The sequence below is a fragment of the Enterobacter cloacae complex sp. SHL009 genome (assembly GCF_049237205.1).
GTDB lineage: Bacteria > Pseudomonadota > Gammaproteobacteria > Enterobacterales > Enterobacteriaceae > Enterobacter > Enterobacter cloacae_M.
In genome coordinates this window covers 56,808-106,687 of the sequence record NZ_JBMKIW010000012.1, presented here as the reverse complement: position 1 = coordinate 106,687, position 49,880 = coordinate 56,808, and the positions used below count along the sequence as shown (strand labels likewise).

At 49.0% G+C, this 49,880-nt stretch carries 46 protein-coding genes, 6 pseudogenes and 1 riboswitch (1 of these 53 only partly in view); of the genes and pseudogenes, 15 read left to right on the top strand and 37 right to left on the bottom strand.

Annotation, left to right across the window (positions count from 1 at the left end; genetic code table 11):
* The 16 genes and pseudogenes from ACOTZC_RS21315 to ACOTZC_RS21240 form a co-directional block, all read right to left on the bottom strand.
* Positions 1-620: pseudogene (locus ACOTZC_RS21315) on the bottom strand (hypothetical protein); the annotation flags it as partial.
* A gap of 290 nt (positions 621-910) precedes the next feature.
* On the bottom strand, positions 911-1,228 hold the full coding sequence (locus ACOTZC_RS21310) for a TrbM/KikA/MpfK family conjugal transfer protein (RefSeq protein WP_411765294.1): 318 nt from the start codon (positions 1,226-1,228) through the stop codon (positions 911-913).
* Between the two features lie 89 nt (positions 1,229-1,317).
* The gene (locus tag ACOTZC_RS21305) at positions 1,318-1,719 is read right to left on the bottom strand and encodes a hypothetical protein (RefSeq protein ID WP_411765284.1); all 402 of its coding nucleotides are present in this window, start codon (positions 1,717-1,719) and stop codon (positions 1,318-1,320) included.
* Positions 1,706-2,755, bottom strand: coding sequence for a P-type DNA transfer ATPase VirB11 (gene virB11 / locus ACOTZC_RS21300; RefSeq protein ID WP_050511226.1), 1,050 nt, complete (start codon positions 2,753-2,755; stop codon positions 1,706-1,708). The genes ACOTZC_RS21305 and virB11 overlap by 14 nt, the downstream gene beginning before the upstream one ends.
* Before the next feature lie 3 nt (positions 2,756-2,758).
* Positions 2,759-3,955: a VirB10/TraB/TrbI family type IV secretion system protein gene (gene virB10 / locus ACOTZC_RS21295; RefSeq protein ID WP_411765285.1), complete on the bottom strand. Its 1,197-nt coding sequence runs from the start codon at positions 3,953-3,955 to the stop codon at positions 2,759-2,761.
* On the bottom strand, positions 3,952-4,845 hold the full coding sequence (virB9, locus tag ACOTZC_RS21290; protein ID WP_367642073.1) for a P-type conjugative transfer protein VirB9: 894 nt from the start codon (positions 4,843-4,845) through the stop codon (positions 3,952-3,954). Before virB9 ends, virB10 begins: the two co-directional genes overlap by 4 nt.
* Positions 4,838-5,524 carry a type IV secretion system protein gene (locus ACOTZC_RS21285; RefSeq protein ID WP_348554557.1) on the bottom strand — a complete coding sequence of 229 codons (687 nt, stop codon included), beginning with the start codon at positions 5,522-5,524 and terminating at the stop codon, positions 4,838-4,840. The genes virB9 and ACOTZC_RS21285 overlap by 8 nt, the downstream gene beginning before the upstream one ends.
* Complete coding sequence (locus ACOTZC_RS21280) at positions 5,517-5,657, bottom strand: hypothetical protein (protein ID WP_032640091.1); 141 nt, start codon at positions 5,655-5,657, stop codon at positions 5,517-5,519. Before ACOTZC_RS21280 ends, ACOTZC_RS21285 begins: the two co-directional genes overlap by 8 nt.
* Positions 5,658-5,735: 78 nt before the next feature.
* Positions 5,736-6,734 carry a type IV secretion system protein gene (locus ACOTZC_RS21275; protein WP_032640089.1) on the bottom strand — a complete coding sequence of 333 codons (999 nt, stop codon included), beginning with the start codon at positions 6,732-6,734 and terminating at the stop codon, positions 5,736-5,738.
* Positions 6,735-6,777: 43 nt separating this feature from the next.
* Entirely contained in the window at positions 6,778-7,032 is a 255-nt protein-coding gene (locus ACOTZC_RS21270; protein ID WP_421636015.1) for an EexN family lipoprotein, read from the bottom strand.
* Between the two features lie 11 nt (positions 7,033-7,043).
* Positions 7,044-7,760, bottom strand: a complete 717-nt coding sequence (locus tag ACOTZC_RS21265) for a type IV secretion system protein (RefSeq protein ID WP_421636014.1) — start codon at positions 7,758-7,760, stop codon at positions 7,044-7,046.
* Between the two features lie 18 nt (positions 7,761-7,778).
* Positions 7,779-10,529, bottom strand: a complete 2,751-nt coding sequence (locus tag ACOTZC_RS21260; protein ID WP_421636013.1) for a VirB3 family type IV secretion system protein — start codon at positions 10,527-10,529, stop codon at positions 7,779-7,781.
* A gap of 9 nt (positions 10,530-10,538) precedes the next feature.
* Positions 10,539-10,838 carry a TrbC/VirB2 family protein gene (locus ACOTZC_RS21255; RefSeq protein ID WP_421636012.1) on the bottom strand — a complete coding sequence of 100 codons (300 nt, stop codon included), beginning with the start codon at positions 10,836-10,838 and terminating at the stop codon, positions 10,539-10,541.
* A 9-nt stretch (positions 10,839-10,847) separates the two neighbouring features.
* Positions 10,848-11,510, bottom strand: a complete 663-nt coding sequence (locus tag ACOTZC_RS21250) for a lytic transglycosylase domain-containing protein (RefSeq protein WP_421636011.1) — start codon at positions 11,508-11,510, stop codon at positions 10,848-10,850.
* Positions 11,511-11,618: 108 nt separating this feature from the next.
* Entirely contained in the window at positions 11,619-11,810 is a 192-nt protein-coding gene (locus ACOTZC_RS21245; protein ID WP_348554550.1) for a hypothetical protein, read from the bottom strand.
* Positions 11,800-12,114, bottom strand: a complete 315-nt coding sequence (locus ACOTZC_RS21240; protein ID WP_111966212.1) for a hypothetical protein — start codon at positions 12,112-12,114, stop codon at positions 11,800-11,802. Before ACOTZC_RS21240 ends, ACOTZC_RS21245 begins: the two co-directional genes overlap by 11 nt.
* A 269-nt stretch (positions 12,115-12,383) precedes the next feature.
* On the opposite strand from ACOTZC_RS21240, the gene ACOTZC_RS21235 reads away from it, so the two are divergent.
* Both ACOTZC_RS21235 and ACOTZC_RS21230 read left to right on the top strand, forming a co-directional pair.
* Positions 12,384-12,764, top strand: a complete 381-nt coding sequence (locus ACOTZC_RS21235; RefSeq protein ID WP_197672344.1) for a helix-turn-helix domain-containing protein — start codon at positions 12,384-12,386, stop codon at positions 12,762-12,764.
* 1,660 nt (positions 12,765-14,424) lie between these two features.
* Entirely contained in the window at positions 14,425-15,972 is a 1,548-nt protein-coding gene (locus tag ACOTZC_RS21230) for a methyl-accepting chemotaxis protein (protein WP_421636010.1), read from the top strand.
* A gap of 206 nt (positions 15,973-16,178) precedes the next feature.
* Here ACOTZC_RS21230 and ACOTZC_RS21225 read toward each other — a convergent pair.
* Together ACOTZC_RS21225 and ACOTZC_RS21220 are read right to left on the bottom strand one after the other, a co-directional pair.
* Positions 16,179-16,358, bottom strand: a pseudogene (locus ACOTZC_RS21225) (type II toxin-antitoxin system RelE family toxin); the annotation flags it as partial.
* A gap of 18 nt (positions 16,359-16,376) precedes the next feature.
* Positions 16,377-16,460: pseudogene (locus ACOTZC_RS21220) on the bottom strand (type II toxin-antitoxin system RelB/DinJ family antitoxin); the annotation flags it as partial.
* 37 nt (positions 16,461-16,497) lie between these two features.
* Between ACOTZC_RS21220 and ACOTZC_RS21215 the strand changes: the two are divergent.
* A pseudogene (locus ACOTZC_RS21215) lies at positions 16,498-16,787 on the top strand (transposase); the annotation flags it as partial.
* Positions 16,788-16,844: 57 nt separating this feature from the next.
* On the opposite strand, the gene ACOTZC_RS21210 reads toward ACOTZC_RS21215, so the two are convergent.
* The 5 genes from ACOTZC_RS21210 to ACOTZC_RS21190 are packed head-to-tail and all read right to left on the bottom strand — an operon-like array spanning position 16,845 to position 20,996.
* Positions 16,845-17,465 carry a tetratricopeptide repeat protein gene (locus ACOTZC_RS21210; RefSeq protein WP_248163026.1) on the bottom strand — a complete coding sequence of 207 codons (621 nt, stop codon included), beginning with the start codon at positions 17,463-17,465 and terminating at the stop codon, positions 16,845-16,847.
* Positions 17,462-18,268, bottom strand: coding sequence for an SDR family oxidoreductase (locus ACOTZC_RS21205; RefSeq protein ID WP_248199625.1), 807 nt, complete (start codon positions 18,266-18,268; stop codon positions 17,462-17,464). The genes ACOTZC_RS21210 and ACOTZC_RS21205 overlap by 4 nt, the downstream gene beginning before the upstream one ends.
* Positions 18,255-18,920: a TenA family transcriptional regulator gene (locus tag ACOTZC_RS21200; protein ID WP_248199623.1), complete on the bottom strand. Its 666-nt coding sequence runs from the start codon at positions 18,918-18,920 to the stop codon at positions 18,255-18,257. Before ACOTZC_RS21200 ends, ACOTZC_RS21205 begins: the two co-directional genes overlap by 14 nt.
* The gene (locus ACOTZC_RS21195; RefSeq protein ID WP_248199621.1) at positions 18,917-20,359 is read right to left on the bottom strand and encodes an AMP-binding protein; all 1,443 of its coding nucleotides are present in this window, start codon (positions 20,357-20,359) and stop codon (positions 18,917-18,919) included. The genes ACOTZC_RS21200 and ACOTZC_RS21195 overlap by 4 nt, the downstream gene beginning before the upstream one ends.
* A complete protein-coding gene (locus ACOTZC_RS21190; RefSeq protein ID WP_421636009.1) occupies positions 20,349-20,996 on the bottom strand; it encodes a thermostable hemolysin in 648 nt (215 codons plus the stop codon). Before ACOTZC_RS21190 ends, ACOTZC_RS21195 begins: the two co-directional genes overlap by 11 nt.
* Before the next feature lie 160 nt (positions 20,997-21,156).
* Here ACOTZC_RS21190 and cybB point away from each other — a divergent pair, with 160 nt between their 5' ends.
* The 3 genes from cybB (at position 21,157) to ACOTZC_RS21175 (ending at position 25,083) form a co-directional block, all read left to right on the top strand.
* Positions 21,157-21,705: a cytochrome b561 gene (cybB, locus tag ACOTZC_RS21185; RefSeq protein ID WP_421636008.1), complete on the top strand. Its 549-nt coding sequence runs from the start codon at positions 21,157-21,159 to the stop codon at positions 21,703-21,705.
* 476 nt (positions 21,706-22,181) lie between these two features.
* Positions 22,182-23,033 (top strand): glyoxalase III HchA, encoded by an 852-nt coding sequence (gene hchA, locus ACOTZC_RS21180; RefSeq protein WP_421636007.1) that lies wholly within the window; start codon positions 22,182-22,184, stop codon positions 23,031-23,033.
* 1,918 nt (positions 23,034-24,951) lie between these two features.
* Complete coding sequence (locus tag ACOTZC_RS21175) at positions 24,952-25,083, top strand: DUF4225 domain-containing protein (protein WP_231686677.1); 132 nt, start codon at positions 24,952-24,954, stop codon at positions 25,081-25,083.
* Between the two features lie 17 nt (positions 25,084-25,100).
* Here the strand turns inward: ACOTZC_RS21175 and ACOTZC_RS21170 are convergent, their stop codons facing one another.
* Complete coding sequence (locus tag ACOTZC_RS21170; RefSeq protein ID WP_421636006.1) at positions 25,101-25,430, bottom strand: hypothetical protein; 330 nt, start codon at positions 25,428-25,430, stop codon at positions 25,101-25,103.
* Between the two features lie 262 nt (positions 25,431-25,692).
* On the opposite strand from ACOTZC_RS21170, the gene ACOTZC_RS21165 reads away from it, so the two are divergent.
* Positions 25,693-27,690 (top strand): BCCT family transporter, encoded by a 1,998-nt coding sequence (locus tag ACOTZC_RS21165; RefSeq protein ID WP_421636005.1) that lies wholly within the window; start codon positions 25,693-25,695, stop codon positions 27,688-27,690.
* Between the two features lie 84 nt (positions 27,691-27,774).
* Here ACOTZC_RS21165 and crcB read toward each other — a convergent pair whose 3' ends face one another.
* The 4 genes from crcB to ACOTZC_RS21145 all read right to left on the bottom strand — a co-directional run bounded on the left by crcB (position 27,775) and on the right by ACOTZC_RS21145 (position 30,883).
* On the bottom strand, positions 27,775-28,152 hold the full coding sequence (gene crcB / locus ACOTZC_RS21160; protein WP_407821669.1) for a fluoride efflux transporter CrcB: 378 nt from the start codon (positions 28,150-28,152) through the stop codon (positions 27,775-27,777).
* Between the two features lie 94 nt (positions 28,153-28,246).
* Positions 28,247-29,536 (bottom strand): phosphopyruvate hydratase, encoded by a 1,290-nt coding sequence (gene eno, locus ACOTZC_RS21155; RefSeq protein WP_407821668.1) that lies wholly within the window; start codon positions 29,534-29,536, stop codon positions 28,247-28,249.
* A 16-nt stretch (positions 29,537-29,552) separates the two neighbouring features.
* Positions 29,553-29,978, bottom strand: coding sequence for a universal stress protein (locus ACOTZC_RS21150; RefSeq protein ID WP_248169851.1), 426 nt, complete (start codon positions 29,976-29,978; stop codon positions 29,553-29,555).
* Positions 29,975-30,883: a DHHA2 domain-containing protein gene (locus tag ACOTZC_RS21145; RefSeq protein ID WP_421636004.1), complete on the bottom strand. Its 909-nt coding sequence runs from the start codon at positions 30,881-30,883 to the stop codon at positions 29,975-29,977. The genes ACOTZC_RS21150 and ACOTZC_RS21145 overlap by 4 nt, the downstream gene beginning before the upstream one ends.
* Before the next feature lie 78 nt (positions 30,884-30,961).
* A riboswitch (Fluoride riboswitch) is annotated at positions 30,962-31,030 on the bottom strand.
* A gap of 1,126 nt (positions 31,031-32,156) precedes the next feature.
* On the opposite strand from ACOTZC_RS21145, the gene ACOTZC_RS21140 reads away from it, so the two are divergent.
* The 7 genes from ACOTZC_RS21140 (at position 32,157) to ACOTZC_RS21110 (ending at position 40,529) form a co-directional block, all read left to right on the top strand.
* Complete coding sequence (locus ACOTZC_RS21140; protein ID WP_047626701.1) at positions 32,157-32,717, top strand: fimbrial protein; 561 nt, start codon at positions 32,157-32,159, stop codon at positions 32,715-32,717.
* A gap of 48 nt (positions 32,718-32,765) precedes the next feature.
* Positions 32,766-33,470 (top strand): molecular chaperone, encoded by a 705-nt coding sequence (locus tag ACOTZC_RS21135; protein WP_421636003.1) that lies wholly within the window; start codon positions 32,766-32,768, stop codon positions 33,468-33,470.
* Entirely contained in the window at positions 33,436-36,006 is a 2,571-nt protein-coding gene (locus ACOTZC_RS21130; protein ID WP_421636002.1) for a fimbria/pilus outer membrane usher protein, read from the top strand. Before ACOTZC_RS21135 ends, ACOTZC_RS21130 begins: the two co-directional genes overlap by 35 nt.
* Entirely contained in the window at positions 36,003-37,334 is a 1,332-nt protein-coding gene (locus ACOTZC_RS21125; protein ID WP_421636001.1) for a fimbrial protein, read from the top strand. Before ACOTZC_RS21130 ends, ACOTZC_RS21125 begins: the two co-directional genes overlap by 4 nt.
* A complete protein-coding gene (locus ACOTZC_RS21120) occupies positions 37,331-38,029 on the top strand; it encodes a molecular chaperone (protein WP_421636000.1) in 699 nt (232 codons plus the stop codon). The genes ACOTZC_RS21125 and ACOTZC_RS21120 overlap by 4 nt, the downstream gene beginning before the upstream one ends.
* 158 nt (positions 38,030-38,187) lie before the next feature.
* Entirely contained in the window at positions 38,188-39,609 is a 1,422-nt protein-coding gene (locus ACOTZC_RS21115; protein WP_421635999.1) for an EAL domain-containing protein, read from the top strand.
* 2 nt (positions 39,610-39,611) lie between these two features.
* The gene (locus tag ACOTZC_RS21110) at positions 39,612-40,529 is read left to right on the top strand and encodes a hypothetical protein (protein WP_421635998.1); all 918 of its coding nucleotides are present in this window, start codon (positions 39,612-39,614) and stop codon (positions 40,527-40,529) included.
* Between the two features lie 1,036 nt (positions 40,530-41,565).
* On the opposite strand, the gene ACOTZC_RS21105 is transcribed toward ACOTZC_RS21110, so the two are convergent.
* From ACOTZC_RS21105 to ACOTZC_RS21085, 5 genes are all read right to left on the bottom strand, one after another.
* Positions 41,566-42,555 (bottom strand): tyrosine-type recombinase/integrase, encoded by a 990-nt coding sequence (locus tag ACOTZC_RS21105; protein ID WP_248163009.1) that lies wholly within the window; start codon positions 42,553-42,555, stop codon positions 41,566-41,568.
* Positions 42,556-43,278: 723 nt separating this feature from the next.
* The gene (locus ACOTZC_RS21100) at positions 43,279-45,459 is read right to left on the bottom strand and encodes a peptidase domain-containing ABC transporter (protein ID WP_421635997.1); all 2,181 of its coding nucleotides are present in this window, start codon (positions 45,457-45,459) and stop codon (positions 43,279-43,281) included.
* Positions 45,459-46,712 carry an HlyD family secretion protein gene (locus ACOTZC_RS21095; RefSeq protein ID WP_325795307.1) on the bottom strand — a complete coding sequence of 418 codons (1,254 nt, stop codon included), beginning with the start codon at positions 46,710-46,712 and terminating at the stop codon, positions 45,459-45,461. The genes ACOTZC_RS21100 and ACOTZC_RS21095 overlap by 1 nt, the downstream gene beginning before the upstream one ends.
* A gap of 364 nt (positions 46,713-47,076) precedes the next feature.
* Positions 47,077-47,520 (bottom strand): hypothetical protein, encoded by a 444-nt coding sequence (locus tag ACOTZC_RS21090; protein ID WP_421635996.1) that lies wholly within the window; start codon positions 47,518-47,520, stop codon positions 47,077-47,079.
* 142 nt (positions 47,521-47,662) lie between these two features.
* The gene (locus ACOTZC_RS21085) at positions 47,663-48,010 is read right to left on the bottom strand and encodes a hypothetical protein (RefSeq protein ID WP_325795308.1); all 348 of its coding nucleotides are present in this window, start codon (positions 48,008-48,010) and stop codon (positions 47,663-47,665) included.
* Between the two features lie 99 nt (positions 48,011-48,109).
* On the opposite strand from ACOTZC_RS21085, the pseudogene ACOTZC_RS21080 reads away from it, so the two are divergent.
* A pseudogene (locus ACOTZC_RS21080) lies at positions 48,110-48,409 on the top strand (Tn3 family transposase); the annotation flags it as partial.
* A gap of 25 nt (positions 48,410-48,434) precedes the next feature.
* Here ACOTZC_RS21080 and ACOTZC_RS21075 read toward each other — a convergent pair.
* The 4 genes and pseudogenes from ACOTZC_RS21075 to relB all read right to left on the bottom strand — a co-directional run.
* Positions 48,435-48,695, bottom strand: a pseudogene (locus ACOTZC_RS21075) (ISNCY family transposase); the annotation flags it as partial.
* Positions 48,696-48,869: 174 nt separating this feature from the next.
* Positions 48,870-49,355, bottom strand: coding sequence for a GNAT family N-acetyltransferase (locus ACOTZC_RS21070; protein ID WP_182947004.1), 486 nt, complete (start codon positions 49,353-49,355; stop codon positions 48,870-48,872).
* Positions 49,343-49,609 (bottom strand): DUF1778 domain-containing protein, encoded by a 267-nt coding sequence (locus ACOTZC_RS21065; protein ID WP_014172304.1) that lies wholly within the window; start codon positions 49,607-49,609, stop codon positions 49,343-49,345. The genes ACOTZC_RS21070 and ACOTZC_RS21065 overlap by 13 nt, the downstream gene beginning before the upstream one ends.
* A 242-nt stretch (positions 49,610-49,851) precedes the next feature.
* Positions 49,852-49,880, bottom strand: partial view of a type II toxin-antitoxin system antitoxin RelB gene (gene relB / locus ACOTZC_RS21060; protein ID WP_182947005.1) — the end only. 211 nt of this gene lie beyond the right edge of the window; the window shows 29 of its 240 coding nt (coding positions 212-240); the start codon falls outside the window, past its right edge; the stop codon is at positions 49,852-49,854.

The following is a 49,880-nucleotide window of genomic DNA, read 5'->3' as shown; positions in this document are numbered from 1 at the left end:
GTGCTGGCACTTGATGCGTCGGTGTAGCTGTTGGCCTGGTTCAGCGTGCTGGCACTGGATGCATCGGTGTAGCTGTTAGCCTGGTTCAGCGTGCTGACACTGGATGCATCGGTGTAGCTGTTGGCCTGTTTCAGCGTGCTGGCGCTGGATTCGTCGGTGTAGCTGTTGGCCTGATTCAGCGTGCTGGCGCTGGATGCATCGGTGTAGCTGTTGGCTGCGGCCAGCGATGCGGCATCACCTGCCTCACGGGCGGCCTGCTCTGCGGCTATTGCAGAATTGAGCTGGCCGACGTTGGCGGCATCGGTGTCTGCTGTACCTGCTGCAACACTCGTTATCTGGCGCTCATTGCCAGCGCTGCCCACGGAAACCGAGTTATCCCGATCCGTTACAGAACCCGCACCGAGTGCAACGGAGTTATCTTTGTTCGCAACTGCACCCTTGCCCACAGATGTGGCGGAATCGGCAAGAGCCTTGCTTTGAGAACCCAAAGCAAGGCTGCCCGTACCCGTCGCTCCGGCCTGAAATCCGGCCGCAATCGAATAATCACCGCTGGCTAAGCTGTTACCGCCGGTGGCGACAGAACCTACACCCGACGCCGATGACTGCGTACCTACTGCCACCGCGCCTGTATTTGAGGAGTTTGCCTGAAAACCAAGTGACGTCCCGTTTGTTACGGCTGACGCACCGCCACCGATTGCCGTGCTGGCTCCTCCTCCTGATGTGGATGCACCATTACCTAAGATGGTTGTTGCGGCGCTCTCAGTGGCAGCCTGCGATGTTGCCGGATAAATCGACAGCATGATTAATGCTGTTAATACTTTGAGTGAGTTTTTCATATTACTGTCCAAAGGAATTAAATAGAGGGCATAAAAAAAGGCGCTGATATGCGCCTTTTATCTGCCGTTAATCATTACCAGCCGCTAAGGCGGCCGAATTTAGAGATGATCTTATTGATTGTGCCGCTGTCAGCTGAGGGACACTGATTGAGCATTTTCTTTCTTGCGTCCGACGTGTGGCCGGGAAGAAAGCCGTGCTTGTTTTTCTTCTTAACTGACATGAACGTTTTATACATCGGGCCACATTCGGCGGGACTGCTGCCGTCAAGCTTTCCGGCCAGGCACAGCACGATCGCGCACGGATCGTTCGGGTCGGCTTTCTGGCCGTCGGCAGCGAACGCCGGGCAGGCGAGGGCGCACAGTAGCGCCGCCGTGATTACGGTATGCTTCATCATTCATTCCTCTGAGGGGATAAGGGCACTAACGCCCGGTGGTTGTTCAACGCCGGTGACGGTCTGAAGGACTCAGACACCTACCGCCGTTATCGGTAGAAGATAATTTCCGACGTGTTGCAGGTCAGGCAGCCGGGGTGGGGACGATACTCAACGATCCCGTGATAGCCGCCATCACGTAACCATGTTTTGGCCGCAAAGTAGCGCTGGCCGTCCGGGGCGTTCACTACCGCCCGCGAGGCGTGCGCCACCGCGTACCACTGTGTGGCCGGGTAAACCCCGCCGGGTTGGAAGTGGGCAAGCACCTGCGACCAGTGCCCCTCCGTTACCGACGAGGCCACGACCAGGCGGTTAGGTTCCCATACCGGCAGGGTGGCCGTTACCGGCTGCGCCGGTTGCGACCAGTTAACGGCCGCAGGCTCCGGCGGCGAGGAGCAGCCCGCCAGGAGGACGGCCAGCGCCGTCAGGTCGGTCAGTTTAGGCAGCATCATTGAAACTCTCCTTCATGGCCTGCATGTGCAGGGGTTTAAAATAAACGTCGTTCATGCGGCGCACGTTGCCGTGAACGTCAACGCTCGCGATAACGTCAACGCAGTGCAGAACCTTGCGCAGCAGAACGTCAACCGGCATGCCACGGCACGCCGGGTGCTCATAGCAACGGTCAATCAGCCCGGAGATACACTCGCGCGGGCTACCCGCGTGAAGGGAGGACATAAACCCCTCGTGCCCGGACTCAATCAGCTTGAGGGCATCCCACGCCTCGCGCCCGCGGACTTCGGCAAGCAGCGGGCGGTCGGGGTTCATACGGTAGATGGCGCGCACCAGTCGATCGGAGGTGACGATTGCTCCCTCCCCGGCGTCTGCCGGATAGAACAGGTGAACGTAGTTTTTCTGGCTGTAAAACTTCAGCTCCGGGTTGTCCTCGATAGTGATAAGGCGCAGCCAGTCCGGGATGTAGCGCAGCAGCATCTTCATGTAAGTGGTTTTTCCCGAACCGGTTTCTCCCACCACAAAGAGCGTTTTGCCGTACTCGACGCACTTTTCCATAAATAGCGGGATATTCCCGCTCTGATAGAGCGCGCTAAGCTCGTCGTCTCTGGATACCACCTTCTCAATACCCTTTACCCGATCATAAAAACCGTCATCGATGTACGACTGATGCGTGCGCTGGAAATAATCCGGCTTACGCAGGGTGATCGAGATGGTGTTGCGCTCGCAGGCCGGGGGCACCACTATCTGGCAGCGTTCCCCGGTCGGCAGCGTGGCCGAGAGGATGGGCGAGGTATCATCAATGGTGTCGTTATTCCACACGGCCAGCGCCCTGGCAAAGGACGAGCACTGGCGCAGCGTGACCGGCGAGGCGTGCATTTCCCAGCGCCCGTTAATTTTTGTGTGGATCTCGCCGGGGCGGTTGATGGCGATCTCCGTCAGCCCCTCCCGGCTCAGGTAGTCCCCGAACAGCAGGTCGCGCAGGTGTGACAGCGCGACGTTGCCCTCTGACGGGGTATCAGTCAGGTTATCGTCCATCGCTTACCTCATGCGCAGTCTGTAGACGTCTGAAAAATCAATATCCGCCCCGGTGACAAGGCCAATCACATCCCCTTGGTTGAGGTACATCGTTGGCGGAATGTTGATGCTGTTTTCCAGCAGCGTTTTTGCCATTTCCGCCGTGGCCGCGCGGGTATTCTCCGTATAGTCGGTGTTGCGATCCCTGCCCGGTGACGAGCCGGAGGCCGCTGCGGCAATATCCTGTACCGAACCGAGCAGGAGGGTATTACCTATCCGCTCCAGCCAGTGATTGTCTATCCAGCCCGCGACGCCGTTCTCGCCCATCGCGCCCACGGCCTGGCTGTCAGCCATCGGAATCACCAGGCGTCCGGGTTCAGGCGTGCGCAGCTCGGTGATGGCGAGAAAAAGCCGCCCCTGCCCGTTTTTCAGCGTTCCGGTGCGGTACAGGCCGCGCGCTTCAGTCCCAGCCGGGATAAGGGTCACGGCATTGCTGGCGCTGTAAACGTCCTCGCTGATAAGACACTTGAAACGCCCGCCCACGTCCGAAACGAAGCGCTGCATCATCGCGCAGGGGATATGTCTGTCGGACGGTATATACAAATCCGGATCGAGACCGAGCCGCTTCACGCCGGTGATGCGCGCCAGCCCGTTATCCTGCGCCTGTCCTGCTGGCGTCGCAGAGCCCGGCGCGGACGCCCTGCCCGCTGACGGTGCGTTACTGCCTGTCGTGCGTTTAGGGGCGCTGGTTGTACTCACCGTGCCGCTTTCTGCCAGGGCGCTGACCTTGTCAAACGTTACGGGGGCCGGCGATTCGGGCGGCGACGCGGCGGTATCGTCCGGTTCTGTCGTCTCCTGCCCGGCGCTGTCTGTCAGCTGCCCCAGCGGGTTCAGATCCCGTCCGATGTTCTGGCGTTCGCGGGCAGGGGAGGTGGTTTGCGCTTCCGGTTCACGGCTGGCGCGCGACGCGCTGCCGTCTCCCTTCAGTTTCCCCATCAGATAATCCCCGCCGGTGGCGATAATGACCAGCAATACCAGGCTGATAACGGCCAGCACGAGCGTGCGGTGGCTGCGTCGCTTCGCGTGCTGCACCACCTGCGGCTGTCCGGGCTGCACCGCGCCTGCGGCGGGTTTGTCGCCGTCAATCTCTGCCCGCGCCCGCTCGCGTGCTTCCGCCTCCAGTTCGGCGGCGGTTTTAATGTCTTCCTGTTCGTTCATCATTTGCTCTCCAGTTTCACGTCCGGTGAGACGGTGCTGCCGTTCGCCACTGTGACCTGTCCATAGCTGCCGTTTTCAATCCCCACGACCTGGCTGCCGTAGCGCAGCACAAAGCGCGGGGAAAGCGAGCGCAGGACCATCACCCGGTAGTTGCCCTCGGTGCTGAAGGTCGGGGTGATCACCTGTTCGCTGCCGCCGACGATAACCGTCGGCGACGGGATCCGCTTCTGCGGGGAAAAGCCGAGATAGGTAAACCGCCCGTCGTCATACGCAAAATCCGGGGTGATGGACGCCGAGCCTGCCGCCACGCGGCGGGTATAGTTCCAGTTACGCGGCGCGGTGGATTTCTTGAGGGCAAGCTGAATGCGCTCTTTTTCCTGCGCGGCCTGAAGCTCCTGCTGACGGGCGAGGCGGGCGGCGTCGTTCTGCCTGCGGGTATCGTCGGGATAGCTGAAGCGCACCACAAAGGCGAGGTTTCCTGCCTCGCGGTCGCTGTCGATCACGTTCAGCATCAGGCTGTAGTCGCGCTTCGTGGTGGTCACAAACAGGTTGGTCTGCCAGTCCTGCTGCGTGGGGGTGAAAATCTTCTGGACGGTTTTGCCGTCCGCATCCGTAACCGGCTGCTTCACCGGCGCGGGGCTAATCCCCACGCGGTTACGGTCGGGCGTGATCGTCCAGCCCTGCGGAAAACCGGCCGTGGCGGTGATCACCTCCTCGTCGGCGTCAAAAACCAGCGTCGTAATGTAGCCCGCCCGCGTGTTGATAACCGTCGTGTTCTGGCTGTTGTAGGGGATGTTCTGCATGCGGCTGTCAAAGGCGCTGCCGCGCGGCGTTGCCGCACCCCATGCTGACGCGGCGGTCAGCAGAAGGGCGCACATCAGCACTTTATTCATCGCTTTTCTCCTTAAACCGCTGATAACTGGTGACCGTGAAGCCGAACGGGTTCACCTCGCGCTCGGAGGCCGTCATTTTCTTCTGCGGGAAATAGCGGTAGGTCATGCGAATCGTCCAGTAATCGTGCGTCTCGGTGTTATCCTTGACCTTTCGAATGGTGCGCTTGATGCGCATCAGCTCCACCATGCTGGAGCCGGTGCCCGCTGAGGGCACGTTGGAGAGGATTTCCACCGTGACAACATAGGCCGCCTTCTGAAACACGGCGTCCGGGGCGTCGGGGCTGTCAAACCAGTCGAGGTATTCCTTGTTGACCGCGTCGCTGTTGAACATCTGCGTTTCCCTGTAGTCCTGCTGAAGGGCGAAATAGTTGTACCCCTCGCGGCGCTTCACATAGCTTGCGGACTGCGACAGATTGAGCACCTCGGAGGTGTCCAGCTTGTCCTCGCCGACGGTGGTGACGCGCTCGATGCGCCCAGTCTGACGGTCGAGCGTGTACAGCTCCACGGTGGTGGTTTTGAGCGGCAGAAGCAGGATAAGGGCGGCAAGGGCGCAGACGAGCAGCAGCCCGGCGAGCGCCGCCACGATCCAGCCCGCCTTTTTCATGCGCATATCCCGCTCAAGAATGGCGTTCTCAAACGAGCGTGAGTCGCTCAGGGCTTTGGCGGTAAGTTCAGACATGAGGGGTTAACTCCTGAATAATGGCCGGGGAATTGACCGGCTCCGGGTTGCCCGACACGGGCGGAAGTGAGGTATTTCGCTGTGCGCAGCCTGCAAGCAGGCACAGCATCAGCAGCGTGATGCCGTATTTCATGGTGATTTCCTGTTATGAAAGACGTGACAAAGCCGCAGGACGCCGTTGCGGCGTCCCGCCGGATTCAGTCATGCGGGGTTATCGTTGATAGCGTTCCTGCATCCTCTGAACGGCGGCGCGGCTGCGGCTGCGCGCATCGCCGGAGGTGCGGGAGGCGGTGGAGGCCGTTGCGCTGCCGGTGCTGTTCAGGTTCTGTGAGGCTTTATCTCCCACGCTACCCGCTGTGTTGGAGACGATTTTCTGGCCTGATCCTATTCCCGATGCGGCGAGTGCCTGCGCGGCACCCTGCGCGGATGCCCCTGCGAGCGCCTCGGCGAGTTTCCAGGTCAGCACCATCACGGCAGCGGCACCCGCCGTGCCGAGGAAGACCTGAACGGCCAGGGTCAGGTAGTTGGCTTCCGATGCGTTTGTGGCGCCCGCCAGAATGTAGTCCAGATAATTCATTACTACCGTCAGGGCGATGCCACTGAACAGGGAGGTAAGGATGCAGCCCAGAATAATTCTGAGCCAGTTGCTGAACATATCCCGGAACCATGACCACATCAGGCAGTAGATAAAGATCGGGGCGGTCGCCAGCATCAGCAGCATCACCAGTTCGGCAATCAGGTTAATGATGGCCGTGATGCCAACAAGTAACGCTACGCCTGCCCAGATTAGAAACTGCGCCAATACGCCTTTTAGGGGAACGTAAGTCGATGTATCGTATGTATAAAGCTTTTCTCCAAGTTTCTGTGATTTATCCCAGACCGTATCCAGCCGCGTCCATATGGATGCATCTCCGCTGAAGCCGTCCCGCAGGCCGGTGATGGCATCCGAAACCAGATCGAGATAGCCTCCGGCGTTGGTGACGAAAATCATGATAATGAGCATCCGGCTCACGTCCCAGACGATCTCCTCGAAGGGGCGGACAAGCTTGCCTGCCATCGTCTGGTAGGCGCGCCACGTGATGTACAGCGAGAGCACCGCGACGGAGAACAGATGCGCCATCCATCCCCCCGTCGTGGCGGCCACGCCGTTCAGTACGCTGTCAAACCCCTCCATGATGTGGCTGTTTAGTCCGACAAAAATTCCGCTCATAGTGCGTCCTCATGTCGAAAATGAGCATTACTTTTTGGTAACGTCATTGATTGTTATAGCGTTTGATAATTTCATTATGTTCCGCAATAACATCCGGCTTATCTCGCTCAATTTTGTATGCCGTATTTGCGTGCGCGCAATCTTCGGCTTGCCAGGTGTTATTGATCAGGCACTCCTCATATTTCCTAAGCATGTCGTCATGATGTGCCGTATACCACTCCACGGAGGTTTTATCCTCGCAGCCGGTCAGCGCGGCCACGGAGGCCAGTACGATAAATGTCAATGTCTTCAGTTTCATGGGGTCACCTGTCAGTTAAGGTCTGCGATAGGAGCGGTGCGCATCTGCTCGGCCTGCGCCTTGCGGCGCTGTTCGGCAAGCAACTGGTTGCGCATTTCGCTTTGTTTGACGGACATTTCCCACTGTGAGGTCAGCGCGTTAAGCTGGATGCTTCGCGCGGCCACCACGTTCGCCAGATCCTGCGATTCCTTGCTGTCCTTCGCATTCTCAATGCGACCGGCGAGATCGGTAATATCGCGCAGCGTGTCGTCAATTTTTTCCTGAATATCCGAGGTGTCCTCGACGGACACCGCCTGATTCAGGAGCATCTGCTTGCAGCTGTCCCGGTACGCCTCGCTGGCGTTCTCCGGGCAGCTGTCGAACAGCTTGTATTTGTCATACAACCTGTTCAGTTCTCCAGCATACGACCCGCCGGAGCTGGTCAACAGGTCGTTTAACGAAATCCCCCTGTTTTTCAGATTTTTAATGTCTGACGTCAGACTTTTCGCCTGATTCAGGAATGCCTGCACGTCCCTAATGCCGGTGGCCGCCGCCAGCTGTTCCTTGTAAGCGTTCATCTGCGCCTGGTAATGTTCGACGGTCTGCTGCCACTGCTGGAGCTTCTCAGCCCACTGCTTCATATCGTTAGCGTTGGCGACTTCATCGAACACGGGAATACCGGCCTGAGCCGGGGTGTGAAATAGACATAAGGCGACGCTCAGCGCCGCCAGGGTGGTTTTCAGCTTCATGGTGTTATCCTCTTGTGATTAAACGGCACGCCTCAGCATTTCGTCTTTCCAGTCTTCCGGCTGCATTCCCTCCTGCCAGATTTCGTCGAAAATTTTCAGGTTATCCGCACTGGCACTGAGCAGCTTCGTGTAGCGCCCCAGCCCGGACAGGTCGAGGGTGATTTGCGCGATATACGGGCGCACGTCACCGCGCCGCAGCGGAGATTTCATGATCACCATCTGGCGGGCATAGGGGTCGAGCGTGGTGACAATATCGAAGACCGGTTTCGGCACCCGCAGCATGTCCACGTAGTCGCTTTCCTTAGCCTGCTGGTTCGCCATAAAGATCCGTGTGCTGCACTGTTCGATGATGGCCGCCGAGATCTCGTGCTTGCACATCTCCTCCGGCGACTGCGTGGCCGGGAAAAAAATGCCGTTGAGCTTTCGGATAACCTTCAGCATGTCGAGGGCGAATTTTGAGAACTCCGGGTCCTGAAGCCATTTCCAGAATTCATCCATGAAAATGACCAGACGCCGACCGTCGAGCAGGCTGGTCACGCGGTAAAGCAGATAGAAGGTGAGCGGACTGCGCACGTCCTTGTCGTCCAGGAACTCCGTGCCGTCGATGCCGAAATTATCAATATTGTCGATATCAAAGGTGTCCACGTCGTTATCAAAGACCCAGCCAAACTCTCCGCCCTGCGCCCACTGCTGGAGACGGATGCGCAGCCCGTTTATCCGCGCGTCCTTCGTCGGGGCTTCGTGCAGCACTTCCAGAATGCGGGTGATACCGTTGCGGCGCAGCTCCGGCGGGTAGTCCAGCATGATGGTATCTACCGCCTCGCTGAGACGCTCCTCGTCACGCGGGTCAAGCGGTTTGCCGTCGCGCGTGCAAATCATACGCATCAGCTTCTTGAGGAAGTTGCGGTTACGCTTCGTCGGGGAGAGCGCAAAGGGGTTAAGGCCGGTTTTCTCGCCTGAACGGAAACGGAAGTACGAGCCGCCCTGGAGGCGTATCGACATTTCCGCCGAACGGTCTTTATCAAAGACCACTGAGGTGAAGCGCTTTTTCGTCGCCCCCGGCGCAAATGACTCAGGACACCGGTATTTCTGCATCAGGTGCTGAAACATCATCAGCAGGGTCGATTTACCCGTCCCGGTGCTGCCGAGCAGCATACAGTTGCCCGGCGGCTTCTCGCCGAACTCGTCCACGTCTGCCTGGCTGTTGTGAAGACTGACGTACTGACAGCCCCCCGACGGGGTCGGCACCACGGCAATCGCCTCTCCCCAGGCATTCCCGTCCCGCTTGTGCGGGTGGAAGTTGTGAAACGACACCATTTCGGCGTAGTTGAGGCTGCTCACCGGCACGAGGCGCGGGCGCATGTCATACACGCCCGGCAGCTGCGCGAGGTAGGCCGCCGTCAGCGACTCGCGGGACAGGGTCATGATGAACCCCAAATCCTTCAGCGTATCAGCCAGGGTGTTGGTGTCCTGGATAACCTGCTCGCTGGTCGGGGCGCGGATAATCAGTGTCTGGTGATACCTGCCGAACGAGATAATGCCGGACTGAAGCATGTCGCGGGCAACCTTCAGATCTTCCTGCTGGGACACCGCATCGTCCTCAGCTGACTTCAGGCGCTTCTCGATCGTGCGGATGCAGCCGCGCGCTTCATCTTTGCCCATGCAGGTATAGGACTGCGTCAGAACGTACCGGCAGCGGGCATAAAGGAGCGAGTCATACAGCCCGGTGACGGTTTCAGTGCCGTAATCCTTGATTTCCAGCCCACGAAAGTAGCTCTGGCCGTCGACGTGGCTGACCTGGCCAATGTCGGTGGAGGGGAAGATGTCGGTGCCGCCGAGCACGTCATAGAACGGGGTGCGCGTGACCCGGACTTTCTGCCACCTGCCGGTGATAAGGTAGTTGTAAAAGGCGAGCTGAGAGGAGAACACCCTGCCGTTTTCCTCATACGTGCCGAGCGGCCTCGCCGAGTAGCGCGACAGCGCCGTGCCGATCGATTCCCGGTACTCCAGCATCACCTGCAGGGCGTTGTCGAGGAGGGTTTTGCGTTCGCCCAGAGACTTCTGCTTCATGGCCGCCCGCTCGATGCCCGTGTGAGGATTGAAGCAGGCGGTGAAGAAGAGGCGGCGGCGGTAGAACGGTTTGTTCTTCCGCGAGGCGTAGAACAGGCGCGCTATCTCGTCTGAAAACGCAATCCCGGACTGACACTCAAGCGAGTCGGTAAATTCGTCGCTCACCAGGTGGGTATAAAAGGTAAAGGGCAGCCCCTCAAAGGAGCGGATAACGTTGTTGAGCTGCATGTCCAGGGTGGCGAGGTAATGCTCATCCTCGCATTCAAAAATGGTGCCGCCGATCTCCCAGGTGCTGACAAAGTCACCTTTTTTATTCTTCACCACCTGCTCGTGCAGGTGCGAAGACCAGGGGAGATAGCGGGACAGCGGGATACTCTCGTTGAGCCGCATATGTTTTATAAACTCCGTAACGTCAATGGCGTCGTACTGGTTTGCGACAAGCGCCTTTGTCCCGAAATGCCGGGTTGCCGCGCGGTTGCCGCGTGTTTTAAACGCCAGCAACATCAGGTCAAAGAAATGGATGTCCTGTTTTGCCAGGCGCCTTAGCTCAATAAAGGCAGGGATGAGCAGCAGGAGAAGCCAGTAAAAGCGTGACCAGACAGCCGCCAGGGTAAGGATGCACAGGGTGAACAGCAGGGGTACAAGCGGGATCCCCCACAGCGCCGCCGGTCTGGTCAGCGCCTTGTTGAGGATGGTCATTCTGCCTCCTTAGGCCGCGAAGTAGGCACCGAACCCGGACGCCCCGGCGAGCAGGACGCCCGACCAGAAGACGCGCTGGAGATCGTGCCAGGCCTTGCCGTCAACCAGCATCTTGTAGGCGATAAAGGCCACTGCACAGCTGATGGTAACAACCGACATACTGGTGAGGCCGAGGAAAACCCAGTTAATGGCGTCGCTGCCCTTCTGAAATGCCTGGTCGGCGCTGGCCGCCAGTGCCGGAACTACAGGCAGGGCGAGGAGAGAGGCCATCAGGCGGGTAGCGGTGTTTTTAATGGTGCGAAAAGTCATGATTTTTCCTTAATCAGAAGACACAGCGAGGCCGCCGCGCACGACGTGTGGCGGATAAGCGGGGTCGCTGGTCAGTGTGGTGTCGGGTGCCGGTATAACGCCACGTATGACGCTGTCCGGATAAACGGTGTTGTCGGACGGGACGGAGGGCGCTTTCCCGGATGCGGGAGAGATTGCCTGCCGTTCTGCCCGCGTTGAGGGCACAACGTAGCCAATACGCTGTACGTAGCTTGTGTTGCCGAACGCGCTTTCCGGGCGCTGACCGGTTTCAAAGTTGCCGGAGTAATAGCAGCTCAGGGCGCGCTGTAAGGTGCCTCCTCGTTGATAACAGTCGGTGATGATTTTCGCGGCAACATTCATGTTGTCGCACGGATTTAACATGGATTCGGCGCTGACGCCGAACTGCGGGAAATTAGTGCTGGTTATCTGCATCAGTCCCACCGAATAACGGTGTTTCTTCTGCTTAATGTCCTCCACAATTTTTAACGCCTCGTCTTTCGACGCTGGCAGATGAGAAATAACGCGGCTCCTGCCGCCCTTTACCGGAACAATTTCAGCAATGGCATACGGATTTAAGCCAGATTCGGTACGGGTAATGTCGCGAATGGTATCGGGGTGAACGGCGGGGGCACACTGCATGGCGAGCTGGAATAGCGCGGCAGTGGTTAACATATTAATCCTTCAGCGAATTTTTATTTCACCATGGAACTTTTTAGTTTCGATGTTATAGATAACTTCGTTACCTTCGACCTAAGAAAGAATTGACCTTGTGTTCAGTTTCTAAGTCGTAGATGCATTGTTCTTTCTATAGAGTAAAATATCACCATTTGCATAGTCTTTATTGATATCAAGAATATACTTCCCTTGGGTGTCAATAAGAGCTACTCCAATTTTAATTAAGATTGGTCTGTCTATGTTTTTAACTGAATATACAATATGCGTATGTTCTATATTTTCGTCTTCATTCAACATGTTTTTTCCGGTCATTAAGTTGTTGAGTAATTAAATCAATTCGTTTTAGCTTTTTCGCAATCAGAACCGAGGATTTAGAGTTTTTCTTACCCTGTTCTTTTTGAGTAATAATAGCAATTTCCATTCTCAGACACGCGCGCTCAATCAGCAACTCTCTCGTGTGCTCTGGTAGCTCTTTTGTGGTCCAGCTCGAGTTGATGGCTGATGAAATGCGATCTCTGCGACAACTTAGGCGCTTGTCACCGGCCATTATCGCAAATTTATTGTTTTTCAGGGCTTTTATACGAACCTTTTGCATAGTCATATCTACTTCTCCATTGCATGAGTAATCCGTCGGAGTTCGGGAGCACAAGAAAGGCTTGGATCAGACGGCTTAACGATGCAGAGGAAGGCTCAGAAGATGCGGGCACACCATTAATCTCCTCTATACGCGGGTCACGGCTGATCTGCTGTCAGGTTCTAGAGAGCTAACGCGTGTGTTGCGTGCGTGTATCACACATTCATTGTTAAGATAATTTAAACAAATGATATTTAGTTGATATTATTTTACCGACACGGGCGTGCGATATCCATATGATTGCCGGAAGCAAATCACAGGTTAAGATGATGGTTCCCAAACGTTTAAGAGCAGCACGACATAGAGCTGGTTTGTCTCAGGAGAAATTCCTGCAGTTAACTAACGTGGAAGCTGTCAGTGATAAATCGCAGATTTCAAATTACGAATCAGGTCGACACTCACCGCCTTTTGAATTTGTGGTGCAGATTGCTAAGGCGCTGAACTATCCAGAAGCCTATTTTTATACGGTGGATGATGATTTTGCAGAGCAAATTCTGTTGATACACAGGAACAAAAACAATCCTGATTTCAATCCATATTTTAAACCTTTAAAAGAAGCGCTTGATGCTGTTAATGCTTTAAAAAAGATGTTAGATAAAGCTACAGGTACAAAATAGAGTTTCTTACCGTCAACTGGCGCAGCGCGATCTCACTCGCCCCTGAAAATGTCGTCTCCTCAAGCCCTGGGTTACGGCTAATTGCTGCTATTAACTTTTAAAAGAGCATGAGGTTGTCAGGGATATGCTAGTACGGTGTCACACTGTCTGTAAATAGCCAAAATATCGCCAGTATACTGTTGTGGATTCCATTTTACATGGTTGAAAGTTCTCTTATAAAGCAATGCTTTCAGTCAATTGTTTTGTCTAAGATCATGCTTTTGGTGTGAAAGATCGTGTAAGTCAGAGTAAATAGATCATTTGTCTGTAGGATTACATACACCGCTTTTATAAATCTTTATCTTTAAAGTCAATTGGTTATGGTTTTTTATTATTCTGAAATAAAAAATTCTATTATATTTGAGAAAAATTACCCTTGTCGCAAGAATAATCTGAAACCACAAGTTAACTGATTGATATAATTGTGTGTTTTGTTGGGGTGGGGTTGAGATATAAAAAAATCGTTTCAGCTAAGATATTTTCAAGGATGGCGGTTTTATTAAGTTTCCTTGTTAAATAATTTAGTTTATAACGGAGAGTGTGATTTTTTAATGATTAATGTAGAGGTGCAATAACCGTCTGAAGGTGATAGCTATTGTATTGAAATTAATCCGGAGAACGTCAGAACTGGATACTAAGACGGCTCATAATTTGTTGGGTGCTAAAATTCAGTTAAAACCTTATTAGCTGTAGAGAAGACCTCAGGATTACGGGGCGCTCTGCTGCTGGAAGACGGGCCATGCTTCCCTGCAACATAGGGTATTGAGGCATAAAAAGCCAGAACAATTGTGGTGAAGCAAACCTGCACGAGAACGTCGAACGAGAGCATCACTTTCGGATGCTTGTGAATAAATACTAACAGGCTGTACAGGTAAGAGGCGGTGGAAACCATCAGTGATGTCTGGCGCGGAAGTGGAGTACATTAATCGCTGTTACATTATTTGAGTGATACTTATTTACCGAACAAACAAGGCCTTTCCATAAGTGATCTGGGAGTGTATCTGCCGTAAGGCTGCTGCATGTAAACCTTGAAGCTAAGCTTAATGGGATGGAGGCTGATAGTAGATGGGGATTTCTTACAGACAATTACAGGGTCTGCACTGTGTACTTACTCATGCAAGGCTGAAGGATTGTTGCATTTTGATTCGATTTGAAATATTTTGAAATGAGTAATGGCTTTTTTTTCTTCTGGCGAATTTAAAATAATTGCAAGTTAAAAAAGTTATAAAAAACATATCTTAAATATAAATCTGATTTTCATCGAGCTGCATCTTTAAAAATGGTAAGTGGTCGTTACTTAAGCCTAAAAAGGTTCTGTTGAGCTCGCAAGTTAATGAGATAATTATATTGGAATAATCCTAAAAAGATGAAGGTGTTCAAAAATATTACAATCTAATTGCATTTAGTGTTTGTATCTGATTTTTGTGGGTTGGGCTAAATATCTAAAGCCACACTGTAATTGATGTTTTTTTAATTTACTTAAACACTAAAGAAATTGGTTCACCTGCCGATTAGCATTGCTGTGGGAAAATATTTGCATTTTCTTATTAACCACAAAAATTAAGCCGTTATTACATTCATCTCTTGAAGATGAACATATGCTAATCATTAAGGAAGAATAATGTTCAAAAATCTCAATATCAGCACCCGGCTTACCATGGCATTTGGCGTGATAGTTGTATTGATGACAGTTGTCTGCGGATTGCTCTACATGAGCTTCGACAGGGTAACGGCTGTTAGCAAACTTAATGTCCACAGCTATAAAGTTGTTGATAATCTGCGCACAGTTACAGAGAACCTCATTAATATGGAGACAGGCATCCGTGGATTCGCACTCACGGGTAAACAGGATATTCTTCAGCCATTTTCTGAGGGGGATGAGGCGTTTAGACACGGAGTAAGTGAGCTCTTAACACTCACAAGTGATAATCAATCACAACAGAATAAATTTTTAAAAATTTCTCAGCTTGAGGATGAATGGAAAAATTCATTTGCCCTTCCGTTAATCCAGAACAGGAACGAAGTTACAAAAGGGTCGCTCAATATGGATTCATTCATCTCTGGACTTGAACACAACTCCGGCAAAGCTCAAATGGATCGTATCCGTGACGTTATTAATGAAGCGCTGCGTGATGAATATAGCATCATGTCAGAGCGGCAGGCACGCCTTGCTGATGAGCGTTTTAAAACGCGAATGATGATTGTTATTGGCTTGCTCGCAGCCGCTGTCACCGCGCTTCTTGCGGGTACCTTGTTATCACGCAGTATTCTCAATCCGTTAAAGCATGCAGTGAATACGGCTGATACCATCGCGTCGGGTGATCTTACATCGGTCATTACAATCGACCGAATGGACGAAACAGGCAAGCTGCTTGTGGCTCTTGATAACATGCAACAGAGATTAAAATCGCTCGTCACTGAAATCAAAATCACTGCTTCTTCAGTCGATCTTGCGGCCGGGGAAATCGAGCAGGGCAATATGGAGTTATCTTCCCGTACTGAGGAACAGGCCGCTGCTTTGCAACAGACAGCTGCCAGTATGGAGCAGTTAACAATGACCGTTCGCAACAATACAGAAATTGCTGAACATACGGCTATGTCCGCCAGAAAGACAGAAGAGCTGGCCCGGGAAGGGGAGTCTGCTGTTGGTGAAATGAGCGAAACGATGCAAAAAATATCGGCAAATGCACTTAAAATTAAGGAAATTACGAGTGTCATTGAAGGGATTGCTTTCCAGACAAATATACTTGCATTGAACGCTGCGGTAGAAGCTGCACGCGCTGGTGAGCATGGGAGAGGTTTCGCTGTTGTCGCCACAGAAGTGAGAAATCTTGCGCAGAGAAGCGCAAGTGCATCAAAAGAAATCGGCTCCTTAATCGAGAACGCAGTCGATAATGTCGATAATGGCGTTTCTGTAGCCTCTAAGACAGCAGAGACAATTTTACGTGCTGCAACCAATGTTGCTTCACTGGCACAGTCAATGGATAGTCTTTCTATGGCCTCAGTAGAGCAAATGCAGGGGATTATGCAAATCAGTACCGCTGTGACACAAATGGACGGTGTGACGCAGGGAAATGCTGCGCTCGTTGAGCAGTCTGCTGCCGCATCTCAGTCGCTCAGTGAACAATCCAGGTCTCTGAAGCAGATGACTGATAACTTTGTTATTTAAAGATCCATTGGCACCATATTCATGGTGCCTTTTAATGTCGTCAAATGGAGAGGTAGTATTTTCCTGAACTTTTTTTGACTGGGCCTCTTATCTGGCGGAGTACGGGATACATGTTGCAGAAAGCGGATTATTTACGCTTATCAGTGTGTCAACGCAAAGCATAAGTGTTCCTTCACAGCAAAACAGAGATGCCATGCTTTGTTTCTGAGAATTTGTTTGATCGCTTCGCTATATACTTCTGAGCGTTCTTTTTTTCCAACTGAAATCACGAAGGCGACAACTTTCTCGTCTATGACCTGATATACAAGAAGATGGTCTGAAGCTCAGAGCTTAATCTTGTAAAAATCAGACATACCACGGAGCTTCTGCGCTGCAATCCTGGGTGACTAAAGCTCAGCATCTTAATCACTTAGGAATGCCTCTTTGAACGGCAAGCGTTCATTATCAGCAATATTTTCGAGCCTAAGACGAAGCGCTTCAGGGGAGGTTTGAATCTCCGCAGGTTTAACAGACACTAAAAAAGAGGTGCCCATGAGCGGTCAGCGTTATCCCAAAGAGTTTAAAGTTTAAGCAGTCAAACAGGTTGTTGATCGTGGTTATTCTGTTTCCAGCGTTACAATAAGTCTCGATATCACCACCCACAGCTTTATGCCTTGAGAAAGAAGTACGATCCGTTTTCTTTCACTAATAAAGAACAGTCAGATGCTCAGGCCGAGATCCGCCGTCTTCAGTAAGAGCTGAAGCGGCTTACTGACGAATGGGACATATTAAAAAATCTGTGGGGTACTTCGCAAAGCTGTCCGACTGAACTTAGAAGCATCTACCGTCCAGCCCTTGAAGGCTGAACGGTATAAGATTTATCGATATTGTTTCTATGGAATGCTTGCCAGGTCTCTCTCAATGTCATGGCGGCGACCACTGTCAGCGATTTCGCGCCCCGGACGAGGTGGTGCTTTTAGCGCTTTTGTTAGATAGAGGCGGGCTTGATCTGTTTTTTTCTCTTTTAAAAGATAATCACCATAGAAATAGTTAGGGTCGATACCCTCAGGATTGATGGCCAGCGCTTTTTTCAACATTTCATCAGCTTTGTCTTTATCACCAAAACCGATTGGCCAACCGGGGACCTGGTAATAAAGAGCACCCAAGCTTGTCCAGGCTGAACCTTGAAGAGCGTTGGGATCAATTTCAATCGCTTTCTCCAGGTTATTGCGGGCTTCTTTAACAAGGCTCAGAGCACCTAGACCACCTTTGGCGCCAGCCCAGCTACTATCAATTATTGCGCTCCAAATCAAAAGAGGGGCGTTAGTGTTGTTTTTTAACTGGCTTGCCTGATGGGCTTTCTGACTAAGTGAACTAAAGCAGTTTTCTTTTTTGGCTTCCAACGTTTGGTATTGGCACACAGACCAGTCGTGTTGTAAGTTCTCTAATGACGTTTCCGCGAAGGCGGCAGTCGGAAAAACAGACATAATCAGCAGTACATTCAGGGTTCTCATTTGTCTTCTCCTTTCAGGGATTTACGGGCGAACTCCTGAATGACAGGCAGTTTTTTTCCTAACGCGCCGTCGACGACGTTTGGAAACCATGCATTAATTTTGACGAACAGACGCTCCATTACGCCAAAACGATACCGTTTCTGTTCCGTTTCAAGCAGCCGCACCAACTGGGTTGCTACCTGGACGGGCGAGTCAGTGTTGTTCCCGAGTTTTTTGTTCAGAGCATTAACATGAATGCTGTTCAGTGAAGTTTCCGTTGCACGCGGCGCAGCATAAAGAACGGTAATACCGCTTCCCTGTAATTCACGGTCAAGGGCTTCGGAAAAACGGTGTGTCGCAGCCTTGGTCGCGCTATAGACGCTCCACGCTGGATGACCAATCTCCCCAAAAATTGAACCAATATTCAGCACGATACCTGGCGCATTCATTATTTCCAGTAAGGCCCGGGTCAGCAGGGCCGGGATTTCTATATTGGTGCGGATCTGTTCGCGGATGTCGTCAAAGGATTGCTGTTCAAACAGGGCAAAACGGCTACTTCCTGCATTGTTGATCAGAATATCCAGTCCGCCATTCTGTGAAAGCCGACCGGCCAGCGCCGAAATTTCGTCGTCGGAATAGCTCTGCATCAGCACGGTATTGTGCCTCTCCGGATGCTGAAGGGTATTCTTCAGCAGAGACATTGCCTTATCATTGCGTCCGACGAGATACAACCTCGCGCCTCTCTGGGCCAGTTCTCTTGCCAGCGCCTGACCGATCCCCCCACTGGCGCCAGTAAGCAGAACAGTTTTGTTAAGCAGATTCATTAGTGCTTTCTCCCAGCTGATCTAGCATCTGACCATAGAGATGATAAATGCGACGCGCTGTATGGATGATTGCGTCCTGATCTCTTTTATCGATGACTGAATCCATCAGAGAGGCAAAGAATTGCAGATGCCCCTGATCCAGTTCGCCATGAGAACGGAGGTATGTTGTCGCCTGTTCCGGCAGGGTCAGCGTCTTCTCCAGCTGCGCTGCAACGGCTGAGGCGATGGATACGCTGGTTCCTTCCAGAACGAGCACCATGCCAAAGATACTCATCGGATTGACCCTCTCGATACGGTAGTAGAGATAAGCGATCATCATTTCGATGGGCAGTCCCGGTACGCCGTTTCTCACGGCCTCCGCATTCCCCCCGCAGGCGCGGATATCATTGAGTATCCACTCCTGATGCCCGTATTCTTCATCAATGTATTCTGCAATTGCGCCGCGTACGGCTTCATGCGATGCAGGAAGCCGGCTGCCGGCACACATCAACAGAGGAACGGTATGGCTTACGTGATAATACGCCTGCGTCAAAAAGGCGATGTACATATCCCGCGAGATATCGCCCGCCTTACAGCGCGCAATGGCCGGAGAGGCAAGTAAGCGTTGACGTTCGGCTGAGGTCTGGTTTTGTAATTCCTGATAAAAGCTCATAGGTCTTCCTCCTCACTGCATGCGAGAATGGTGTGTTTCAGGGACTGCCAGATGGCGTTTCGTTTAGGGCGGCCGTTAGCCGTGACCATCGCGGGAGAGGATATTTCACTGGTAAACAGTAAACGATGGAACCGGGCATAGTCAGGCAGGCGTGCGGATATCTGCATGAGCTGTTGACGCGCCAGCTCCTGCTGACCATCAAAAGCATCGACCAGCGCAATGTTGTGTCTCAAACCGTCACCAAAAATCACCACGCGGCGTACGGCGGGACATGCCATCGCTTCTGCTTCAGGCCATTCCGGGGAAAAATTACGGCCATATGCGTTAATCTGAACGTTTTTCTGTCGTCCGGTTATGTGGATAAACCCGTCTTCATCAATTGTTGCCAGGTCGCCTGTGTCCACTCCCGGCCCCGCTGGCTCCTCCCCTAAATACCCCAGGGCATTGGCAGGGCTGATTACGCTCAGCTGCCCTGAGCGATCGACGGTCACGTGGATGCCGGGCAGAGGTCTGCCAACACTGTTCCTTTTTGAAACGCCTGGCAGATTCAGCGCTACAACGGAACCACACTCTGACAACCCATATCCTTCAAAAACGGGTAAACCCGCCAGTGCTGCCACTTCCATTACTGGCGTCGGCACTTTTCCGCCACCCACCGCGACAAAACGCAAGGATCGCGTGCTCTCCGGAACCGTCTGATGCAGATGAACCAGCACGCGTAAAATTTCAGGAACCAGAACAAGGCTTTCCGGTGCCCAAGCCGTTAATGCCTGTAAAAAGCATTGGGGATTGAACTGACTGGACCCTTCAAAGCCTGTCCGCGCGGTCGGTAGTATTACTGTCTCTGCACCCAACAGTAAGGGGATATAGATACCGCACAAATTCTCAAGCAGAATACTGAGCGGCAGGCTGACCAGGTGCCTTTTGAGGGCGATCGGATCTAGCGCGCTAGCCAGTGTCTGCGCGGTCCAGAAGATCCCATTCATGCTCAGGCAGACACCCTTGGGTTCGCCCGTTGTACCGGAGGTATAGGTGATCTTGGCCGTGCCCACTGGCAAGGGGGATGGTGCAGGTAATGGCCTTATCTGCAGTCGACCAAAAGGAAAGGCGTGTCTGCGCCATCCGGACATCGTTTCCCCGCCGATCTGGGCATCAACTGAAGCGGAAACACGCACCCATTCTTTTTGCGTTTCTGAGAAAAAAGGCGGGACAGGCACAATCACGATCCCTGCGGACAGGCAGGCAAGATCGATAATCGCCCATTCCGGGCCGTTATCGAGCTCAAGCGCCAGCCTGCTGATACCCAGTGAGCTGAGTTGCGTGGCGGCATGCGTGACGGCCTCAAAATATTGCCCCCAACTCCACGTTCTGGTCTCGCCCTTCAGCGCCGTTTTATCCGGATATCGAAGCGCCTGCTGCTTCAGTGCATTAAGAAACATGATGTTCTCCCGATAGATTAAGCCAGGGGGCCTCCGGCAGCGAACTGACCAACGTCATCAACAGACTGCCCTGGGTCAGTGCTGTGTGACCGCCGGCTAATTCACCGGCCATAATCTGCGGATCGTACTGGTAATATTTACCCCACTCATGGGCTGCTTTTCCCAGGCGAGCGGGGTCTGCAGGCATCAGGGCGACTGGATGCAAATTCAGGCGATGGAAGGTATTACGGATTTTTTTCGTACCGGTAAAAACAATCCATGAAAAATGGTATTCGGTCAGGACCTGACACAGGGCCGCAAACATTATGCGAGCGCTGGCACCGTCACACGCCGCAAAATTGCCGATTTCAACAATGGTGGCACGAGGAACGGGCTGTGAGATACGTGACGATAGCGTCGTCTCGATGGAATCCTCGAGATACTTTTCGAGATAGAGCGGGCCCTGGGAGGCAACCTGTACCCCGCTGGCAGCCTTAAGTTCACCATTTGCATCGTAAAGGCCGATAAGCCACGGCATGCAACGGGAGATCGAGGCGTGATAAACCCGATAATAATTTTCACGAATTAACGCAGAAATTTCATTATGTTCGTCTTCGCCGTGAAGCCATTTAAGTGTGTAAGGTGACATGATTCGCATGATGAGACCTCTTATTAGAGTCTTATCAATGTGAGGCATTAATATTATGGCAACCTTAAGAGCGATTTGTTTTTGTGATTTTTGATGGGCGTTTCGTTATTAAGGTATTCTTAAGGAATAATCCTTAAAAAAGATAAAAACATCCACGCGGGTGATCGTAATGAAAAGAACTTTTTCCAGAGGTCAGATAATTTGTCACTGGTTGGTATTTTTAGGCATAGTGATGGCATACGCTGCAATGGAGTTAAAAGGTTTTGCGCCAAAAGGCAGCGCGGCCCGCGCGACGGTGGCTGCCGTACACTACACGGCAGGGGTAACTGTCCTGCTGCTGATGGCAGGCAGAGTCCTTTTAAAAATCACCCATCAGGATCCCGATATTCTGCCCCCTCCGCCCCGCTGGCAGAAGGTGGCGTCAAAAATCACGCACGGGTTGCTGTACCTGATGTTTCTCGTTCTCCCGTCTCTTGGTCTCGCCTCCCTTTATTATGGGCAGGTGACGTGGTCATTCTTCGGAATAACACTACCAGTAGCGACGGTAGCCAACAAAAATACTCAGTACAGTCTGAAGGAATGGCATGAACTGATCGCCAATGCAGGCTATTTTCTTATTGGCCTTCATGCGCTTGCAGCGTTATTCCATCACTACGTTGTGCGCGACAATACGCTTGTAAGAATGTTACCGGCGTTGGCGCGTAAAAATAAAAGATAACCATTATATTTAAAGTTGACGGCATTATCGTCGGGTCAGGAAACCGCAGTCAGTCTGGCATTCTTCTTCGCTGATGCGGTAAGCAGTGAAGCGTTCGGTAGTGCACAGGATTGCGAGCTATTCCGTATCAGTAACCTCTTTAGCATGCAAGTTCGACCTCACGATGGCCATACATCCTGCTTCATCGCATAGGGGAATGTGCGGCCTTTCGTATTGATGTTTGTCATACGTATTTCAGGTGTTAATAGCCGGAGCGAATTTCTCCTTTCGGGATGAAGTAAGCTTACGTTAAACAGTCTGCCCGGAATCCGGACAGAATGTGACGCGCTGGGGTGACAGGTTGCAGAATGCAGATTATTTACCCTTATCAGTACTGCCAGGACTGCTACGCTTAGCAGTCTCAGGCGCCTGCGGACAACAGGAATGTCCTTATATCTAAGGCAGGTTGCTTTCATTTTTCCGGATGAGGATGAACCATGACTGACGATGCCCGTAAACAGCCACAAATTGATCCTGCTGAAGAGAATGCCTTTTTTCCCTCCTCGTATTCGCTCAGTCAGTTTACCAGCTCTGTCTCCGACCTCAGCGGGGCAGATTATCTGAAGCGGTATACTGGCAGCCAAAAGATACTCGTGATTGCAGCGGATGAACGCTATCTGCCAACCGATACCGGGGCACTATTTTCTACGGGAAACCATCCCGTTGAGACCCTTTTGCCCTTATATCATTTGCGGGCCGCTGGGTTCGATTTTGACGTGGCCACCCTATCGGGGCAGATGGCAAAATTCGAGTACTGGGCGATGCCCCGTGAAGATGAACGTATTATGCCTTTCTTTCGGGAGACGCAGTCGAAATTCAGGATCCCGCAAAAACTATCTGATGTTGTCAGCCGGCTGACGAAAGACAATGAGTATGCCGCGGTCTTCATTCCGGGCGGGCATGGCGCCTTGATAGGGTTGCCCGGGAGCCAGGACGTGGCGGACACCCTACGCTGGGCCATGCAGGCAGATCGTGTCCTCATTTCACTGTGTCATGGCCCTGCCGCTTTTCTGTCCTTGCGCCATGGAGATAATCCGCTGAGTGGTTATTCGGTGTGCGCCTTCCCTGACAGTGCCGACAAAGCAACCCCTGCGATGGGATATATGCCGGGGCATCTGACCTGGTACTTCGGTGAGGCCCTGCAGAAAATGGGGATGAACATTGTCAATAGCGACATCAAGGGGACTGTACACAAAGATCGTAACGTACTGACGGGGGACAGCCCCTTCGCGGCGAATGCACTTGGCCAGCTGGCCGCAAACGAGTTGCTGGCCCGATTTGGCGAGTAATGGTTCAGAAGGGGCAGGGCGCAAGTCGGCTGCCCCGGTTTTTCGACTCTCTCCTGATCCTTAGTTCGGCTCCAGCACTAGTAAGAGAGGACCGGACACCATGATAAAAAGGCAATTATTAGTTACAACATACGTTAAGAGTTAATATCTCAACACCTGATACCCCTGCGCCATTCTGAAGCAAACAGCCCCTCTTCACCATTTATCGGCCCCAGTGCACAGCGGTAACAACACTGCACACCTTCCCCCTGAAAAGCGCCGCCGACCGGCCCGAAGGGCCGGAAAGGTTTTTCTGTAATGTTTCGTATGTTGTAACTATTATACAGCAATGCTGTACTGGGAAAACAAGCTTAGCAGTTATCGTGTCGGAATTGATGTGCCTAAACTTTCCCCCGCCATAGCCTTGATAGCTCTAAGGTACGCGATCTTCACTATAAGGACATCCTTATGGTGGCGTGGCAGCTCTGAACATGTTACCCGAGATAAATACCTGCCCCGATGTTAGAACCTGACGCTTAAGCATGACTATGTCATCCCGCCTGCGTGAAGAGCTTTTGAGAAATCTAATTATCACAGGACTGGTCCTGCGGAGCTGCTGTGTCTGTCGGCGAGTATAAGCAGCTCCTGCACGTTCAATCGGACACGGACACTTTTAAAAAAAACGGCAGGGTGACATCACTCCCTGCCGTAAGCATACTTGCTGTTATTATACCGGAAGTTTAGAGGCAGTTTGTGTTAAGTCAAAATATATCGTACTGATTTATGAACCTTATTTCATTTCTCATTCAGGATACAAACCAGCTATATGATGTGTCGTGTATTTGATGTTCTGGCTGGCAGACTATTTTTTGAGCCTTAATGACCGTGTATCAGAAATAGTGTCGCAGGTAGTGCGTATCTTCGACCAAGACGATGATACCGGAATCGAATTTAACCGGGACATGCTGCTGTTTGCTTTGAAAGAGTAAAAAAAAGGACACCGCCCAGGGGAAGAAGTGTCCTCAAATGTGTCAAATTCGTTGTAAGTGAAAACTGTTCAGATGTTTTCGATATTCATGATTACATAATATCCGGGATTTTTCATCCGCCATATGCACGCTTCAAAAAAAGGACGTCTCCGGCAGGAGGCGTCCAAAGCATACCAGGCTTTTGATACACACACTGCTTTGCAGATGCGAAATCATTTTGATTTTTTCATAGTCTTATAGGCTCATCATCTACCAGAACAGGTAGAAAAGGTTGAAAAACTGCAAAAAATTGAGAAAGGCAGGTTAATGGACTCTAGCCCTGAAGAAAGATAAGGAATATTTAATGGATATCGCGATTTTTCCAAGATAAAGTCGACATCAGTGGGCTGATATGATGATAAATCTGAAAGCCCGGAAGCTTGTTCATACCGCAAATGTGGTCGCGGCCATGCATCTCAGTGATTCACTGACCCGGCTGAAATTCGTGGATGAAGTAAGACAGGTTGTCATGCAACAGTTTGAGGCGGCGAGGCGAGCTTAAAACGATGAAGAATGCATTGGCTACCTGAAAAACCTACGAGCTGAGAATGAGTACCTCCTTGAACAGTCGCGCATACTGAAAACTGGCTATGCCCGGATCTACTCTGAAATTCAATATGTACCAGTGCAGAATAAAATAGTCGGATATTTGATATCCGGAATTAAGGTTGTACTTGCCGGCGTTAAGGAGGTGTCATGATCACCATCATGACGCCTGTTGGCATGCTTGCCGGTACCGTTCTGGTTGAGGATTCCCTTACCGGAAGCTGCACGTCAGCTCCTGAATGAGCCGGCTTCAGAAGGGATCCTGGCGGACGTCGCGATGTCCATTGCAGAATTTATAGGAGATAGTCTCGATATTGGCTTGGGGATCTTTACTGCAACCATGCTTACAGCTGGCTGTTTATGGGATGTTTGGGCTGACCGGTAAAGCTGAGGCCTGGCGTCTTTTCCGTTATCTTCCCGGAGAGTATTACCGCAAGGTGGAAACCATGTCTCTGGGTAAATTGACGATGAAGGTTATGGGATGGGGGGAGCGCTAAGGTGGTACTGGAACTCCTTACCAGTGATGACCGGAGTCGCTGATCTGTGATCTCATCAGCTTCCATGATTTATAGCCAAGTATGACAGGCATCACTAAGAGCAGCACAATCAGCAGAAAGACGACGGCAACCACACAGAAGATAACATGGCTGGCGCTGCCAAAGATCGCGGTGAGCAGGGTGATCATTGTCATCCCGCCGGTAAGCCAGGCTACTGACAGGAAATAACCGGCCAGATTTTTCAAAACCCTCTCCTGCGATTCTCCCGTCGCCTGGTAACGTTTGATTCGCTCGACATCCTTACTGGTAAATCCTGCCGCGATAAGTTCCTGCTTTTTCACTGTCATTCACGTCTCCTTTAACAGTTAAAAAAAATACACTATATTTAAGCCAGAATCGCGTAGAATTCCTCTTCATATCACGCATCTTTTTTTATTTTTACAATACTATTCCAATGTTGTGCCTCAAGAATAAAAACCACTTATATCGGGTGTAAAATACCATCCGCATGCAAAGGGTAAATAAACCCAACTTTGGTCAGAAACCTTGCGTACATTTTGTTACCATTGTACTTTTATATTTCCACTTGATAATGCAATGAGTTTAAGTATGAGTGAAAATGATACTGTCCCAAAGCAGTCCAAAAGCCAGATTAACAAAGCGGTTTTCTTTACCTCTGCTTTGTTAATTTTCCTTCTTGTCGCCTTTGCCGCCGTATTCCCGGATGTTGCCGACAAAAATTTTAAATTACTGCAGCAACAAATCTTCACGAATGCCAGCTGGTTCTACATCCTTGCTGTGGCCCTGATTTTGCTGAGCGTCACGTTCCTGGGACTCTCACGATACGGAGATATCAAGCTGGGTCCGGACCATGCGCAGCCAGATTTCAGCTATCACTCCTGGTTTGCGATGCTTTTTTCGGCAGGGATGGGGATCGGCCTGATGTTCTTTGGCGTTGCCGAACCGGTGATGCATTATCTTTCGCCACCCGTCGGCACTCCAGAGACTGTTGCGGCAGCGAAGGAAGCCATGCGACTGACGTTCTTCCACTGGGGTCTGCACGCATGGGCAATTTATGCCATCGTGGCGCTGATTCTGGCTTTTTTCAGTTACCGTCACGGTCTGCCTTTAACGCTGCGTTCTGCACTCTATCCCATTATCGGCGATCGCATCTACGGGCCTATAGGCCATGCGGTTGATATCTTCGCCGTGATAGGCACTGTCTTTGGCGTTGCGACATCGCTGGGTTACGGTGTATTGCAGGTGAATGCCGGTTTGAACCATCTTTTCGGCGTGCCCATCAATGAAACGGTACAGGTCATTCTGATCGTGGTCATCACGGGGTTAGCGACGATTTCGGTGGTGTCTGGCCTGGACAAGGGAATACGCATCCTGTCTGAGCTTAATCTGGGCCTGGCGGTGTTGCTCCTGGCGCTGGTCCTGTGCCTGGGTCCCACTGTGCTTCTGCTGAAGTCATTTGTGGAAAATACGGGTGGTTATCTGTCGGAACTGGTGAGTAAAACGTTCAACCTTTATGCGTATGAACCTAAGTCAAGTAACTGGCTGGGGGGCTGGACATTATTATACTGGGGATGGTGGCTTTCATGGTCGCCGTTTGTAGGGATGTTCATCGCACGCGTTTCCCGTGGCAGGACAATTCGTGAGTTCGTGACTGGCGTGTTGTTTGTTCCCGCCGGCTTCACACTCATGTGGATGACGGTGTTTGGAAACAGCGCCATTTATCTCATCATGACCCAGGGCGCCACTGACCTGGCGAATACCGTCCAACAGGATGTTGCTCTGGCGCTGTTTAATTTCCTGGAGCATTTCCCGTTCTCGTCTGTGTTGTCATTTATTGCAATGGCGATGGTTATTGTTTTCTTTGTAACGTCTGCTGACTCGGGAGCGATGGTTGTTGATACTCTGGCATCTGGCGGCGTCGCTAACACGCCTGTCTGGCAGCGTATCTTCTGGGCGTCGCTCATGGGCATTGTAGCAATTGCACTTCTGATTGCGGGTGGGCTAAGCGCGCTGCAAACGGTGACAATCGCGAGTGCATTACCCTTCTCAGTGATCTTACTGGTATCCATATACGGACTGTTAAAAGCCCTAAGACGGGATTTGACGAAGCGTGAAAGCCTGAGCATGGCAACTATTGCGCCGACGGCTGCACGTAACCCTATTCCCTGGCAGAGAAGGTTGCGTAATATCGCTTATCTGCCTAAGCGTTCTCTTGTGAAACGCTTTATGGATGAGGTTATCCAGCCCGCAATGAAGCTGGTTCAGGAAGAACTTAACAAGCAGGGAACGATTAGCCACATCAATGACGCTGCCGACGATCGTATTCGCCTTGAAGTCGATTTGGGTAACGAGCTGAATTATATTTATGAAGTGAGGCTTCGCGGGTATAACTCGCCAACCTTCGCCCTGGCTGCGATGGATAGTGATGAGCAGCAGGCTGAGCAACATCGATATTATCGCGCAGAGGTTTATCTCAAAGAAGGCGGTCAAAATTATGATGTGATGGGCTGGAACCAGGAACAGCTTATTAATGACATACTCGACCAGTACGAAAAACATCTGCACTTCCTGCATCTGGTTCGTTAACACCACTACGCCGTCAGTATTATGACGGTGTTTTAATTTCCCAATCAATGATTAATACAATTGGGTTGAAAGGTTTTACTCTAATTATGATATGACTATTACCATAAGATAAAATCCTGCTGCAGTCATGAGCAGGGAACCTAACACATGAACCATTACAGAAATGAAAGACCATAAGTAATTGCCCGCCTGTAATAGCGTAAAAACTTCAACTGAAAACGTAGAAAAAGTTGTCAGACCACCACATAAACCGGTGACAATAAGAAGCTTCAGAGCTGGATCTAACTGGGGATGGCGCATAAAAAATGCCATTGCTGCGCCGATGATGAAGGCCCCCAACAAGTTGACGAGGAGTGTCCCCGGAGGTAATGAAGGAAAGAGAGTATTGAGTTTAACCCCAAAAAACCAGCGTATAACGCAACCTACAGCACCACCACACATAATTGCTAACAACTGACTCAATGCCACACTCCCTACCTGAATAAAATATAAATACTGAATCACAGGGGACTGAATTTACCCAGCCCCCTTTTCTCATATGCTGTTATGGTTATTATTAACCATGGCGAACGAATGCTTTAAGACCGGCATAACGGGCCTCAGCGCCAAGTTCCTGCTCAATACGCATTAGCTGGTTGTATTTTTCAATTCGTTCACCACGGCAGGGAGCACCAGTTTTCAGATGTCCGGCACGGAGCGCTACCGTCATATCGGCTATGAAAGTGTCCATGGTTTCTCCACTACGGTGCGAAATGAAAGCCCCCCAACCGTTTTCATGGCAAAGTGACACTGCATCAAATGTCTCGCTTAATGTACCAATCTGATTGAGCTTAATGAGCGCTGCACTGGCCAGATTTTCTTCAATACCCCGGCGAATGTACTTCACATTGGTTACAAAAATATCATCACCTACCAGTTCAACACGTCCGCCAAGTTTCGTGTGCAGATATTTCCAGCCCGCCCAGTCATCTTCAGCAAGCCCATCTTCAAGCAGAATGATAGGAAAATCATCCATAAGCTCACCGTAGTATTCCGTCATTTGTTCAGCGCTCAGTGAGTTTTTTTCGGTCCGCAGGTGATATTTACCTTCGCTGTAAAATTCGCTTGATGCCGGATCCATACAGATACTGATGTCTTCGCCCGGGCGATAACCGGCGTGTTCAATGGCCTGAACAATTAATTCGAGTGGCTCCCGGTTTGAGGAGACCGCAGGGGCAAATCCACCTTCATCGCCAACTGCTGCGGAGAGGTTCCTGGTCAGGAGGATCTGGCGAAGCGCCTGATAAACTTCACTCCCCTGACGAACAGCCTCAGTAAGCGTCGAAGCACCGTGCGGGGCTATCATAAATTCCTGGAAGTCGGCTCCCTGACCACGAGCATGAACCCCACCGTTGATGATGTTCATGCAAGGAACAGGCATCAGACTGGCGTTAAGTCCTCCCAGATAGCGATAAAGCGGCTGACGCGTAACCTGAGAAGCTAGCCTTGACACCGCAAGTGAAACACCAAGAATCGCATTTGCTCCGAGTCGGCTTTTGTTCTCCGTGCCGTCAAGTTCCCTCATCAGGTTATCCAGTTGACGCTGCTCTCTTACATCAGTCCCTCTGACAGCGCTACAGATTTCTGTATTAACTGCTTTGACCGCATCACGTACTCCCTTTCCGCCGAACCTCCCTATATCACCATCGCGTAGTTCAGTTGCCTCTCTGGTGCCTGTACTGGCACCAGACGGTACTGACGCACGCGCCATTTGCCCGTCAGAAGTAAATGCCTCAACTTCAACTGTAGGGTTACCACGGGAGTCAAGAATTTCGCGTGCAGCAACTTTTTCAAGTTTAAAATTCATATACTTGTCCTCAAACTCAATCATGAATGTGTTTAATAAGAACATCTACGTTCAGATGATTAACGTACTCAGCGGAGCGGGACGTGAGCGCCCCCATAAAACGGTTGCGATGACCTGCAATCACCATGTCCACCCCGATGTCGTTTATGCATTTCTGTAAGTCCTCGAATCGACGCAGAGTTACCACCTCGCGCGCATCCACCCTTTCAGGCACAGATGAAGTCAGCTCACTGAGGAGTGCTTTGGCCTTAAGTATTTCTGTTGATACAGCATCATCCATCAATCCGTCTGATACATAGTTCATCTCACGGTAATCAGTGCAGATATGTGCGAGAGTGATTTTCATCTGGAGGAGACGCGATAGTTCAGCCGCATGCTCCAGAAGTTGAGCTCCGTCTTTCTTAGACTGAACAAGAACCAGTGCGTGCGTGTAGATTTTCATGGCTGACTCCGACTCTGAAGCAGAAAACGTTCCAGCCAGGGAAGAAGCTGCTTCTTCCGGCTGACCATGCCCTCTACTGAGAATGAAGGTGTACTGCCCCCTTCCGGCCCGGCGAAATATAGTGAAGAACAGCATTCTGTGATGTTGGTTACCATCAGTACGACAAGACCAGATCCCGTTGACATGGCCATTTGCGCCATAGTTTCCTGCAATTCATCGAGCAGAGGTGCTATCTGACCCGATGTGCTTATTTCGATTTGAGCTATGCGGGCATCGATTCCAACAAGAGAAAAGACTTTAAGATCTTTATTAAGAAGCTGCTCTGCGGAGAGTCCGGAAATATCGGTTTTGGCCGCAATTAGAGCTTGTGCAAAAGTTCTCCGTTTTATCCCTGACCAGACGCAAAGTTCTGTGGCGGCACGAAGATCGTCTTCGGTGGTTGTAGGCGAAAGGAGATCAATTGTGTCGCTAAGCAGTGCACCGAGAAGTAAAATACCGTAGGCGGGAGGCATTGCATTGCGCATCTCTGTGTTCATCATCAGCCAGAGAACAGTTGCGCTGCTGCCTACGGGTTTGATTGAGACCTCAGGGGGAAGTAAGGTTGTAAGGCCACCCAATCGGTGATGATCAATGATCCCAATAATATTGCTTTGGATAAGACCAGCAGGTCCCTGAAGCGGATCGGTGAAATCTACCAACCATACATCTTCTTTTAGAAGAGGAATGTCGAGAAAAGGAGGTAGCGTAAGTCCAGCTTCTCGAAAAATAAATCTGGTTTCTGTGCTCGCGTCTCCTGCACGCCATGCCCGTGCAGGGCGTCCGCAATGGTTGAGCCAGCATGCAGTTACGGTTGCTGTACAGATGGCATCGCTGTCAGGGTTTGAATGGCCAATAACATGAATCAATGGTGTATCCCCATTAGAGGGAAGTACACAGGCCGAATGGAATTTTGGACGGCCTGATATACCTCCTGAAAATCAAGAGTCATATCAGGCGTCATCAGCCCTTAAAGGGGCGGTTGGGAAAGGTGGAACGCCATCACCTTAGCCAAATTATAAATCAGAAATAAAAAATTGGAAGAGACATTCCCGTCTCAGCTTGATGGAGAATGAAGCCGCCTCATCCACGATTCGAGGCATATATGCTTTAGGGATACATTGAGAAGGTCGCGATGTTTGGTATCTTTGGTTTGAAAGTGAACTCTAAGGCCACTTCGCGTCGTAGTTGGAGAGGACTATGAATTTTAAGGTGTAGCTGGACGTCATATAGGTCCTAAAGGTATTGTCCAGGACCGTTTGGCCTTAAGACATATCTGCAGAAGCCCACGGTCTGGTAAATGAAAAGTAGCTGACCTGAGTATGCAGCTTCATACAATACCGTTTATGCAATTGGCCACATGCTTGAGGACATCTGTGATGTCAGCGATAGTCAGAACTGGAAACTTCATCGCAGGACGATAATATCGAGCACTTTATAAAGATAATAATATGGGGCAGGGGAAACTCTCCGGAACATGAAAGGTGTTTATGATACTAGTCATCGGAGTCATACCTGAGACTATCATGATCTTCCCAGAAATAACTACCGATGACTCTTCAGGTCGCTATACAGTTAATCATCAGGTTTCACTGATTATCTGGCCACATCCCGAAGACTTTATCTACTCAGAGACTGGGCTAAACGTTTAGCAAGTGAATGCTGGTTTTGATTTCATTAACCAGAATTTTTATTCCTTCGTGTCAGTTTGGAGTATAAGCGAATGCGGCAGCAATCAGCTCATGAATCCTAAAGTACAGGCTCAATACAAATGATAGTCATTATCTTTTAATAGTTTCTTATCATCTTCACCCCCCCCTAATTATGGGGGGTTGCTATTTAATTTCACCAACCTTTTTAACAATTATTTAATGAAAAAACAAAAAACCTACACAAATATTTTTTCTTGTGTAAGTATATATAATATAATCCTTAGTTATCAAGCGGTTAAGGTGTGGCAAAAAAAATGAACAATTTTGTGCGTATAATTGACATAAATTAAACTCGTGCGCATACTCTATTCAAAGCAGAATGATTTGCTTCACACAAAACTCTTAAGTAGATATTTTCTTTCGAGTCTTAAATCCTAGTAAATTAGTCGTCTATTCAGGAACCCGTGAAATTCATCAATAGGACATTGCCATGAAAATTACACTGAATAAATATTTACCATTAGCCGTTATTTCACTCATTCCGTTTGCTTCAGAAGCGGCACCTACAGTCACTTTCCAGGGGGAAGTTACTGAGCAAACCTGTACAGTGGATATTAACGGGACCACAAATGCTGTCGTTCTTTTACCAACCGTATCAGTCAAGGACTTCGGCGCGACGCTTGCTGCAAGTCAAACCGCAGGATTAACTCCCTTCAAAGTTACCGTGAGTGGTTGCACTGCTGGATCATCTGATACTGCGCTTACAACTAACTTCCTCGGATATAACGTTGACACAACCTATGGCGTGCTGGGGAACACCCTCACAGGTGCAAATGCCGCGACAGGGTTTGGTATTCAGTTACTCAACGGGGGGACCAGTGGAAGTACTGCGATTGCGCTTAATGGTGTAACCGGCGTTACCGGACTGGTACTACCGGCTGGAGAAAATACTGCGAGCTACGAGTTCGGCGCGCAATATTTTTCACTGGGCAGCGCGGGCACTCCCGGTAAAATTACCTCTGTTGCAGAATACAGCATCAGTTACCTTTGATGACATCACTGGCTGCATTTCGGTGCAGCCAGCTTAAGCAGGTGGTATATGAAAATCAGGCCAATAATTCTTTTTTTTGCAGCATTTAGCATGATGGCGGGCGCAAATGCAAACGTTGTAATGACCGGTACTCGTGTGATCGTGCCATTCAACAATAAAGAGAAAACCGTTCAGTTGAAAAACCCTGATAGTCAGCCCTACGTTGTTCAGATGCAGATTACAGATGATAAAGGTACACCTGATTCTCATTCACCTTTCATTATTGTACCACCTGTATTCCGAATGGAGAGAGAAACAGGACAATCTGTGAGGTTAATTACGAAAGATGCGAGTCGCTTACCTCAGAACAGAGAATCGATTTTTTATCTTAGCTTCACACAATTGCCTATGGTCACACCTGAGCAGAAAAGCCAGAACCAGTTAGTTCTTGCCATCACTAACAGGGTGAAAATTTTCTACAGGCCAGCAGGTCTGAGCGGAGAAGCGGAAGATGCGTATGACAAAATGGAATTCTCAGCATCTGGAAGCGAATTACGGGTTAAAAACCCAACGGGTTACTTTATTAATGTCAGAAGTGCTGAACTGAAGTCAGGCAGCCGTTATATATCACTGGCCAAGAGCGTAATGTTAGATCCTGATTCACAGGTTAAATGGTCTCTTCCGGATGGAATTCATTCACTGAGAGGGGCGACAATCAAACTGATAATGGTGAATGACTATGGAGCGGATGTCATTAAGGAAAGACACTTGTAAAGTGCCTCAAGAGGTTACTAAGTTATCTTTACTAAGCATAACGCTCTTAATCGTAAATCTTTCAGTGATATCTTTCTCTGCCACAGCATCTGATGAGGTAAGCTCAGAAGAATATATTTTTGATGCTGAGCTATTTAAAGGTACTAACTTCGATCAATCTGTTCTTGAGTCTCTTAAGAACCCTAACGCGATAGCTGCGGGTGAATATAAACTTGATGTTTATATCAACAATGAATTGTTAGGAAATTACACAGTCCCTTATATTACGCATGACAATAGTGTGTTGCCGTGCCTGCCAGAGAATCTGATATCTGATATCGGACTCAAAGAGAATTTGACGGTCTCAAAAAATACAAAAAGTTGTCTCATTACCTCCGACATTTCAACAGCAATTGTTGCCCGGACAAACCTTTCTGAACTAAAACTAAACGTCTCAGTACCTCAGGCAATGTTGCTCAGCAGACCAAAGGATTACGTCAATCCCGATAAATTCCAGACAGGGAACAACGTGGGTTTCCTGAACTATGTATCTAACTATTATCACGTGTCCTACTCAGATTCTCGTGGCAGCAACCTGGATTCTTTGTGGCTTTCCTTAAACGGAGGCATCAATATTGCCTCATGGCAATACCGGCAGATTAGCAACCTTAACTGGAATAAAGAGACGGGATATCAGTGGAATAACGTACGCCAGTACGTACAGCGTCCGCTGCCAGCCTTCAACACTCAACTGATGGCTGGCCAGCTGATTACCAACGGTAAGTTCTTTTCTGGCATGAGCTATAACGGATTAAACCTCTCATCCGCTGAAGAGATGCTTCCTCAGTCGCAAAGAGGTTACGCCCCGCTGATTAAAGGTATCGCGTCAAGTAATGCGAAAGTGACCATACGTCAGAATGGCCAGGATATCTATCAGACAACCGTCCCACCAGGCGCATTTGAAATCAATGACCTTTATCCTACTGGTGGTAATGGTGACTTGACTGTTGTTATTACCGAAGCTGATGGCACGATAAAAACCTTTTCCGTCCCCTTCTCAGCTTTACCTGAGTCAATACGTCCCGGCATGTCGAAATATAACTTAGCGCTCGGAAGAGTACGCGATACGGATGTGACTACCGAATTTGGTGATTTTATCTACCAGAGAGGGATAACTAATGCGCTGACTGCAAACGGTGGGTTACGCATGGCAAAAAATTACACGGCTTATGTTTTTGGCGGTGTCCATGCCAGCAGAATCGGGGCAATTGGTGCAGATGCAACTTACTCCACGGCGAAACTGAGTGACGACAGGACCAGTCAGGGATGGATGAGTCATTTGTCATGGAGCAAAACCTTCAGTGCTACCGGTACAAACCTGTCACTTGCCAGCTACAGATACTCTACTGCCGGCTATCGCGATCTGCTTTCAGTACTAGGTGACAGGAACAGAATATATACAGGCAATGAATGGTTAAATTATACCAGCGGTCAACGCGAAAGATGGGACCTGACGCTGAGCCAGACGCTCGGTGATTTTGGTACATCATATATTAATGCCGCCACTCAGTCCTATCGTGACGGCCGGTCGCGGGACACGCAATACCAGCTGGGTTTCAGCAAAATGCTTGGTCAGAACATCAGTATGAACGTGGCTTTAACAAGACAACGCGTCGGAACCTATAACAATCGTGGCCATGTTGAAAATGCTGCAGCTGTTTCATTCTCTATACCGCTATTCTCAGACAGCCCGCGTCCCGTGAGTTTCAGTACATCCTATAACCACAGCAACAGTGGGGGGGATCAATATCAGGCAAGTGCTTCAGGTATGGCAGATGACAATCAGACAACCAGCTACAGCATTACCGCCATTCGGGATCAAAAGTACCAGCAGAACGTATTCAGCGGCAGTTTACAGCGGAGATTGCCAAAGGCGTCGCTGGCTGCAAGCGCTTCGAAAGGACAGGGATACTGGCAAACTTCGGCCAACGCTCAGGGGGCGTTAGCCGTACATGCGGGTGGTGTGACTTTTGGCCCTTATCTGGGTGATACCTTTGCAATTGTCGAGGCAAAAGGCGCCGAGGGGGCCCGTATATTCAGCTCTGACCAGACGGTTATCGACAATAATGGTTATGCATTAATTCCGGCACTGACGCCGTACCGTTATAACAATATTTCTCTTGATCCCAAAGGCATGCAGGGACGTGCAGAAATCATAGACAGCCAGAAAAGAGTGGTTCCTGTCGCCGGTGCTGCTGTTAACGTCAGTTTTAAAACGCGGACAGGGACAGCCCTGCTGATTACGGTGACTTCCCGGGACGGGAATACCCTACCGATGGGGACGCAAGTCTACGATCAACAAGGCGAGGCGATCGGAATTACGGGACAGGGAGGCCAGGTCTATGTCAGGGTGCCAGATACCAGCGGTGAGCTTCTGGCTGAATGGGGTAACGGTAAAAAATGTTACATACCGTACACTCTCAGCGAAGATGAGATAAACGCAGAGATAGTGAACCTCAGCGCAACATGCAGCAACCGGCAGGGAGGTGTTTCATGAAGAGAATTGACAGGATGATACGTACACTTTTAGTTTTGCTTCTTTCTCTGAGCGCCTTCGGGAGCTGGGCAACCTGTAAGAGCACAGGTGCTTCACAGACGGAAGATAACAGGACGGCACTGATACCTTTTGGTCGCATCAATTTAACGGATACCTACTTTCAGCCGGTTCGTACCCTGCTGGGGTCAATTACCGTGCCACCGACAAACTACACCTATGGTGGTGCAACGGCGTCGACCATTCTCTGGACATGTGATTTAACAGATTTGCCGAATATTTATTTTCTTGCGGCAACGAATGGTGATGACAGGGTCGGTGGATACTGGGATCTCGGAGCACAGGACGGCATACCGGATGTGTATGCAACGTACTTCGCTTATGTCGGTATAAAACAGACAATGAGTGGCGTAACGCTGACCCGTTTCTGGGCCAAAGTTCCGATTACGACCTATGCCACTAACTCATCTAACTCAGCCAAGATAGATATTCGTCTGCAGGACGTACCTGCTCTTCAGGCAGAATTATATCGCATCAGTACTATTCCTCCCGGGAGTGGTTCTGGTTCAGCCTATTGTGGAAGGGGTACATCCGGCGTTGTCACAGGAACACCGACCGGCGTCAATTATTCATGCATACAGCCGAACTCCTATATTCAGTTGGTCGGCCCGGGCCTGACCCATGACAATGTAGGCGAAGACAGTAACACTAACTACCGTTTCTGGGGAGTTGATAACGGATTTGGTTATGGCATGAGGTCTGTCAACACGCTTTACAACTCACCAAGCTGTGTCGCCAGAAGTGCGACACCAGTGGTGCTTCTGCCAACGATTTCAGTAAGTGATTTAAATAAGGGGCTGACCAGCACTGCGGGTTTTAATGTAACGGTTGAATGCAGTAATTCAGTTACCTCAGGTACAACCGCGAATTCCGGCCAGACCGCAATAGGATTCCAGGTATCAAGCGGGGCATTCACAGCAGCCAAGGGTCTTGGACTGGTAAACAGCAGCAATGGCGTCAGCTTACTGCTGTCTGATAACTATCAGGCGACGGGAATGGCAAAAGGCGTGGGGATCGCAATCTCATACAGCAGTGCGCCGGATACAGCACTAACTCTCATCGGCGAGCAGGGCATGGATATTCTTAACCATTCGGGCAATGCAGCGGGTTGGTATCCTGTACTGAATAATGCGACACCGGTTGGCAGTTCCAGTAGCGGATATACCAATTACAGCTATAACTTCACCGCCACGCTCAAAAAAATAGATGGCCAGACAGTTGTAGCCGGCAAAGTTAAATCCACTGCGACGGTAATGGTGCAGGTACAATGAATAAAATCATAATCAGTTTGATGCTTTGGATGTTAGTATCTCCCGTTCAATCTGGCGTAATGCCATCTCAGTCAAGAGTCATTTTCAATGCCTCTGACAGGATGCAGAGCCTGATGCTGGTAAATACCAATTCTTACCCGGTAGTTGTGCAGACCTGGGCCGATAATGGAGAAGGGGATCCGGATGTGAAGAATATTCCCTTTATCATCCTTCCTCCGGTATTCAGACTTGAATCGGGTGATGTCAGAGGCATTCGTATAGTAAAAAATGAGACATCACTGGCTCAGGACCGGGAGTCACTTTTCTGGCTGAATATTTATGAAATGCCGCCCGATACAAGAATGGATAAAGAAAACAGTGTTCTTGTTACCATGAACACGCAAATTAAAATTATTTACAGACCTGCGCCAGTCACCACTTCCCCGGCTGAAAGTATGACAAAGTTACGATGTACACTGCAGATGAAAGGATTACTGAAATGCAGTAATCACTCAGCTAACTATCTGTCTATTTCAAGTATCAGCTATATGGATAAGGAAAACAGAGTACACTCTGTAAAAAATGGAATGTTAACATTCCCGCCATATGCAGACGTCAGCATACATGATAATTCCATCGCAGATGCACCAGTCAGACTTATATTCACACTTATTGGGGACGGAGGGGAACTAACGGACATATCGGTTAATATGTGAGCCTGATAAAAAACAGACGATGCTGACATAAAGGTCCATATAAAATGGACACAAAAAAAACCAATTAGCACCACGAATTTAATTGTGTCGGAAAGCTTCATTGACATATATTTATATATAACGTCATCGTTGGATCTTGAAATAGCGGAGAAACTAAAATGGATGTCAGCACTGTTATTTCAAAATGTGCCTTTTTCAAAAAAGGCATCAGCGAACACTTCAAAGTTAGAAGTGAAGACTCGACTGAAGTTGAGTCAGAAGATGCATGGTTACCTGAAGCGGCGATCGTTCAATTGCCCAGGCATGAACATAGCTTCCTGTCGACGCTTAATGATATAATTGAAATCTTAAATAAAAGCAGCAATAGAATTACCGTAGTATTTGTGACAGATGCGTCTGCACTGCTTATCGCTAACACATTGACCGCTAACATAAAAAAGAAAAGACTCAGACGTATCGACTTTATCATTGCGCCTGTCAGTTGCACCGTGGAGAACGTGGAAAAACTCCTGAAAAGGGGAAGCACAATACATACCTGTTTAATGTGTAATGCATTTCTTGAAAATGTAATGGGAAAAATGACGACCAAAGGCATGAACAGTCGCGAATTACAGGTACTGATTAATGTTTATCGTGGTAAAGATCTCAGAACACAGGCATCTGAAACAGGGATAAGTGTTAAATCACTATACAACTACAGGTTGACGGGCATGAAAAAATTTAAACGCTTGGGAATAGAAACGCTGGCCACAGATCAAACATCCGGGATCATTTGTGACAGGCATTTTAATTGCTTATCAGAAGATGAAAAACGTTTTGTAAATGCTGTTGCAGCAGGTGATATTTTTATGTTTTTTCAGCCAATAGTTGACCACAATCTCAGACTGCAGGGTTTTGAGCTGCTGGTCAGATGGGTCGAAGATGCTGCCATAAGATATCCTGGTGATTTTCTTCCAGGATTACGCAGTAAGTACCCCTGGATGGTACTTACTGCATTTGCGCTCCGCCATGCTATAAAAATGATAAACAGGTATCAGGGGCGATATTATTTCTCAGTGAACCTCCCAAACCATTTGATTTATGATCAGGGGATTGTGAAAATGCTCGCTGCAGCTCGCTCGTCGTTGACTGATCAGACCTGTAAAAGCCTGGTTCTAGAACTTAATGAAAAGACTTCTTTCGAGCATCACCCTGAAGTAATTGATAACGTCAATGCCATACAGGGCATGGGTTATCGTGTTTTTCTTGATGACTGTTTTTCATCTAAAAGTGCTTATTTTCCTGTTCGGAAAATAAAGTTTGATGGCTATAAAATAGATATGTCAGCAGTAAGTGATTCTCTTTGCGACTTCGATTGTCTGGCATTAATACAGTCTCTTCAGCATTACTGTTCTCTGACTAACAGAAAATGCATTGCAGAAGGCATTGATAGCATTGAAAAAATAAAATTTTTACGTCATCTGACTAAAATGGACTTTCAGGGCGTATTAATCAGCAAACCACTCAACGAGCAGGCTATGGACCAGTTTATCCGGGAGAGTAATGAAATTTTGAAATTAGGTATATCTTTGGCAGGTTAATTATGTCAGCTGAATTGATAACACAAGCCATTATATCAAATGCGGCCACGATAAGAAATCGTGAAACTTTTTTTAATGCTATAGAGGAATTTTATGAAAATGATAAGGCGCTAATGAGGTTACAGCCTGCATTCTTTAAGCACATACTCAATGAAAGTAGATTCAATATCATACTGATGACTTGCTGCTTTATTTTTAGCAACAGCATTAAATCTATAAAAGATATAAAGAATTACTGTGAGATTAATTCTATATCCAGTCAGAACAGTATTATAGCTGTCATTGCACTGCTTAAGGCATCAGGACGTATAGATACAGAAAGAGATTCTGATGACAGAAGAAATGTAAAGCTGGTGATCACGCAAAAGGGATTGAAAGACCTTAAGAGTTATATATATACGGTTATCGCACCATTAAAAACCTTACATCCTGAATATGATTTCAACATGGAGGCCATTGCGTTTAAATCTTTCCTGCAGGATTTTTTTTATGGTGTATCTGTTCCTTTATTGAAAGGCGTTACATATAAAAAGATAAACACTAAAATTGATTATTACATTGACAAAGATGGTGGCCGGTCTCTGTTGCTGTATTTGTATATGAAATCAGTCGTTAATAGTATGCAAGTTAACAGCACCATTAACCAGCTTTCGTTCGAAATAAGCGTTTCAAGAACGCAGGTTCTGAGATTAGTTAACAGCATGGAAAAAGATGGATACATTCACAACATAGGTAAAAATAACATCATAGTAAACCAGAGCTTAATAGAGTTAGTCGAAGACTATATGTCTATATATTTCTCATATATAGAGTACTATCTTTTTTGCTCAGCAGATTTACGGCGTATATTAATAAATGAAAATACGAATCCTGAGACAAATACTGTGTATGATACCCCCTATCATTTAAGGAAGGCTTAAAGGTAATTGATCTCGGCAAGCCTGATGTTTTTTGCTTTGCTCAGGAATTTATATGTAACAGATTGAATTAATCCACTTTTTTCTTTTAACCTCAATGATGTGAGAAGTTCATTAGAGGGAGGGTAATCTATTGATGAAGATATTATTTTATTTTTAATAAAACAACTAACATTTAGCTTTTCATTAATTACTACACTCTGGCACGTATCTGTCACTATGTTTCCTTCAAACTCGACTCGTGAGGATTTCCCTGCGTGTGCAGCCAAAGGGATAGATAGGATTGTTATAATTATCAGTAAATTATAGAGCCTTAATAATGTTTTTATATAAACCTCGATAAGCAGGATTGGCAGGAACGCCGTGGTTCGGAGGGCTTCATGAACTGAAACGATATAAGAATAGTATCATCCAAATCTGAAAATAGTCAAAATGCAAAATAAACAGATTTCGTTTAGTTTAGTAGCGTAATTAATTGTTATTACTAATTTTTACAGTTCAAATGCCTATTAAACATCACTACCATGAAGCTTTATAAACTTTTAAAACTAAATTAACAAAGAAATTCATTGCCTTATCAATTTGATATTTTTCTACCGTTATGTAGCGGGATTTCAACAGGATTTAATGGCGGGTAAACTGTTGGTCTGAATCGAGATGCTCATCGGGAAGATCAGACGATGACTATAACTCGAAGCAGTGTTTTTTATTAAAGCAGCTGGGTTAGTAATTCGTGTCAGGAATACAATACGACGTCTTCAGCAACACACGAGAGAAAACCGAATACGTGTTAGGTTAAGCAAACCAGGATCGTGAGGAGAAACCCTCATACCCATTTGAGGAAAGAGCTTGAATGAAGGCAAAAAGATCGCCGGTCACCCTGCAGGTCCAAACCATCCCGGCTCAGAATGGGAAACAGGGCAACCGGCAGACCTACGTTAACGAAAGTTCCGCTGTGGCACCATTCCAGAAATCGCGCAGTCTGCGGGCACCCTCATCTTATGTCCTGTAAACTTAATCTCTTAACATATTGTTAAGTTCATATCAGATCCAGACGGTCACGAGCTGTACGCAGGCGCGCCTCGCCGCGACGATCATACTGCTGGGTGGTGGTGACGCTGGCGTGGCCCATCGCATCCTTTACCGTGATTAAATCCTCGCCGTTATCCAGCATGGCGGTGGCAAAGGTTCTCCTTAAATCGTGCGGCGCGCATTTCGCTATCCCGGCCTGGCGCTGGCGTACCTGCAGAACATGGTAAACCGCCTGATCGGTGAGACGGTCGTTCGTCAGGGTGTCAAAGCGGCGGATTCGGGTGAACAGTGGCCCGTCTTTTTCTCCCCGAACTTCATCAACCCACTTCTGCAGCCGCTGCCAGGTACCGGCCGGCATGTAGGCCAGTCGCTCCTTGTTTCCCTTACCCAGCACAAGAAGCGCTCGCTCATTTGTGACAACGTCACGCAAATCCAGGCCAACGGCCTCCGATCGTCGCAGACCGCAACCGAGAATGACGGCCAGCATCGCCGCATCGCGGATGCCGATACTGGAATCATCGGCCTCACAGGCAGCAAACAGCGCACGGACCTCCTCCGGCGGCAGGGCACGGCCGCGCGGGAGACGGCTGCCGCGCAGGTTACGCACCGCCCGGATGTGCTGGAAGCTCTCGACATCCATGAGCTTCAGCATCCAGGCTTCCTTCGCCACCCCCTTCAGCGCCGAAAGATAGGTGTTGACCGTGGCCGTGGCCCGGCCGGTGTCGCGCAACAGTTCGGTCACGGCCATCACGTGGTGGCGCCGCAAGCTGCCCCAGCTGCAGGACTCCAGGGAAGTGGCTCCGAGCATGCTGGCGACAATACTGAGGAACGAGGCCATGGTCTGCCGGCTGCGGGGGGAGTTGAGGGACAGCAGGTAGGCCCGGGCGGGACTGACCGGAGCGTTCTCACCGGACAGTGCCGGCAGGAATTCCTCACCGAGTGGCATGACGGCTGCGGGCAGACTAAGCTCCGGTTCGTCGTCGGGCATCAGGATCATGTCGGGCTCCGTCCGGGCCGGAAAGGGACCGGCGCGCTGAGTGAAAAATCTGGGGAAATGATACCGTCAGAGCGTACCGCAAAGAGTCTACTTTTTCAAACGTACATTTTAATAAGTAGAGATGGTTAAACTTATCTACAGGCTAGCAATAACGTAAAAATGATGTATGCATCTTCCAAATCATTGTTTGAACGCTCGTTTTTGCTATGAAAATATTCAATTTCTGAATAAGTATGATACTTTAAGCTAATGAATCATATTTTTTAACATAACCGTAAATATAACTAGGGCAGGCTTCAAAAGAAGCATGAGAGTTTCATTAATGAATACTTATAAATTTAGAAATAACGATGAAATTGGAAAGTTAGAGGCAGAAACAGATTCGTACTTAGACTCAAGTTTCTATGAATCATACTTAATAAATTCGAGTGCGCGCCCAATTCGTTTGTTGTCGATGATTACGCCCTGGTCGATTTCCTGAAGGCGATCATAAGGTGAGTAGGGAAATAACTTCCCGTTTAGCCTGAGTTCCTTCTGACCATACGGATAGTGCCTCAGCAAACTTTTCACAGGCCAGCATTGGCCCAAAGTCTGCATAGCGTTCATGGATGATGTTGAGACGTTCGCGTAATTTTTCAGCGGCTAGTGTTGGTCTAAAGTCGCTGTAATGGGGTCAGTTTAGATATAGAAAATTATTGTACGCTAAGGCTTATTTTTGACCTGTCATTCATAAACAAGATCGCCATCATCGACTGTGTTCATGTGATTCAGCTTACTTAAATTTCCGTCAGATAAATACAGAACCCGGTCTGCAGAGGCTATGGTTTCTGGGCGATGGGCAATCAGCAGTACCGGGAGTCCCAGCTGACGTAATGTCTGACTTATCTGGATTTCACTCTCAACATCAAGGTGGCTGGTCGCTTCATCCAGTAATAAAAATCCTGGTTCCTTGTATAACGCCCTTGCCAACAGAATGCGCTGCTTTTGACCTCCGGAAAGTCCTCCACCAGTTTCACCAATTAATGTCTGATATCCCATCGGCATTGCCATGATATCGCTGTCGATGAGCGCCAGCCGGGCACAGAGGATCATTCGCTTATGATCGTGGTCCTCACTGAAGAAAATGATGTTATCTGCAATGGATCCCCTGAAAAGATGGTCATCCTGCAGCACTGTACCGATTCGCCGGCGTACCTGAAAATAATCCGGGTGCGCTTGCGGTATGCCAAACGTTCTGATCGTTCCTTCATCAGGTAAATGGATCCCCAGGATAAGGTTTACCAGTGTTGATTTTCCGCATCCCGATTTACCGGTAATGGCCACCACTTCTCTAGGATGCAGAGTTAACGATACCCCCCGGAGTATTGGTGTGTTGCTCCCCTTGTGACTGAAAATTATGTTTTCAAGGGATAACGGGAGGTGGGTATCTTCGGACACTGCTCCACGAAAAACAGAAGGAATGGCAGAAGACCGACTGTCTTCCTGCACGGGCTGTTGCTGATGGTCTTCTGTCGGGGTCAACACAATATCAGCCAGACGCTCGTTATAGACATCAAGCATGCGCCAGGCAAAAATCTTATCGGTCAGGCTGCTGATACTCGAAGAAAAACGCATCTGATAAGACATATAGGCAACCAGCATACCGACAGTAAAGGTGCCGTTCAGAACTTCACCGGCACCTTTCCACAAAATCACCGCCGATACCACGCTGCCGGTCAGGGTGTGCGCAATGTCATAACACATCAGAAGACGGCTCTGGCGTAGCTGCGTATTTCTGCGGGTGACGTTGAGATTCAGCCATGCGGCTTCTCGGTGAGCGGTCACACCGTTTATTCTCAGGCTCAGTATACCGTTGAGAGTTTCAAGAAAATGACCGGACTCCCTTGCACCTGCATCCCAGACATCTTCTGCCGACTGCCGCAGAGCGGGATACCATAGCGCTCTCAGCACACCGTAAAAAATGGCAGCAAGTACCGCTATCAGCGTCATTTCAGGGCTGTACAGAAGCATCATGCAGAACGCGGTCACCACAAGCAGCACATCCAGAATACCTTCGAGTACCTGTGTGGTCAGCGCCTGCTGAATTGTATCTACGGCTTCAAACCGGGCGTTAATACTTCCCTTACTGCGCGCATCAAACCAGGACAGAGGGAGTCGAACCAGATGATGGAACACCCGGGCCGTCCACTGCATATTAAAATTGACGGATAAGGTAATACTGGCCCACTGACGGGCCAGTGACAGTAGCATCTGAGTCAGAGACAACAACAATAGTGCAATGATAATGACGGTCAACAGGCTTCGATCAGCGGCCACCAGAACCTCATCGATAACCAGCTGGTTCAGAAGAGGGCTTCCCAGCGTCAGGATCTCTAACATCAAGGCAAAAATGATAATGCGCAACATTGCAGGCAGCAGGCCAGGCGTCTTGCCAGTCAGCTGGCGCAGGCGAATTTTCTTTCTTTCATCCCTGGCCGTAAAGTCACTGGCTGGTAACAGCTCCAGCGCAATACCAGTAAAGTGCTTTCCTGCCTCCTGCAGGGAAAGCGTGACCTTTCCCTTGTCCGGATCATGAATAACCAGCCGGCTCCCACGAACTTTATGGAGCACGACGAAATGATTCATATTCCAGTGGAGAATACACGGAAGAGAGAGGGACTTCAGGTCTTCCGGCTCTAACCTGACAGCACGGGAAGACAGGCTGATACCCGCGGCACACTCAATCAGCCTTTGCAGTGTCATCCCCTGAGTACTGACACTGAAGCGTTCACGGAGTGTGGGTAAATCCGTCTGCAGACCATGCCAGCAGGCCATCATTGCCAGACACGCCAGTCCACATTCTGCTGACTCTGTCTGCCGGATAACGGGGAGCTGTTTTATCCCTGTCCAGTTCAGTGATCCCATTACAGTTTTCCTTTGAGACTCCAGAGTGGTTCCGTCAGCCACTCCCATAAATGACGTGTATCAAGGCTGACGTCCCCTTCAAGGGTCATTCCGGGACGAAGGAGTTCTTTTTTTCCATAAGCCAGAATAAAGGTTTTCTCAGGTTCAACGATGACGCGGTAATGCCCCTCATTTTCCTTCCAGGTCACAGGAGATATGGAGAGCAAATCCGAAGGTGTCAGCGTTGTACGGCTGATCTCATGGATAGTCCCGTACTGAACACCAAACTTCTGGTAGGGGAAGGCGGCGAACCGCAGTGCAACACGCTGCCCGGACTGAATAAAACCGGCGTTCTGACTGGTGGCATAGAGTTCTATCTGCAGACGCGCATTGTCGGGTACAAGAGTCATAACGGGTTCAGAGGCTCTGACAGACTGTCCCTGCCTGACAAGTACTGCCGCAACGGTACCGGATACTGGCGCCGTCAGAGTGAAGTTCTCCTGTCCGGCCAGTTCGTCCTGCTGTTGCCTGATCCCCTGCAACTGCCTGTCCAGCTCGGCTTTACGGCTTTCCCCTTGAACGATGAGATGGTTAAGGTCATCTTCAGCAGCCTTCATTGCCGTGTATAGTTGCAGAAGTCCCTGACGCTGATCCTCAACGTTTTGCTGTGCCGTAGAAACGTCAATCTGCTTCTGCTTGTATTCGATATCTGAAACGTAATGCGTGCCAGCCAGTTTTTTATAACGTTCCATGACGAACTTGGCCAGCATAGCTTGTTGCGCTGCAAGCGACAGGCGCTGCTCCGCACTTTTCATCTGTTGTTTCAGGGAGGTAATTCGCTGTTGCATGGCCAGCTGCTGCTGACTATTGTCACGCCATTCCAGCGCCTGCTGGGAAGACAGCATGGCATACTGAGTCTTCAGGGACAGGCTCATGGCAGCCAGCGTACCTGTGCCCTGTCCGTTATAATGCTCGCCGCTGATATGGTAGAGGGATTCACCAGCAATAACATGCTGGCCTTCTGAAGCCGTCAGCCGGGTGATAGAGCCGGCATATTGCGGTATGATTTTTACCAGCCCTGATGAAGGCATCACAATTCCACTAAGATGAGCCTTGCGGGTATAACTACCATAATAAACGAATAGTGAGATGCACAGAACTATCAGTAGTGTAGCTACAGCGCATACTGACATGCCAAATGACGCGGGTAAAACAATATCTCCGTACCCGGTATCATTGTGGTGTTTTAATGCCTCCTCTCTGAATATGCTCATAATTATATAATCTTTTAAATGTTTTTATAATGGTTGTCTATTACAAAAGCAAAATGCAAGCTTTATATATTGAGTAATTTAAATAGATTAATTGTCAATAATAATGATGCTCGATAACATGAATGGATAACACATATGCTAATCAGTATATTTGCCACATTTGATGAAATCGACACAACACCCCATGACTTATCAATGGAATGAAATAGTGTGGTAATTAATAATATAGAAATAAAATAAGCAATCACCTGAACAAAAATATCTTTCTTCTTTGATTTAGAATATGAAGACGAATAGGACATAAAACCTCCGCACCGAAAAATGACACATAACCAGATAATATCAAATCATTGAAAAAAGATGTTTATTTTGATTTGCCCACCATAATATAAAGATTCCAAATTACAATCAACACATAAAGAACATAATTAAGGATATACAAATAGTTATGTCCCATGAGTTGAACTGAGTGGAAACCTCTTAACTTTAACGCACAAAAATTAGCAGAGAATGTAAAGATCGTTATAATGATACAATGCTTAAAACCCAAGTCTCTAATTCTTTTTGTCATGATCAGCATGCTGCAATAAACTGTTGCAATAAGCAATGCAGCCAGTAATGAAAACATACTTATAGCTATCAAGAAAGATATTTCTCCCATTGCAGAAAGTTTCATTGTTTTTGCTGATGAAAACGCAATGAATAACTGAAGAGACAATATCACAACCTGGTAACAAAATGCTCTTAATCGCGTGATTTTCTTTTTTTTCCAGCCAGTAAAAAACTCTTCCCACATATAAAGCAACATACACTTCCCTCTTAATTTATAACACTCACACCTGTTGAAGATTCCATATATATCATCAATCTTGGTGTTGGGGACTCAGTGGTTTCCTGAACAATTATATTAGGATGCCGCCGTGATTAACGGCAGCATTTTTCAAAGTGACTTACCAGCGGCATTCCCCAACCATTCCACCAGGGTTTGTATCGTGCCAGGAGCCACCGCCCCTGTTATTGTTACTATCGTTAGGCAAAGACTGAGATGCCGCCGCAAAGGCCGTTCCTACCACAGTTCCAGCAATAGGACCGCCAATACCTGTAGCTACAGCCGTCAGTACCCCACCAATAATGACAAATCCGGCATTATTAGCCGTTGTTGCTGGGGCTCCCCAACCTCCTGAACGACCTGAACTCTTGGAGCCACCATAATTACGGTCTGAGGCATCCTGGCCGTTAGCACCTCCGCCACTCACCTGCGCTATTTCATCAAAACTTAATTGTCTGATATTTGGCATAAAATCCCTCTTTTATTGTTTTACCAAAATGTGCTAACCGACTATTACACATACGAAATATGTATGAATAGTGAACATTTGTAATTAAATGTAAACATGGATGCTAGGGATCGTAAACCGGAAAATCAGAGTTACCGCGCCAGTGGACTGACACTGCTGACAGCAGCTATCTCGCTGTGGAATACCGTCTATATGGAAAGAGCGGTCGATGCCCTGAAGCGTAAAAGGGTGAAGATCAATGAGCAACTGCTGTCACATTTGTCGCCGTTAGGCTGGGAGCATATCAATCTGACAGGCGATTATATCTGGAAAAGCAACAGAATACCGGCCTCCGGTAAGTTTCGTCGACTGAGGCCTGCTAAAGTAGAATGGTCAAAAAATAACCCTAACGTACAATAATTTTCGATATCCAAACTGACCCCTAATGATCGTGAAGTAACGAAAGAACACGCAGCTTCAGTGACTCAGGAAGCCTGTGATTACCAGGGCGTCCAAGCCGAAGGTTTGCCAGTCCTGCAGCGCCAGACTCGCGAATGCGGTTCATCAAACGCTGAGTCTGACGTTCGGTCAGAGCAAGTTGGTGTGCAGCATCACGACGGCGCATGCGCTTTTCGACAACCGAATGAATGATTTTGAGTCGGTTAATTTCGTCCAAAGTGAAAAACTCCGCTGCGTGAGCCGTCATCAGAATCCCTCGATGGTGAATCTATGTGACGGACATCTAATTAGCCCAGAACGGACATTACAACTATGCTGTTACAAGATTGGTGCGCATAACAAAGATTATGTTAAATAAAGTAAATATACCATTAAATATCAATATTTTATTGCCAGTCACATACCTTTCTTGCCAATGAATCTATTGCGGAAGCTTGAGAAACAGAGTCCGTTCCTGGGTTTGCGATGCCTTAAAACCATGATGAAGATAAAACCCTTTGGCTTTTTCTGTCAGCGCATGAACCATAATTGCACGAACGCCTATATTTTCAGCCACACGATAACAGCGCAATACTGCATCGTGCAGTAAATCAGCCCCCAGCCCTTGTCCACGAAATGAGGCATCGACAGCCAGTCGAGCAAGTATGATTACCGGGATTGGTTCTGGCATATTGCGCCTGAGACTTCCCGTCGCTTCTACATGGTTAACGCTGCCGGTGGCCAGGGAGTAAAAACCGGCAACCTGTTTCGTGCCTGTTTTACATACAACGAATGTTCTGGCAGCACCAAGTGCCTGATTTTTTAACCCTCGCTGTTTAAGCCAGTCATCGAGAACGGCCTCCCCGCTGACGAACTCAGCCAGTTGATGTGAGCTGGATAAAGGTTCCGGTACTGTTACACGTCCCACTGAGGTTTCCTTGCCAGGAGTTTATTGATGGCAGCATCATCCGCAACTGGCGCATCGAGCATATCGATAAACTCAGCGTACTGCTCATCGTTAAAATTGAATACGCGACGATCGAGGATCACATTCTCAGCAGCCTGGCACGCCATTTCAAGGATAAAGTCTGTACGTGATTTATGAAGGATTTCTGCAGCAGCATCGATAAGTGCTCTTTGAGACTCCTTGGCTCTGAGGTTGAGCTGAACATCTGATTTCATGAGTGTGCTCCTTGTATAGCAATTGCTTTACAAGCATATCACAATGATAGTGTATAGCAAACGCTATACACTCGCACCAAGAGGTACCTGTAATCCCTCTGCTCCTACTAAACGTTTTTTCTCTTCCCTATAGTCCCGCGAACCACACGCCGACAGGCAAATGCGCCCCTGGAGATGCGTGCCCTGAGCGTCAAGATCTCGCTTCTTTAGTGCCCGCTCGTCAAAATCCAGAAAATACGCCATCAGAGCTCATCCAGCGTCACACGTACTG

Coding starts and splice junctions, on each gene's coding strand:
- ACOTZC_RS21310 (WP_411765294.1), bottom strand. CDS start 1,228: ATGAAGCATACCGTAATCACGGCGGCGCTACTGTGCGCCCTCGCCTGC.
- ACOTZC_RS21305 (WP_411765284.1), bottom strand. CDS start 1,719: ATGATGCTGCCTAAACTGACCGACCTGACGGCGCTGGCCGTCCTCCTG.
- virB11 (WP_050511226.1), bottom strand. CDS start 2,755: ATGGACGATAACCTGACTGATACCCCGTCAGAGGGCAACGTCGCGCTG.
- virB10 (WP_411765285.1), bottom strand. CDS start 3,955: ATGATGAACGAACAGGAAGACATTAAAACCGCCGCCGAACTGGAGGCG.
- virB9 (WP_367642073.1), bottom strand. CDS start 4,845: ATGAATAAAGTGCTGATGTGCGCCCTTCTGCTGACCGCCGCGTCAGCA.
- ACOTZC_RS21285 (WP_348554557.1), bottom strand. CDS start 5,524: ATGTCTGAACTTACCGCCAAAGCCCTGAGCGACTCACGCTCGTTTGAG.
- ACOTZC_RS21280 (WP_032640091.1), bottom strand. CDS start 5,657: ATGAAATACGGCATCACGCTGCTGATGCTGTGCCTGCTTGCAGGCTGC.
- ACOTZC_RS21275 (WP_032640089.1), bottom strand. CDS start 6,734: ATGAGCGGAATTTTTGTCGGACTAAACAGCCACATCATGGAGGGGTTT.
- ACOTZC_RS21270 (WP_421636015.1), bottom strand. CDS start 7,032: ATGAAACTGAAGACATTGACATTTATCGTACTGGCCTCCGTGGCCGCG.
- ACOTZC_RS21265 (WP_421636014.1), bottom strand. CDS start 7,760: ATGAAGCTGAAAACCACCCTGGCGGCGCTGAGCGTCGCCTTATGTCTA.
- ACOTZC_RS21260 (WP_421636013.1), bottom strand. CDS start 10,529: ATGACCATCCTCAACAAGGCGCTGACCAGACCGGCGGCGCTGTGGGGG.
- ACOTZC_RS21255 (WP_421636012.1), bottom strand. CDS start 10,838: ATGACTTTTCGCACCATTAAAAACACCGCTACCCGCCTGATGGCCTCT.
- ACOTZC_RS21250 (WP_421636011.1), bottom strand. CDS start 11,510: ATGTTAACCACTGCCGCGCTATTCCAGCTCGCCATGCAGTGTGCCCCC.
- ACOTZC_RS21245 (WP_348554550.1), bottom strand. CDS start 11,810: ATGTTGAATGAAGACGAAAATATAGAACATACGCATATTGTATATTCA.
- ACOTZC_RS21240 (WP_111966212.1), bottom strand. CDS start 12,114: ATGACTATGCAAAAGGTTCGTATAAAAGCCCTGAAAAACAATAAATTT.
- ACOTZC_RS21235 (WP_197672344.1), top strand. CDS start 12,384: ATGATTGCCGGAAGCAAATCACAGGTTAAGATGATGGTTCCCAAACGT.
- ACOTZC_RS21230 (WP_421636010.1), top strand. CDS start 14,425: ATGTTCAAAAATCTCAATATCAGCACCCGGCTTACCATGGCATTTGGC.
- ACOTZC_RS21210 (WP_248163026.1), bottom strand. CDS start 17,465: ATGAGAACCCTGAATGTACTGCTGATTATGTCTGTTTTTCCGACTGCC.
- ACOTZC_RS21205 (WP_248199625.1), bottom strand. CDS start 18,268: ATGAATCTGCTTAACAAAACTGTTCTGCTTACTGGCGCCAGTGGGGGG.
- ACOTZC_RS21200 (WP_248199623.1), bottom strand. CDS start 18,920: ATGAGCTTTTATCAGGAATTACAAAACCAGACCTCAGCCGAACGTCAA.
- ACOTZC_RS21195 (WP_248199621.1), bottom strand. CDS start 20,359: ATGTTTCTTAATGCACTGAAGCAGCAGGCGCTTCGATATCCGGATAAA.
- ACOTZC_RS21190 (WP_421636009.1), bottom strand. CDS start 20,996: ATGCGAATCATGTCACCTTACACACTTAAATGGCTTCACGGCGAAGAC.
- cybB (WP_421636008.1), top strand. CDS start 21,157: ATGAAAAGAACTTTTTCCAGAGGTCAGATAATTTGTCACTGGTTGGTA.
- hchA (WP_421636007.1), top strand. CDS start 22,182: ATGACTGACGATGCCCGTAAACAGCCACAAATTGATCCTGCTGAAGAG.
- ACOTZC_RS21175 (WP_231686677.1), top strand. CDS start 24,952: ATGTTTGGGCTGACCGGTAAAGCTGAGGCCTGGCGTCTTTTCCGTTAT.
- ACOTZC_RS21170 (WP_421636006.1), bottom strand. CDS start 25,430: ATGACAGTGAAAAAGCAGGAACTTATCGCGGCAGGATTTACCAGTAAG.
- ACOTZC_RS21165 (WP_421636005.1), top strand. CDS start 25,693: ATGAGTGAAAATGATACTGTCCCAAAGCAGTCCAAAAGCCAGATTAAC.
- eno (WP_407821668.1), bottom strand. CDS start 29,536: ATGAATTTTAAACTTGAAAAAGTTGCTGCACGCGAAATTCTTGACTCC.
- ACOTZC_RS21150 (WP_248169851.1), bottom strand. CDS start 29,978: ATGAAAATCTACACGCACGCACTGGTTCTTGTTCAGTCTAAGAAAGAC.
- ACOTZC_RS21140 (WP_047626701.1), top strand. CDS start 32,157: ATGAAAATTACACTGAATAAATATTTACCATTAGCCGTTATTTCACTC.
- ACOTZC_RS21135 (WP_421636003.1), top strand. CDS start 32,766: ATGAAAATCAGGCCAATAATTCTTTTTTTTGCAGCATTTAGCATGATG.
- ACOTZC_RS21130 (WP_421636002.1), top strand. CDS start 33,436: ATGGAGCGGATGTCATTAAGGAAAGACACTTGTAAAGTGCCTCAAGAG.
- ACOTZC_RS21125 (WP_421636001.1), top strand. CDS start 36,003: ATGAAGAGAATTGACAGGATGATACGTACACTTTTAGTTTTGCTTCTT.
- ACOTZC_RS21120 (WP_421636000.1), top strand. CDS start 37,331: ATGAATAAAATCATAATCAGTTTGATGCTTTGGATGTTAGTATCTCCC.
- ACOTZC_RS21115 (WP_421635999.1), top strand. CDS start 38,188: ATGGATGTCAGCACTGTTATTTCAAAATGTGCCTTTTTCAAAAAAGGC.
- ACOTZC_RS21110 (WP_421635998.1), top strand. CDS start 39,612: ATGTCAGCTGAATTGATAACACAAGCCATTATATCAAATGCGGCCACG.
- ACOTZC_RS21105 (WP_248163009.1), bottom strand. CDS start 42,555: ATGATCCTGATGCCCGACGACGAACCGGAGCTTAGTCTGCCCGCAGCC.
- ACOTZC_RS21100 (WP_421635997.1), bottom strand. CDS start 45,459: ATGGGATCACTGAACTGGACAGGGATAAAACAGCTCCCCGTTATCCGG.
- ACOTZC_RS21095 (WP_325795307.1), bottom strand. CDS start 46,712: ATGAGCATATTCAGAGAGGAGGCATTAAAACACCACAATGATACCGGG.
- ACOTZC_RS21090 (WP_421635996.1), bottom strand. CDS start 47,520: ATGTTGCTTTATATGTGGGAAGAGTTTTTTACTGGCTGGAAAAAAAAG.
- ACOTZC_RS21085 (WP_325795308.1), bottom strand. CDS start 48,010: ATGCCAAATATCAGACAATTAAGTTTTGATGAAATAGCGCAGGTGAGT.
- ACOTZC_RS21065 (WP_014172304.1), bottom strand. CDS start 49,609: ATGAAATCAGATGTTCAGCTCAACCTCAGAGCCAAGGAGTCTCAAAGA.